Source organism: Paenibacillus sp. BR1-192 (assembly GCF_029542445.1).
In the GTDB taxonomy this organism is placed as follows: Bacteria; Bacillota; Bacilli; order Paenibacillales; family Paenibacillaceae; genus Paenibacillus_AQ; species Paenibacillus_AQ lautus_A.
In genome coordinates, this window is the sequence record NZ_CP120718.1 from 2,501 (window position 1) to 60,171 (window position 57,671).

Below are 57,671 nucleotides of genomic sequence, written 5' to 3' on the forward strand. Positions count from 1 at the left end.
GTGTGCTTACAAGAAGTCAGAGCCCGATCTATGGGTGATGGCGTGCCTTTTGTAGAATGAACCGGCGAGTTACGTTCCCATGCAAGGTTAAGGCGAGAAGCCGTAGCCGCAGCGAAAGCGAGTCTGAATAGGGCGACTTAGTATGTGGGCGTAGACCCGAAACCGTGTGATCTACCCCTGTCCAGGGTGAAGGTGCGGTAACACGCACTGGAGGCCCGAACCCACGTATGTTGAAAAATGCGGGGATGAGGTGGGGGTAGCGGAGAAATTCCAATCGAACTCGGAGATAGCTGGTTCTCCCCGAAATAGCTTTAGGGCTAGCCTCGGAATGAAGAGTCGTGGAGGTAGAGCACTGATTGGGTGCGGGGCCCGCAAGGGTTACCAAGCTCAGTCAAACTCCGAATGCCATAGACTTATATCCGGGAGTCAGACAGTGAGTGCTAAGATCCATTGTCAAAAGGGAAACAGCCCAGACCATCAGCTAAGGTCCCCAAGTGTGTGTTAAGTGGGAAAGGATGTGGAGTTGCACAGACAACCAGGATGTTGGCTTAGAAGCAGCCACCATTTAAAGAGTGCGTAATAGCTCACTGGTCGAGTGACTCTGCGCCGAAAATGTAACGGGGCTAAACACACCACCGAAGCTATGGCTTGAATCGACTTCACTGCTTCTTTGAGGTAGTGAGACTGAGAGAAACATTTTTGTCAGGCTTGAGATGAAATCAAGAATGACCAAATGTTCTCAGGGGATAAACACGCTTCGAAGGCGGAGTGAAGTCGATTCAGGGGTAGGGGAGCGTTGTATGTAGGTTGAAGGTGTACCGTAAGGAGCGCTGGACAGCATACAAGTGAGAATGCCGGTATGAGTAACGAAAAGATCAGTGAGAATCTGATCCGCCGAAAGCCCAAGGTTTCCTGAGGAAGGCTCGTCCGCTCAGGGTAAGTCGGGACCTAAGGTGAGGCCGAAAGGCGTAATCGAAGGACAACAGGTTGAAATTCCTGTACCACCGTAAACCGTTATGAACGATGGGGTGACGCAGGAGGGTAGTGACGCGGACTGATGGATGTCCGTCCAAGCAGTGAGGCTGATGTGTAGGCAAATCCGCACATCGTAAGGCTGGGCTGTGATGGGGAGTGAAAATTATAGTAGCGAAGGTCATGATCTCACACTGCCAAGAAAAGCCTCTAGTCAGGTGAAGGTGCCCGTACCGCAAACCGACACAGGTAGGCGAGAAGAGAATTCTAAGGCGCGCGGAAGAACTCTCGTTAAGGAACTCGGCAAAATGACCCCGTAACTTCGGGAGAAGGGGTGCCTCGGTAGGGTGAATAGCCCGAGGGGGCCGCAGTGAAAAGGCCCAAGCGACTGTTTAGCAAAAACACAGGTCTGTGCGAAGCCGTAAGGCGAAGTATACGGGCTGACGCCTGCCCGGTGCTGGAAGGTTAAGGGGAGCGGTTAGGAGCAATCCGAAGCTGTGAACCGAAGCCCCAGTAAACGGCGGCCGTAACTATAACGGTCCTAAGGTAGCGAAATTCCTTGTCAGGTAAATTCTGACCCGCACGAATGGCGTAACGACTTGGGCGCTGTCTCAACGAGAGATCCGGTGAAATTTTAATACCTGTGAAGATGCAGGTTACCCGCGACAAGACGGAAAGACCCCATGGAGCTTTACTGCAGCTTGATATTGGATTTGGGTACGATCTGTACAGGATAGGTGGGAGCCTTAGAAGCATGAGCGCCAGCTTGTGTGGAGGCGACGTTGGGATACCACCCTGATCGTATCTAGGTTCTAACCTAGTACCGTGATCCGGTACGGGGACAGTGTCAGGCGGGCAGTTTGACTGGGGCGGTCGCCTCCTAAAGAGTAACGGAGGCGCCCCAAGGTTCCCTCAGAATGGTTGGAAATCATTCGAAGAGTGCAAAGGCATAAGGGAGCTTGACTGCGAGACCTACAAGTCGAGCAGGGACGAAAGTCGGGCTTAGTGATCCGGTGGTACCGCATGGAAGGGCCATCGCTCAACGGATAAAAGCTACCCTGGGGATAACAGGCTTATCTCCCCCAAGAGTCCACATCGACGGGGAGGTTTGGCACCTCGATGTCGGCTCATCGCATCCTGGGGCTGAAGTAGGTCCCAAGGGTTGGGCTGTTCGCCCATTAAAGCGGTACGCGAGCTGGGTTCAGAACGTCGTGAGACAGTTCGGTCCCTATCTGTCGTGGGCGTAGGAAATTTGAGAGGAGCTGTCCTTAGTACGAGAGGACCGGGATGGACGTACCGCTGGTGCACCAGTTGTTCCGCCAGGAGCATGGCTGGGTAGCTACGTACGGACGGGATAAGCGCTGAAAGCATCTAAGCGTGAAGCCCCCCTCAAGATGAGATTTCCCAGTATGTAAGACCCCTTGAAGACGACGAGGTAGATAGGTTGGAGGTGGAAGTGCAGCAATGCATGGAGCTGACCAATACTAATCGGTCGAGGGCTTATCCAAAAAACACCCCAAAAAGTGAAGCAAAGCTTTGAAGCAGATGCCGAATACTTTTCGGGGACCCCGATACCACATCGGGTGAATGCTACGGATTCTAATGTGCTGCAAATCGTTTCGTATCTAGTTTTCAGGTGATCAAGCATCTGAACCGTTTGGTGGCGATGGCGGAAGGGTTCCACGCGTTCCCATACCGAACACGACCGTTAAGCCTTCCAGCGCCGATGGTACTTGGACCGAAGGGTCCCGGGAGAGTAGGACGTCGCCAAGCGAACAACCATAAAGACCGTTATCGAGTAATCGATAGCGGTCTTTTCCTATATGCCGTGACGTGGATTTCTGAATTCTGGACTATCTCGAGCCGGCTTGGGTGATACTAAACGACAGTCATGCATCGTCTCCGTGATAATGCCTAAAGGGATGCAATATGGCAGGTCAATCTTAAACGTGGATAAGTCTCCATTTAATAGAAGAAAGCTGTCCATTTGTCCACTCCAAAGAGACAGGACAACGCGCTGGATGGATACTTGCGAACTTCAGGAAATGGGTCAATTCAATCCTTGACAGCCTATGGGCCCTTTGCTAAGATGGCAATAATATATTTCTGAAAATACTTGAAAATGCCGTCCGGTCCAGCTCTGACAGTAGTTGTAGTCCGCAGGAAGACGACAAAAAGGAGGAATAACCCAGGTGTGGGAAGATAAGTTTAGCAAGGAAGGCTTCACTTTTGACGATGTATTGTTGGTTCCTAGAAAATCCGAGGTACTTCCAAAAGAAGTGGATGTTAGCACCAAATTGAGCGAGCACGTGAAATTGAACATCCCGCTCATCAGTGCAGGTATGGACACCGTTACGGAAGCTCCTTTGGCAATTGCCATTGCTAGAGAAGGCGGAATCGGCATTATTCATAAAAATATGACGGTTGAACAACAGGCGGAAGAAGTAGATCGGGTGAAGCGCTCGGAAAGCGGAGTCATCACCAATCCATTCTCGCTTCATGCCGATCATCTTGTATCCGACGCTGAGAAACTCATGGGCAAATTCCGGATTTCCGGGGTTCCGATCGTGGATGAGAACAATAAGCTGATCGGGATTTTGACGAATCGTGATCTTCGTTTTGTTCATGATTACAATACGGTTATCAGTGAAGTGATGACCAGCGAGAACCTGGTTACCGCTCCGGTTGGAACGACCCTTCAGGATGCCGAAATGATTCTGCAGAAGCATAAAATCGAGAAGCTGCCTTTGGTGGACGAGGATAATGTTCTTAAAGGACTTATCACGATTAAAGACATTGAGAAAGCGATTCAGTTCCCTAGAGCAGCGAAGGACGCTCAGGGCCGCCTGCTTGTAGGTGCAGCGATCGGAATCTCCAAAGATACCTTCGAAAGAGCAGAAGCGCTTGTGAAAGCCGGTGTAGACGTCATAACCGTTGACTCCGCTCACGGGCATCACATCAATATTATTGATTCCGTACGCAAACTGCGCGAATTGTATCCCGATCTGACCATTATCGCCGGTAATGTGGCTACAGGCGAAGGTACGCGAGAGCTTATCGAAGCCGGCGCATCCGTCGTTAAAGTGGGAATCGGTCCTGGATCCATCTGTACGACCCGCGTTATTGCCGGGATTGGCGTACCGCAAATCACAGCCATTTATGACTGCGCAACGGTTGCTAAAGAGTACGGCGTGCCGATTATCGCAGATGGCGGTATCAAATACTCCGGGGAAATTACAAAAGCCATCGCAGCCGGCGCTAGTGCCGTTATGCTGGGCAGCATGTTTGCAGGGACGGAAGAAAGCCCAGGCGAAGCCGAGATCTACCAAGGACGCCGTTTCAAGGCTTATCGGGGCATGGGTTCCCTTGCTGCCATGAAACAAGGCAGTAAAGACCGTTATTTCCAAGACGATGACAAGAAATTGGTACCGGAAGGCATCGAGGGCCGTGTAGCTTATAAAGGGCCATTGGCAGATACCATCCATCAGTTGATCGGTGGATTGCGTTCCGGCATGGGGTATTGCGGAACGCAAAACCTGGAGGAGCTGCGGAATGATACCCAATTTATCCGCATTTCCGGGGCTGGTCTCCGCGAGAGCCATCCGCATGATATTCAAATCACCAAAGAAGCGCCTAACTATTCCTTGTAATTCACGGAAAAGAATAAGGATACACAGTATATGTCATTTATTTCCTGGACAAGCTGGATGAAATTCATCTAGCTTGTCTTTTTTTGATACCCCCTATGATAGAATAGAACAAGTTAATGACTTATTGAGAATTAGAGGGGAGTAATTCCATTGATAGACAAGTCTATAAAGAAGAATAAGCGACAACGAATTCAAAGAACGCTGGCATCCTTGATGCTCTTTAATATATTATGTTTCTCTGCTGCGCCTGCGGTTTCGCTCGCTGCGCCTAATATGCTGGCTACAGCGGATACAACCAAAGCTACGGAAGACAAAGCGGCAACGGACAAGGCTGCGACGAATAATGCGAAGCCGGACAAAGTGCCATCGGTCGATCAGCTGGGCTTGGAAGTGAGCTCTGCCGTCTTGATCGAGCCATCTACGGGCCAGGTGCTGTTATCCATAAATGCGGATGAAGCATTGCCGCCGGCAAGCATGACGAAGATGATGACGGAATATATCGTGGCAGAGAAGGTAAAACAAGGCGAGTTAGCTTGGGATGACGTAGTCACGGTAGGGGAAAATGCTGAAAAAACCGTGGGCTCACGGATATTTTTAGCTGAAGGCGACCAACATACAGTGGAAGAGCTCTACATAGCAATGGCTGTCGGCTCGGCGAATGATGCAACGGTAGCATTGGCTGAACATATTGCTGGTTCCGAAGCAGAGTTTGTTACCATGATGAACGATACGGCGAAAAAGATGGGATTGAAGACCGCTTTCTTCATTAATTCGACAGGCCTTAGCCGTGCAGATATGCCTGAGAAATACCGTCCTGCAGAAGATAAAGAAACCGTAATGTCGGCAATGGATACTGCATTACTTGCCAAGTATATCGTTGAGGATCATCCTGACTTTGCGAGATTTACGGCCATTCAATCGCATAAATTCCGGCCGCGCGATACGAGTCCGATCATCAACTACAACTGGATGCTGGAGGCCAACAAAAGCATTACGAACTTCAAGGCCTATGCTTACGAAGGTTTGGACGGTTTGAAAACCGGTCATACCAATGCGGCGGGTTATTGCTTTGCCGGTACCGCTGAGCGTGACGGCATGCGTTTGATCAGCGTGGTTATGGGAACGAAATCCGAAGGGGCTCGCTTTAAGGAAACCAAAAAAGTCCTGGATTACGGCTTTGACAACTTCGAAGTGAAGGAAGTCCAAGCAGCCGGAGCAACCGTGCAAGGATTTGAAACCGTCGAAGTGAAGAAGGGCAAAGGTAAGGAAGCTGGGCTGGTGACCGATAAAGCCCTCACATTTGTTGTGCCTAAAGGTTCTAGCGGAAAGAACATTACCTTTGAAGCCAAACTGGATTCTTCCAGCGTGACGGCGCCTGTCGCCAAGGATACGAAGGTGGGTACGGCAACCTACTCATACAAAATCGAAGGCATGAAGGAAACCCAGACCGAAACGGTGAATCTTATCACGGCAGACGAAGTAGAGAAGGCCGGCTGGTTCAAGCTGTTCCTCCGTGCGATCGGTGACTTTTTCGCTGATTTGTTTGATTCCATCAAAAATCTTTTCTAAGGACCCGATAAATTCCGAGTAAATGGGTTGTGTATTTGATTTTGATGCGGTAAAATATCAAGTTAGATTCATTGCAAGTATGCACCATACGGGTACAGACCATATCGCCAGGGAATGCTCTAAATGGCGATGAGATACAACATATAATCGGGAGGCTAGGGGACATGGAAACAGGAACATCTACTGTAAAAAGAGGTATGGCGGAAATGCAAAAAGGCGGCGTCATTATGGACGTCATGAATGCGGAACAAGCGAAAATCGCTGAAGCTGCCGGTGCTACGGCAGTTATGGCGCTGGAGCGAGTTCCTTCCGATATTCGCGCTGCTGGGGGAGTAGCACGTATGGCTGACCCAACCATCGTTGAGGAAGTCATGAAGGTCGTATCCATTCCAGTTATGGCCAAAGCTCGTATCGGTCATTACGTTGAAGCGAAAGTGCTTGAATCTCTCGGCGTGGATTACCTCGATGAGAGTGAAGTGCTGACGCCTGCGGATGAAGTGTTCCACATCGACAAATGGGATTTCACCGTACCGTTCGTATGCGGCGCGAAAGATATCGGTGAGGCGTTGCGTCGCATCGGCGAGGGTGCATCCATGATCCGCACGAAGGGCGAGCCGGGAACCGGCAATATCGTGGAAGCAGTTCGCCATATGCGTTTGATCAACAGCCAAATTCGCAAGGTTCGCAACATGTCGAAGGACGAACTGTATGCCGAAGCCAAAAACCTCGGTGTTTCCTATGACCTCCTGAAAGGCGTTCACGAGACGGGCAAGCTGCCTGTCGTTAACTTTGCCGCCGGTGGCGTGGCCACCCCTGCGGATGCCGCATTGATGATGCATCTGGGCGCTGACGGCGTTTTTGTAGGATCCGGTATTTTCAAATCCGATAACCCTGAGAAATTTGCTCGTGCGATCGTGGAAGCGACAACGCATTATGATGATTATAAATTGATTGCTGAAGTATCCAAGAACCTGGGTGCTCCAATGAAAGGCATCGAGATATCCAAGCTTAGTCCGGCTGAGCGCATGCAGGATCGCGGCTGGTAAGAGAGAAGGGGTAACATGAAGGTCGGCGTACTGGCACTTCAGGGTGCCGTTGCAGAGCATATTCGAAGCATTACGCTTGCTGGCGCCAAAGGGGTGCCCATCAAGAAGGTCGAGCAGCTGGACGACATTGACGGCTTGATTATCCCTGGCGGTGAGAGCACGACGATTGGCAAGCTGATGCGCAAGTATGATTTTATGGATGCGATTCGTCAGTTTTCAGCCCAAGGCAAACCGATATTCGGAACCTGTGCCGGACTGATCGTGCTGGCCGAGCGAATTCAAGGCGACGAAGAAGCGCATTTGAAGCTGATGGACATCACGGTGGCGCGGAACGCGTTCGGACGACAGCGTGAAAGTTTCGAGACTGATTTGCCTGTGAAGGGCATCGATGAAACGGTGCGAGCCGTTCTTCATCCGCGCTCCGCTTATTCTGGAAGTGGGACCGGGCGTTGAGGTTCTGTCCACGTATAAGGATGAGATCGTTACAGCCAGACAAAGCCATCTGCTTGCGGCTTCCTATCATCCGGAGCTGACAGACGATTACCGGCTCCATCAATATTTTGTGGAGATGGTTCGTTCCCGAGCGACGGCGCCACAGGCGTAACGTAATAGTTTCAGTAGAAGACATCTTGACTCTTTGGCAGTATGTGGGAGTCAAGTTGTCTTTTTCGCTGAAATGCAATAAGATGTATCGTATGTAACAACGTATAATGCAGCCTTGTCCCAAGGCTTTTTATCAACAGGTAGGGCAGCTGCTTCGATATACTTGATGGATGTTTTACTTTAGGAGGGTTTCCCGTGTTAGACGTAAAAATATTGCGCAGCGAGTACAGTCGTGTTGAAGAAGCGCTGAAGAATCGAGGCAAATCGCTCGATTTGATTGCGGATTTTCCTAAGCTTGACGCCCGGCGCCGGGAATTGCTGCAGGAAAGCGAAAGTTTGAAGAATCGCCGCAACACCGTGTCGGCTGAAGTAGCCAAGCTGAAGAAAAATCGCGAAAATGCAGATGAGCTGATTCTGGAGATGCGCCAAGTGTCAGACCAGATTAAAGCAATGGATGAGGAAGTTCGTGAGCTGGAAGCCAGCATATCCGAGCTTACTTTGGCGATTCCGAATATTCCCCACGAAAGTGTGCCGATCGGCGCCTCGGAGGAGGAGAACGTGGAAATTCGCCGCTGGGCGGAGCCTAAAGCTTTTGATTTCGAACCTAAGGCTCACTGGGAGATTGCCCAGAACCTGAGTATTTTGGACTTTGAAGCAGGCGCGAAGGTTACGGGTTCCCGATTTACGTTCTACAAAGGTCTGGGTGCACGGCTTGAGCGTGCCTTAATCAGTTTCATGATGGATCTGCACAGCGACAAACACGGCTATGAGGAAATGCTGCCTCCATATATCGTCAACCGGGACAGCTTGTACGGAACGGGACAACTGCCTAAATTCGAAGAGGATTTATTCAAAATTAGCGATACGGACTATTACCTGATCCCAACGGCTGAGGTTCCTGTAACGAACTACCATCGTGAGGAAATCCTAAATAGCGAGGATCTGCCTAAATATTACGTCGCATACAGCTCCTGTTTCCGTTCGGAAGCCGGTGCCGCAGGACGCGACACTCGGGGACTTATTCGTCAGCATCAGTTCAATAAGGTCGAAATGGTGAAGATTGTGCATCCGGAAACATCGTTTGATGAGCTCGAGAAAATGACGGCGGATGCGGAGCGAGTGCTCCAGCTGTTGAATCTCCCTTATCGCGTCATGACGCTATGTACCGGGGATATGGGCTTCGGCTCCATGAAAACCTATGATCTGGAAGTATGGCTTCCGGAGAGCGGCGTATACCGTGAAATCTCTTCCTGCTCGAATATTGGAGATTTCCAGGCACGCCGTGCCAATATTCGTTTCCGTCCGGAGCCGAAGAGCAAGCCGGAGTTTGTTCACACCTTGAATGGTTCCGGGCTCGCGGTAGGGCGTACGGTTGCAGCCATTCTGGAGAATTATCAGCAGGCCGACGGTTCCGTTGTCATTCCGGAAGTGCTTCGCCCTTACATGGGGAATGTTAGCATCATCGAACCTAAGAAATAAGTTGATAACATAGGTTGACTTGTGGTATAATGATTTTTGCACGTGATTCATTTGCAGTGATCATTTCCACATGGAGAGGTACCGAAGCGGTCATAACGGGGCGGTCTTGAAAACCGTTAGGGGGCAACTCCACATGGGTTCGAATCCCATCCTCTCCGCCATACATATACATTCGTTGTCGCAGAAGGATTTGCGGCAATTATGACAGAAACGCACTTGACTGTTGAACAGCGGTCTAGTGCGTTTTTTTGTGTTCGTGACCGTTAGATGAAAATCTAACGGGAGGTACAGAAATATGAATGCAAGAACAAGTAAAATACCACAGAAACGAGGGCAAAGAAAGAACAATTTAGACATACCTCAGCGGCTTTTAGACCGCCTGACTCCTTCGGTCTTAGAAACGCCCCGCTCCGCACATCAAGAAGCCGAGAAGCCTCGTCCTGAGACGTTGACACTGGACAAGCTATTTAACCGTTACTATACCGCAAGGCAGGCGGCTGGGGCAGCAGAGCGCACCTTAGAGGACTACAGGAAGCACATGAACTGGTTTCGTCAATTCTTGGCATTAGAGTACAACGGTCTGGATAACTTTGTACCGAATCGTGATGTAATTCGTTCATGGATTTCCCATATGTTGACGGTACAGAAGTTGAAGCCCTCAACAATTAACATTAGATTAAGAACAGTTAAGGCAATGTTCAATTGGGCAATTAGCGAAAGAATCATTAAGGAATCTCCATTCGATAATGTAGAATTACTAAAAGTGCCAGAGGAAGATTTCCAAGTAATTTCAAAGACACAAGAACGGAAATTGTTTAACTGCTGTGACTTGACTACTTTTACTGGACTACGTGATGCCCTGTTAATGTCATTCCTTCTTGATACAGGGGTGCGTATTGGGGAGTGCATGAGAATTTTTGTAGAGGAAGTTGATCTGCAAAATCGCTCCGCATCTGTTAGGGCAGAATCAGCTAAAACCAGAAAATCGCGGATGGTATATTTTGGGGCGAGGACACAAGAGCTATTGTTTATTTACCTTGCGTGGCATGAAATTAACGCACAAGCTCCAAACTTGTTTCTTAACGAATTTGGGCAACCCTTAGATAAGAATTGGGCTACCAGATGTATCAGTTTCATTGGTAAGAAAGCTAAAATTACAGGCGTTCGCATTAGCCCCCACACTTTCCGACATACGTTCGCAACTCGTTATATAAAGGCAACAGGGGACCCGTTTTCATTACGTAGATTGCTAGGACATTCCTCAATGGAAATGGTCAACCGTTACGTTAATCAAGATGTCGCCGATGTTCGTGAGCAATATGAGAAGTTCATGAACGGAGGAAAATGAGTAATGGTAACCACACGAACTGTATGGTTGGCTATGGAGGATGACATTACTGCCCAAAGGCTCCTAGAACTCGCTAGGGCGCATTCTAAGCTTGCCTTGGAACATGTTGGAAGAGACACTTGTCCAGAACGCAAACAAGCTATACGAGCTGAAATTGAGCATTTGAGAGCAGAGAGAGTTATTGTTAGCTTCTTCCTTTCATCAGGAGGGTGTAATATGAGCGAGGACTTCGAGAAATACGAACAACTCGTATGCAGAGAGGATGAATTGTGTTTCAAGCTAAAAACATACCAAGAAATGATTTCAGAATTGTTGATGTTAGTTCATAAGAGAGGTGCTAGCGTTCTTAATTTGCCGACTATTGAGGAAGTTTTGACAACGCTACATTCAGCAGAAATCACTTGTCGCTCCGAACTGTTGGATTTACGGCTTGCGAAAACGATTTTATCAAACAGGATTGGTCAGAGTGAATAGTTAATGACCCAAACGATATAACAATAATGTTATTACAACATCACCCATTCGACTTCATTGCGAATGGGTGAGTTGTTATTTCAGCTTATCATATGTACCCAGCACATCCTTAGCAAGACGGAGTACAAGTTTTACTTCCTCAGTCTTTCTTCCCGACAATAACGAGTTAAGTGCTTCAATTAGTTCTTGTCTATTAGCCCGCTCCTCAATACCTTCAATTCCCTCGATTCTGAATACCTCGACTGGATTCACTTCCAAAGCGATAATCACTTTTTCCAGAGTTTCCATTGAGATATTTCGTTCGCCGCGTTCAATATCTGAAATATATGTAACGTGAATGCCACTTTTTTCCGATAAAGACTCTTGGGTGTAGCTTTTTTCTTTGCGTAACGTTCTGATACGTTCTCCAACGAGTTTTAAAAAATCAGAAGACATTCTAATCACTTCCCTTCCATTCAAGCGTATGGAAGGAGTACAGACTTTCACATAATCCTATATCAGAAGTTTCATTGAAAGTATCGTATATATGCGATAGTATATTTGGTATATGACTTTACAACTAGGAGGTGCATCCAGATGAGAATAAAGAACTACATAATCGGCTTTTCTTGTATTTGCTTGATTCTACTGGGAACAGGCTGTGAATCAGATAGCGATAAACGAAAGGCAAGAATTAAACAGCTTGATAAGGAGATAAATCAGCTAAAAAAGGAAACCGATTTGATGAATGATTATCTCGACGCTTGCGAAAAGGTGAGCAAGTGTTAAAACATACTTTGGATTTGGGGGTATACAAATGTATCTTGGATTTGGCGGCATATTTGCAATCCTTGCTTTTATCATGTTTTTCATTGCAATTGGTGGCGGTGGTGACTATCCGATTGTATCGTGGGTTCTATTAATTGGATTTGGAATTGGTTCGTGGTACTGCTATAAGAAGCATAAAGAACTTGAAGAAGAGAAAATGGTACAGAAGCGGCATGAAACGGATGATAGGTTAAAGCGTATTCCCAATTACAAATCGTCACAAAGATACACCTCAGCAAATGGAGATGTTACATTATCAATCGACGAGACGAACAAGCAAATCTCATTCGTTTCCCTTAATTCATACAAAGATAAAGTGTATAGCTATCGTGACATTTTAAAATCGGAGATTCTGACTGATGGGATTAGTGTTACGTCAACGAACAGGGGCAGTCAAATAGGAGGAGCATTGTTAGGCGGTTTACTTGCTGGTGGCGTAGGGGCATTGATTGGAGGACTTTCTGGTTCAACGACTAGCCAAGAAAAAGTGAAAAAGATTGAGTTAAATGTAATTGTCAATGATACTGCAAACCCAATACATAAGATTGAATTTTTGGATTCGGAATTTTCCGCATATGCAAAGGACAGTCAGGAATATAAAGATGGCTACAACACAGCATATCATTGCCATCAATTAATCGGCGTTTTAATTAGACAAGCCGACGAGGAGGACAAGCGAAAAGAGACTTCAACGGGTAGTAATAGTTCTCAAAGTAATGTGTCCGTTGCTGATGAACTTAGAAAACTTGTCCAGTTAAAGGATGAAGGGATAATCAGCGGTGATGAGTTTGAAGCACAGAAAAAAAAGTTGATAGGATGAATGGAAATAAACCAGAAGTGGATAACTGCCACCTCTGGTTTATTTTTCTTGAAGGAATAGCTTAAATATCATCAATCAGCTTACTTATCTTTAGGATTAGGTCTGTAACCTTGGAATCGTAAAATGTCTCACCGCATCCAGAACACTTACCGCCGCGCACTTTGATGCTCTTGATTCTGTCGTTTTTCGACTTTAGGTCAACGTCAATGTTAACGTTCGGTACATCATCAGAACCGCACATCGGGCATTCATATAGGTTAAGTTCGTCTTCACCGTAATCTGGCTTTAGTTTTCGCGCGTCATACTTTGCTTTCCGTTCCTCTAAGCCTTCCTTCCCTAACAGGAGTTCCCATAATTCCTCTATGCTTTTGCCTTCAATGGACTCAGGAATATTGATATGGCGATTATCATTATTTTTATTCATAGTCCCGCTCCTTTAAGTTTCAATAAAACTCAGATTCAATTGAGTGACCTCAATTGGACACAAACCATGACCGCTGTAGATTGATTGCCCTGGTGTTAATATTATAAAATCCGTTCTATGCCACTCTTATATAATAATACACTCTTATATATTAATAAAGAATTGTATTCTAAACTGTATATTAATACTATTAAATAAGAGTGTAGTTGGACGGATTTTAAAAAATGAATAGGTTTCGTTGGTATTGAAACGTAGCCGAAACACTAGAACAATCATTGGTTTAAACGCTATTAGAATAGTAAGGGCAAAAAGTTTGGAGGGGGAATATTTAATGCGAGTAGAGAAGGGTTATTTCTTTTGTTACAACGCTAAAATGATGGCGCATTTAAAGAGGAGCGGATTTAGTTACATTTGCTCCGCAACTCATGAGAAGAGTGGAAATAGATTCTGGTTGTTTGCAAGAAGTGGGGATTTACAAGCGAGTATTGATAGTTTTAAGGTCTAGTCATTTAGTGGATAATCATGCGTATGGGATTAATAGACAGGAGATGGTGAAATGGCGAGAATACGAAAAGCTTACTTTACTAAGTCAGAAATGGCAAAATTACTTGGTGTAAGTGAAAAACATCATGAGATATATATGCCCAATGAGATTTTTAAGGATTTTGTGGAAGCTTTTTCAACAGAGGAAATGGCAGGCAAAACTTCCACGCATATTGCATTTGCTTATGCTTATTATTATCTTGCAAACTACCAATGGAGATATGCCCAATATCGCTATTACAATGATAAAACAGGTGTGGAAACCAGTATAAATGAAGGAACAATTAAACAAATTCTTGGTTTTCCCTCGAAATCTGAACAATACACGTATCTAACTAAGAATAAAACGGGTCTATTGGTAAAACTGGGTTATATTCGCAAAGAAACAGATAAACCTTCTCGCTATTGGTATGACGATGAAGGGAAGTATAAAGAGGTTCAGTTCATATATGAAAGTGAATATCCAGAGTTATATGGTAACAACAAAAACTGGAAAGTGGCGATGCCAGTAAAGGCTCATTGGAGAGAAGAGTGGGCAGAGTTAGATTGCTATTATAATGGGACTTTCTATCAAATTGATAACACCCACTTGATTGACATTGATATTTTTATCTATTGTATGACCAATGCGGAATTGGGTGTAGAGGGTTTCTATTTGTATTGTTTCTTGAAGTGTATGACAGATAAATTTCAAAATGCTTATAATTGTTCTCAAAAAGAAATGGCTCAATTAACTGGGCTATCAATAGATGAAGTAAAGAAACAACTTGAAAATCTAGAGAGGCGTAATATGATTACAAGTGACCATAAACCATTCTGTTTAGATAAACCAGATGATAAGGAGACGAAAACAAATACCTATGGTGTTAAGGAACCTAATGAATTTGCTACGAGCATGATACAATTTAATGTCATTCCCAAACAACGGAAAATTTCAGCGAAGCAATACGAATCAGAAGTTGGCTGGGCAAATGAAAAAGAAGTTAATGGGTTGATTATTAATCAAAAGACAGGTGAGATTATAAAATCTGCTCCTGTTAATGAGTACAACATAAATGATGAAGCCGAATTACCAGACCTAGATGAGGTCTTTAGCAAATAAGTTAATTTGCATGCCATGGGACTATGTTCTATGGCTGTTTTGTGTTCCAAAAATTAAATCCAGAGGTGATGGATTTGTATATTAGAATCAAGAGAAGAGTAGCAAAGAATTTTGAGAAAGTATTCTATTTTTACCTATGTGAAAGCAAACGAATCGAAGGAAAGGTGACTAACAAGCAGAAATACCTTTTAAGTGCTAGAGAACAGGATTTGGAAAGCGGTGTCTACAAAGAGAAGTATAAAACTACATTGTCATATCTGGAAAATGAAGAAAAGCAAATGTTGGAGAAGAAAGTATCAGAAGTGTTTGATTGTAAACGTGGACTGCGATAATGATTTTCTATGAGAACTTGGTTTCTATTGTCATTTCAAGTGAAAATGTTACTGTCAAGGGTTTAAAAGGGCTTTTCGTATCGAGGAATTTATATGTAGGGTTCGTGAATTGAAGTGTTCGCCCCGCTCCAATGAGCATTGGCGCATTCCAGACTGTAAAGTACCCCCTGCTGGACAGATTTACCGTCATAATTAGGACGAGTTCACCGTCAAGCACTGGACAATATAATGTTGCAGTCAATGTGTTTACAAACGTATACCTTTACAAACATTTAATCATCACGACTATTTGCGTTTGTAAAGATATTAAAGTAAATTTATAAACGTTTATAAATGTTTATGTTAATTTATAAACATTTTTGATATAATTATAGCATCACATATAAAAGAGGGATGCTATAAATGACAGCTAAAACATTTGCCTACATAAGAGTTTCTGCAAAAGACCAGAATCCTGACAGACAGCTACATGAGATGAAACAGCATGGAGTACATGAACGAGATATATTTTTTGATAAAGAAAGTGGTAAGGATTTCAACCGTCCTCAATATCAGGCATTGAAGCAATGTCTGCGTCAAGGGGATTTGTTATACATTAAGTCAATCGACCGCTTTGGACGTAACGGCAAGGAAATCAAGAAGGAATGGGAACATATTACCCAAGAGATTAAAGCGGATATAAAAGTGCTTGATATGCCTTTGCTTGATACTACACAGCATAAGGACACGCTAGGAACGTTCGTAAGCGATTTGGTTTTACAGGTGCTTTCATTCGTCGCAGAACGTGAGCGTGAGAATATTAGTCAGCGGCAAGCAGAAGGGATAGCAGTAGCTAAGGCAAAGGGTAAGCATTTAGGCAGACCGCAAATGAATATTGATACATTGAGCAAAGAACAAAAGGCGATACTTGAATCTAATTATCCCAAGTGGCAAAGCAAAGAGATAACAGCAGTGCAGTTTATTAAATTGTTGGGGCTTAAAAAGAATACGTTCTATAAAATTATTAAAGAATATGAAAAGAGAATCGACAAGATTACTTGAAAACTAAATATCCAATCGTGATATGTCCTATGTGGTAGGATGTGGTAAGATACTACTAATATACTATAGACAAAGGTGAGGTAAATGAATGAAGAAGGTATCTCCCAAAATAGTTACCAAATCATATAACTCATTTAACGTTCATAATATTGCGGATAACTATAGTTTCTTTCACATTGATATTACGGATGATAAGAAGTTCTTAGAAGGGTTATGTGATTTTTTACTAAGCGAAGACAACCTTATAAGATATGCGACTAATAAGAGTGCAGTTAATTTCGAGCCAACTCTAAGAAATTTTATTACATTATATCGGGAATTGAATAACTTTATAGATGAAGAAAACATGGATAGCTTTGAGTTTGATGAAGAAATAGAAGCAGTCGTAAGTGAAGAGTTTGATGAGATAGGAGAAGAAAATGGAAAGAGAGTAATTCGTACTAGCAAAATCGGCAGGATAGGTGAGTATATATTCCACATATTTTTGTCTGATTATTTTGATTTTAACTGCATTATTCCAAAAGTGAAGCTCACAACGGATAAAAACATGAGTATACATGGGATTGATGTACTGTTCTTGAATAAAAAAGAAGAGACTATATTATTCGGTGAGTCTAAAGTTACAAATAAAATCGCAAATGGCATTGCAATGGTTAACAAGTCATTACTAAATTACGAGAAAGAAATAAGAGAAGAGTACATGCTGGTTTTAACTAACAACCATCTTAAATTAAATGGACTTGAAGATGTCTTCCCAGGGCAGACAGAAGTTTGTTTGACCTTTGATGATTTTATTAATAGCACCAAAATAAAAAATATAGGGGTTCCTATATTTATTGCACATGGTACGGAACTAAACCACGAAGAGATATTAGATTCTTTGGAGAGAAAAATAAAGCGAAAAAAATATTTTAATCTTGATACTAAGTATTATGTGATTTCGCTACCTATGATTAATAAGAAAGTGTTTATGAATTACATCACAAGCGTTATTCGTAAAAAGATGGAGGTTTATAATGCTTCAGTCAATAAGAGATAACGTAATATTGGAAATCGAAAAATCTGAAAATAAAACTGAAAAAATAATTCAAATCTCAGATAAGTTATTTACACTGGGGCTCACTATGTATTCAAGAAACTATTCTTTTGATTCTATTATCTACAATTCTTTTGCGTTATCTCATTTAGATGAAAGGATTTCTTTGCATCCAGAGCAAGTTAATATCCTTGATAACTTAAAAAAAAATGAAGGGGTTATTTTTAGTGCTCCAACAAGCTTTGGTAAAACCTTCGTAGTATTTGAATATATAGCTAGATTCAAGCCACAAAATGTAGTATTAATTGTTCCTACTTTGGCATTAGTTGATGAGTATAACAAAAAAATAATACGTAAATACCAAAATGTATTTAGTGACTATAATGTTTATTTATCTATTAACGAAGATTCTGAGTACAATTTTGATGAAGAAAATAACCTATTCGTACTTACACATGACAGGGCTATCGAAAATGCAAGTTACTCATTGATAAAAGAGATTGATTTTCTGGTTATTGATGAGGTTTATAAGTTAAAGCGAAATGAACAGGATGACAGAGTGTTGGTATTAAATATGGCATATTTCCATTTAGTGAAAAAGGCTCAAAAGCACCTGTTGCTTGCACCGTTTATTGGGGGTATTACTAACGTCAATGCTTTGGAGAAAAAACCAGTCTTTATAAATAGTAGTTTTTCACCAGTTGTAAATGAAGTAAAAACATATGAGGTTATAAACGAAAAGGAACGACTTCCAAAAGTAATAGAAATACTCAACAAATTATCAATTGAAGATAAAATAATGATATATTTCCCGACTGTATCTCAGATTTATTCCTTCGTAAAGAAGTCTTTATCTAACTTCCAAGATATCATACCAACAAATAATTATATTAATGAGTTTATTGATTGGTTGAAAGATGAAATACATGAAGAATGGTATCTCGTCAAAGCAATGGAGAAAGGATTTTTAATACATAATGGTCAATTACCACTGGGTATAAGAATATTTCAATTGGATTTATATGATAATAATCAAGAAAATTCTCAGTTTAATAGATTACTTTGTACATCAACGCTACTTGAAGGTGTTAATACGTCAGCTAAACATATAATTATATCAAAACCTTCAAGGAGTGGTAATAAGGAACAAGGTATAAACTTTGATGCGTTTGATTTTTATAATCTAGTTGGTAGGTCAGGGAGATTATTTGAACATTTCTTAGGAATTGCACATTATATAAAAACACCAGAAGACCCGGTGTTTAAAAAGGACGACGCTATTAAAGATATTGAGTTTGAATTAACTGAAAATAGTGAAGACATTAATATTCAAACTGATAATATCGAAGATGAGAACGAATATAAACAATTTTTAATGAAATTAGGCATCACGCACGAAGAATACAAGGAGAATATTGGTGTTAAATTTAGATTTAGAAGCATTCTTGCACTATATAATAACTACAAGATGAAAATGAGAGAACTCTTTCATGAGTTAACCACATTATTTGAGAATAATCAAAGAGGACGTATTTACCTAATAAGAATACTCTACTATATTTTTGAGGGTAAAACTAATAAGCTAGTTTGCAATATAATTAATCAATTGTTAAACAAGAATAGGCTGAAAATAAAGAAAATAATAAATGATACACATAAGCATTCGAAATCCGATAATATAGACCACATTATTACTACAACTCTTCGAATAAAATCAAGTTATATCGAGTATGACTTTTATTCTAAATTGCTAATAATTATGTATTTCATGAAATGTGAAAAAGAAGATGAAAAGATAATTGCTATGCTTGATTTGAAAGTAAAGCAAAACATAGACTATCTATATTTTACAGAATCCAAATCCAAAAGAATGCTTAAAGATTTAGGCATTTATGAAAGGGATATTGAAAAGATAATAAGAGTTATCGGTGAGGGTTTTAATGATACTTTTGAATTGAAGTCATTATTATTAAAAAATAGAGACAAGTTGAAAAACGTGGGTTATCTCTCGCAGTATATAATTGAATCGTTAACATAATGATATTAAGGGATTTGATATTGATATGATTCACTAAATTGATTCATTTTTTTGTAAGGACAATTTTGTCCATAAATTCTACTTTGGAAAGCCAATAAACATTTGGATTTTGGTTTAGTCACGAAGATATTTTTATCACCTAAAACGAGCCGTAAACATGGCAAAACCCGTGATAAATAAAGCGTTTGACACGTTCCTACGTTAATGACTCAATGAATCAACATCGGCAAGTCGAAGCCAACCAACTCGAAATTTATCGAGATGGTGACGGATAAAAATTATTTTTTGCTTCTATGGATTGACTCATACGTGTGAAAATAATAGGATGTATCTAACGGTCACGTACCAAATTCAACGTTTTAACTCAGACCGCTATAGCGGTTCAACAATAAAGTGCCATAAAGTCAGACAGCATAAAGGATGGCGGGTTTTTATAACGAGGGGCGGTCTTGAAAACCGTTAGGGGGCAACTCCACATGGGTTCGAATCCCATCCTCTCCGCCATACATATACAAATGCAAGCCGTTTCCTTAGGGGAACGGTTTTTTTATGGTCTTTATGCCTTTTTTACCAGAGGAGAAATGCATAGAAGGTTCAGATCTAAGCACTTTATGCTTGGGGGACCTGCTGTATAAAACAGCGCCTGTTATCGCAATTTATAGAGAAGGGGAGGTGTGAACATGAACTCAGAACTGAATGTCGATCAATCGACGCTGGTCAATGCTTGGCAGGAAAGGCTGCCGACCATACTCAAACCGGGGGATCGTGCAGAAGTGGCAGCAGACGAAGGAGATCCGAACGCCATCCGCATTCACATTGGCGCAGCAGGTCGTCAGGAGTATTCGTTTGATTTTCAATGCACCTATGTGGATTCCCGGGAAGTGAAGGTCGCTCTGATCGATGTAGAGCGTGATGGCGCGACGACGGATGAGCGCAATGAGAACATACAAGGCATGGTGGGCGATTATACGCGTCATATTCATGAGTGTGCTCAAACGCTGCAGCAAATCACGCATCACTAAGTTCCATGAATGAATGTGAAAGCTGTGATGCTCCTTTCAGACCGAAGCATCAAGGCCGTTTGCGTAGAACAAACGCTGTGATCCATGAAATGGAGGGCTATCAGATGAGTAAACCAAAGTCGATTCCAGTGCCTGAAGCACAGGAACAACCGAGGCAGCGGAAGGACCATGACCGGGGCGGCCAGGAGCCGCTGTCAGGCTCGCACAGAGCGAAGATCCGCAAGCAGGATGGCCATTATAATTCGGAGGGCTAACAGCCTTTAGGAGCAAAATAAGAAGGCGCCAAAAATCAAGAATCGAGAGAACTTCCTGACATTCGACAGGAAGTTCTTTTTTTCGATTTGAAACCTTTTGCTTCCAACTTCCGTATTAGTGTTCAAGTGTAATATTTTGGGGCCCCACCTTATTCGCATGTTAAGAAGTTTGAAATTAAGATGGATGGAAAAAGAAAGGAAATAAAATTTCAGCAAATATTCCAGAAAGTGTTTCTCATTTTGGTTAAATGGTTTATGATTAGAAGGTCTGTTATTTTTTTGACTGTTAGAGGGGAGAGAAATTTTAATGAACAAGAAGTTTGCAGCTATCATGCTGACACTGCTGCTCACGGTGACAGTTGTGCTTTCCGGCTGCGCGAAAAAAGAAGAGCCTAAGGCGGCAATGACCAATGCTGCTACGAACGCGATGAAGATGACATCCTACGAAATGAAGAGCAAATTTGTCATTGAAGACCTTCAAGTTAACATACCTGCAGTTGAAGGCGATCCAAGCGTAACACAGGCGATGACGATGCTGAAGAATGCGGAGGTTACACTGGACGGGATCTACCAGGCTGAGCCAATGCAAACCGAAATGAACATGGGCATCAATTTGAAGGGTGACATGGCGATGTCCTTCAACATTGATATGGTGATGACGAAAGAGAAAATCTACGTTAAAGTGCCAAGCATTCCTATGCTGCCGTTCCCGGAAGACGTTGTTGGCAAGTTCCTCGTGATGGACATGAAAGAGCTTGCTGAGCAATCCGGCGAAACATTTAACCCAGAAACCCTGGATACCGAGAAGTCCCAAAAATTCGTTAACGAAATCCTTGAAGCTGTGCTGAGCGAATATGACCAAGCGAAATACTTCAAAGAGATCAATGTTAAAGATGCCGGCCTTCCAGAAGGTGTTGACGCTAAACAAGTGGTACAATTCTTTGTAACCAATGATAACCTGAATGAAGCATTGGATATTATGGTAAACAAGGTTGCACCTAAGGTTGTTGATATTGCAGCTAAAGACGAGTACCGCGAATTGCTGGGTCTGACCCAAGAAGACATCGATGCTGCCAAAGCTGAAGTGTCCAACGTCAACCAAGACGAATTCAAAGCGGGCTTGGAAGAAATGCAGAAATACCTGAAAATCAATACATTTAACATCAACACGGCTATCGATAAAAAAGATTTCCCTGCGTACCAAGATGTTGTGTTGAACGTTGATTTCAATGATCCAGAAACGAATGAGAACGTGAAGTTGGCTGTGAAGGGTAGCACCCAATACAACAACATCAACGCGAAACAAGAGTTCAAAATCGGTATTCCAAAAGACGCTGACGTCATCACGATGGAGCAATTTGAGGAATCCATGAGCCAAATGAGCACTTACTAATTTTATTCATCGCAGACAAGAAAACCCGGCCATGACGGCCGGGTTTTCTGTGTTCATTCCTCTTTCGGTACATCAAATCATATTTTCCCGCGTAAACGCCGAAAGAACTGAGTCAGCAACGATGCGCATTCTTCCTGCAGCACGCCGTCCACCACGTGCGTCCGATGATTAAAGCGCGGCTCTTGAAGCAGATTCATCAGTGTGCCCGCACAGCCTGCCTTGGGATCGCTTGTGCCGTAGATGAGCTGCGGAACCCGGGACTGAACGATGGCACCTGCACACATGGGACAAGGCTCCAGCGTCACGTATAATCGACAGTCGAGCAGCCGCCAGGCTCCAAGATGCCGGCTGGCCTCCCGGATCGCTACCATCTCGGCATGAGCCGTCCCATCGTAAGTCGTTTCACGCAGATTATATCCACGGCCAATAATGTCATCGCCCCGTACGATGACAGCACCAATAGGAACTTCACCGAGCTCTTCGGCCTTCCGGGCTTCCGCGATGGCTTCTCGCATCCAGCGTTCATGATTTTCGTTATCCACAGCCAGTGGGTCTATTGAATGTGATATCAATCTAAAGTCTCCTTTCGCTGCCTGCTAAAACCCTGTATTTATACCCAATGTTCAACGAACATTTATTCGTTTGTTAACATGATGTGGACAGAATTGTGGATAAGTAAAAAATTATACACAAAGTTATACACATTATCCCCAGATAAGTTGTGTATTTGTGCGCAATCTGTGGATACGTCGTTTTATTTATCGGGATTAGCCTCTTATATTTTAAGGATTCCCTAATTCAATAGCAATGCGATTGCGGAAAAAACCCGTCAGCCGCAATACGGCTTGTCTTTTCAAACGTTCGTGATCAAGGTATCATGAGGGTATATATTCACAAGTCGTCGATGTGACAGCAGAAAGGTGAAGATGCCACTTGTCGATTAAGACGAAATTATCGATGATCATGTCCATATCGGTATTATTTATCCTTCTGCTTAACATTACGCTGAATTATTACACGACCCAGGAAAACCTGCAGCAGGATAGTGAAACCAAAATGGTAATGGCCGCCACGCAAATCGCCATTACGGTTCAGCAAACCGGCTTTAGCTCTGCGTATGTGGATAACATTTTCGGGGATATGCTGAAGGTAGCAGCAGTTAATGCGGCAAAGGCCTTAGATCCCGATATTAACAATATAACCAATCAGCAATTGGCCGAATTAAGTAAAGAGATCGGTGTGACCCACATTTCGCTGCTGGTTCGAACCAACGATGATATCGTTGTTGCCCGTTCCTCCTCCCAAGACGAAATCGGCCTTTCCACAAAAAACTGGGGGTATTAGCATACCGCATTTCTGGAATTGTTCCAGCATGGCAAAGTCGTGTCCGTTACGGAGGGGCAGCGGTCCGAGCATTTCTGGTCCGGACCGTTCGAGTTCTCCACATCCAATCCGGAGTTCATTGATAAATGGGGATACTATTATGATGGCAAGCGGAATTATATTATCGATCCCTACATCCGGAATTCGAATATCAAGGATTTTGTGAAGATCACAAGCCCGAACACCGTGGTGGAGGAGACTTTGAAATCGAATCCGCGGATATTGGAAGTGACGGGCATCAACCCCGAAACGTTTGGCAATGAATATATGAGAGAGGATGGAACGGACGATGTTCACCACAAGCTCCGCAATCGACCGATCACGTTCGGCACCTACAATTATGGGAGCCTGGATCAAGATACGGAAGCTGTGCAGAGGGCCGTATCTACCAGCGACAATGTGGTGTTTGTCAGCACCATCAATAATAAGAAGGTGTTAAAAAGCTTCATTCCCATCCTGTCCGAAAATAAACCGACCAGCGTGATCAGCGTCGTCATGGATTATGAAGCCATCTCTTCCGTGATGAGGGAGCAGATGATCAGTCTGGTGGCTATTTCACTGGTTTTGCTCGAAATCGTGATTTTTGGCAGTTACATTGTAGCGGGTTATTTTACGAAGCCGATTCAGGCCATCCTGGGCACCGTAAACGATGTATCGGATGGTCACTTCGATCGTAGACTTGAGGTTAGCAGCCGGGACGAGCTGGGGCAGCTTGCAGGCCGCATCAATGCCATGACCCGCAATCTGGGTACCTACACGAGCCAGTTGAAGCAGATGGTGGATGAGAACCAGTCCGTTAAAGAATATTTAGAGTCCGTTATCAATCAGACGGCCGATGCCATTCATACAACAGACACTTATGAACGCGTGATCAGCGTGAATAAAGCGTTTGAGCAATTATACGGCTGGAAGGCGCACGAAGTGGTCGGGCGGAAGCTTGCGCTTGTGCCTCCGGCCAAAGAGGAAGAGGAGAAGGAACGCATCCGTCGTTTGCGGGCTGGTGAGCGGCTTCCGCCGGTGGAGACGGTCCGTCTGCGCAAGGATGGAAGCACGATTGAAGTGAGCATCAGCACCTCGCTTGTGCGGGACGAGAACGGCGAGGTTACCTCCATGATTAGCGTATCCCGCGATGTGACGGAACGCAATCGGATCGAGGAGCTCCTGCGGCGTTCGGAGAAGCTCAATACCGTGGGGCAGCTGGCTGCCGGGGTTGCGCATGAAATCCGGAATCCGCTTACGACCCTCCGAGGATTTTTGCAGCTTCAACAGCAGACTCACAAAGCGAATCCCGATCATATCGACCTGATGCTGTCCGAGCTGGATCGAATCAATCTGATCGTCAGTGAATTTCTGATATTAGCCAAGCCTCAGGCGATTAATTTCCAGGAGAGGGACGTGGGCGTCATTATGGGGGATGTCATCTCCTTCCTTGACAGCCAGGCGCATCTGTACGGCATCGAGTTCAAATTGGATTTTATTGAAGAACCGACCTTTGTGCATTGCGAAGAGAACCAGCTCAAACAGGTGTTCATAAATCTGCTCAAGAATGCCATTGAAGCCATGCCGGAAGGCGGCAATATATGGATTAGGCTTACACGCCCGCAGGCCGAACAGATACAGATCGATATTCGGGATGAAGGTCAAGGCATTCCGGAAGACATGATGCCGCATCTTGGCGAACCGTTTATTACGAATAAGGAAACGGGCACAGGACTCGGGTTGATGGTAAGCCAGCGCATTATTCAGGGCCACCGGGGGACGATGGAAATCGAGAGTGAAGTTGGCGTAGGCACGAGGGTAAGTATTGTCCTGCCTGCGGTACCGCAGAAAACAATCGAATGCTGAACATGAAGTAGTTACAGATAAGGGGATGGCATCTTTGAGAATCAATAAATTTATCAGCGAAACGGGATATTGCTCGCGTCGTGAAGCGGACAAGCTGGTGGAGAGCGGGAAGGTCACCATTAACGGGGTGGTTGCGGTCTTGGGCAGCCAGGCCGAGGAAGGCGACGATGTGCGGATCCAGGGAAAGCCGCTTCAGGACAAGAAGAAGCATGTATATATTGCTCTTAATAAGCCGGTCGGGATTACGAGCACCACCGAGTCGCATATTAAGGGCAATATTGTAGACTTCGTAGGCCATAACGAACGGGTTTTTCCCATTGGACGATTGGATAAGGACTCCGAAGGCCTGATCCTGTTAACGAATGACGGAGATATCGTCAATAAGATCCTTCGCTCCGAAGGAAAACATGAGAAAGAATATATTGTGACGGTGGACCGTCCGGTAACGGAATCCTTCCTTCGCGGAATGGCCGGCGGCGTCAAAATTTTGGGGGAGATGACGCTCCCCTGTGAGGTCACGCGAATGTCCGAACGCGTATTTCGAATCATTCTGACGGAGGGGAAAAATCGGCAAATCCGCAGAATGTGCAGCGCTTTTGGTTATGAGGTTCGAAAGCTGCAGCGAATCCGGATTATGAATATTCGACTTGGCAGCCAACGTATCGGCTCATGGCGCGATCTCAATGACAAAGAGAAGGAAGAGCTTGGCCGGCTGCTGAACTATAAGCTCGAGTAGCAATTATGGTGTACCGGGTTTGTGAAACCCTTGTGTAAAAAAGAAAACAACCGATGAGATCTGGAGGCCAGATGCATCGGTTGTTTAGGGTGTGTTATAGTCGGTTAGACCGTTCATTATACCGGTTATTCATTAACGCTGGTAAACGTTGCGCTATCCTGGTATTTACGTATAATGGATACCTCAACCCGACGGTTCTTCGCTCGTCCAACAGCGGTGTTGTTATCGGCGATCGGATGGTATTCTCCATAACCGATCGGCATGAACCGTTTAGGGTCCAGTTCCGAGTTGGTGAGCAGAATCTTCATGAACTGCAATGCCCGATCCGAGCTTAAATCCCAGTTGGACGGATATTTGCTGTTGGAAATCGGCACATTATCCGTATGACCGGAAACAATGATCTCATAATCCGGGAATTTGTGAAGCATTTGCGATATGGCCTTGGCCAGTTTACGGGCCTCCGGCTTCACCACGGCTTCGCCGGACGGGAACAGGGCATTATCCCGGATCGTAATGACCAGCTGGGAGTGGTTTAACTTGGTGCTGAGCTCTGAGGTTAAACCGTTATTTTTAATATAATTATCGAGCTGTTTCTTCAGCTTCTCCAGATCCTCTTGTTCCTGACGCATCAACTCGGCACGCCGTTGGTCGGGCGTTGTTGCAGGAACGGAAGGGGTTGTCGCTTTATGATCGTTAATATTCGGCGGGGTGTCGCTGGGCTCGGTCTTGCTGTAATCCAGCACGCCGGTTCCGCCGGTAAGAGCAACGCTGAAGGCTTCGCTCATTTCTTGAAATTTGCGTGCATCCGTCGCGCTCATGGCATACAGCACCAGGAACAGGGCCAGAAGCAGTGTCAGCAGGTCAGCGTACGGAAGAAGCCAGGATTCGTCGGCATGCTCCTCGTGCGGCTCGTGTCTAGTCTTTTTGCTCACTAGCACCAGCCTCCCTCTCGCTGAGCTCAGCCCGTTCGGACGGTGTCAGGAACACGGAGAGCTTCTGATTGATTGCAATGGTGGATACACCGGATTGAATGGACAGCAAGCCTTCCACCATCATCAGCCGGATTTCAACCTCGCGCTTGGATAGGCGCTTGAGTTTGTTCGCAATCGGGTGACAGATGACATAACCGGTGAAGATACCGAGCAGGGTAGCGATAAACGCAGCCCCGATGGCATGGGCAAGCTCGCCCATGTCTTCCATATGGGATAGTGCAGCGATCAAACCGATAACGGCTCCGAGTACCCCGAGGGAAGGTGCATACATACCTGCCTGGGAGAAGATCAGCGAGCCGGAACGATGGCGCTCTTCCGTGGCGTTGATATCTTCCATCAATACATCGCGTACGAATTCCTGGTCGTTGCCGTCGATAATCATGCGCATTCCGTTACGCAGGAAGCTGTCATCGATCTCATCGACTTTGGTTTCCAGAGCCAGCAGACCTTCACGGCGTGTAATCGAAGCCCATTCCATGAACAGCTTGATCATGTCCGTCTTGTCCATCAGATTCTGTTTCACGAAGGTCATTTTGACCAGCTTCGGAATCTTTTTCAGCTCGGATAACGGAAATCCGATGAATAAAGTTGCTGCCGTACCGCCAAGAATGATTAGATAGGCTGCCGGGTTATACAAAGCGAGAAGGGAGGCACCTTTAAGAATCATGCCCACCAGTACCGCGACGATACCGATGATTAAGCCTATAATTGTTGAAATTTCCATACCACACCTCATCCGTGAGAAATAAAATAACGAATCCATTCGTCAGAACGGCTCTCATGGAGAACCAGGCCCCTTTTGTGGGGCGTTATCCTATTTATCGTCAGGTCGGGCTTTTTTTTTTAGTTGTAATTTCCGGTATAATGGAAGGAAGGGAAACGAAGCTTAGTACGGTAAGGAAAGGAGTGATTGAGATGGGTGTGAAGCACGGAAGGGATTACGGCGAAATCCTCGCGGAATTGACCGAAGCCGTCGGGCGAATTTCCGACAGCTACGTTTTCTTCGAAATGGAAGCGGAGGATTGGGGCAATCTGGGCGAAGCCGAGCGGAATGAGGTTCATGAGGCGCTGGCAGAGGATTTGTTCTATGCGCTGGGCACGGAGCCAGTGATTAGCGTCGGCAGCGGCGTGGTCATGCATGACCAGAATAACCATCGAATACATATTTTGATCGGTGAAGAAGAGTTGGCCTTTGTGGCTCTTGTGTAATCACTCCAGTTATCAACGGAAACAGGGCAGAATAGAATAGATGACAGAAGCCCATACACGTGTCAGTCGGCTTTACGATAGGTTTTTTTCGGGGAGGAAGATAAAAGATGCTTTATACGCAGCAAGAAGTAGAGGCTCATCTGGAAAAGCTTGAGGGTTGGGAATTTGAACAAGGGAGATGGATCGTCAGGAAGTATACCTTCTCCTCCTTCATGAAGGGAATCGCTTTTGTTGATGAAGTGGCAGCTATTTCGGAAGCTTTCGGACATCACCCCTATATCACCATAGATTATAAAGTCGTTACGCTGCGTCTCACTTCCTGGGACGACGGCGGCATTACGGCTGTGGATATTAAGGAAGCGCAGCAGTTTAACGAGGCCTACGAGAAAAGCCGTTCCAAGGACGGCAAATCGGGACAATAGACGGGAGACGGATCCATCCGGTCATAGCTCCCCAATATGTAAAAACACGCTTGCGCCGGGAGGTTCTCCAGGTTCAAGCGTGTTTTGCGTATAAGCTGATTTACTTTTTCTCAGCAAGGTACAGCGCGATGTTTGCGATTTCGTCAGGCTTAAGTTGATCCTTAAAGGAAGGCATACCCTTACGGCCTTTGGTTACAACGTTGAAGATCGCGTCCGCATCCATGTGTCCGCCTACTTGATTCAAAGCCGGTCCAGCGCCGCCTTGAAGTTGGTCACCATGACAGCTGATGCAGCTTGCTTTCAGTGTGGCTTCGGCTGCGGCAGCATCCAGAGTCACTTCCGGCATAGTCGGCTTCTCTTCCTGAGCTACCTGTTCCTTGCCTGGGAGCGTAAACATCAGCGCAATAGCCAACGCACATGCGACGAAGAACAATCCGCTCATGATCCATTTTTGCATCGTCATATCGTCCCTTCTATGTATACTGCACTTTTGCACTTGTCTCCATTATAAACCAACATCCATAGACAGCATAGCCAGTTGTGACAAAAAAAGCAACTATACCGCGCGCCTTCATAAAAAGTACACAAAATTGTGCTTTTTCATATAGACAAAGATTACTATTCCTCATTTGCCGGAGGCTCATACACCATGCAGTGGAAAAGGGCGTTTCCCGTCGGTGTAAGGCGCTCGTACGTATCGGTGATATGAAAGCCCGCCTTTTCGTATGCACGGATCGCGCGCTCATTCCAGGTCATTACCTCCAGGTCGATCTCATCGGCAGGCCGCCTCCGCCTCGCTTCCCGGACAATCGTCTGCATAAACCGTTTACCCATTCCCCGCCCGCACCAATCAGGCCGCATGCCCAGCCCGATCCGCGTAACCTCATGCATCGGAAACAGCTGGGCAAATCCCCATAGCGTCTTCCGTTCATCCAAAATCGAAATGTACTGTTCCCGGCGGATGTCCGGATCCCCAAACTCGATCTCAAGCCCCTTCATCTGCTCCCAGGGAAGAAAACCGTAAATGTTATAGGGAGGAGGATAGGTCCAGGCGCATATTTCTTTCGCGTGCTCTTCACGCATGACCACCGTATGAAATGAAATCGGTGCTGCATCCATTGGCAAAGTCCCCCTGTCATAATTACAAATTAAATTATACCCCATTTCTCAAACATTCTAGCCGCATTCAAAAAGCCCGTCCAAGAGAAGTAGGTCTCCTTTGACGGGCAAACGGATATGTATGGGCAGGACGAGGATAAGACATCGAAGCTTAGGAGGATTCTCCGGTCGACTTTTCATACTAATCATTGCTTATGTTGCGCTCGGCACCTACGTATCGCTGCTCGTAGTAGTCCTCAGAAAATAAAATCAATATTTTTCCATTAGGGTGTTTAATGAAGGGAGAGGAGGGTATATAAAGTGTAGAAGATGCAATGACTTGGGGAAGCGAAGAGAATTTGCATAATAATTTTCTTTTTTTCTCGAAAAGTGGGAACTTTTTCGTTGTCCCAAACGTTATAAAGGTATACACAGAGCAGACAAAAGAAAAAGCCGCTGGATGAGATCGGCACAATCTCATACGCCCAGGGCTTCTTGTAAAGGATAAATCAATGAAGTTCCAATAATTAATTGTAGTTCACAGCTACAGACTTGTACGTAGACTGACTCATGACTCGCTTAGCACCTACGTATCGATTGGCGTAATAGCTCTGGCTCAGCGGACTGATGATGACACCGCGCGAGGATGAGGAATGAGCGAATTTTCCGCCCCCAACATAAATACCCACATGAGATACACCTCTGCCGGATGTGTTGAAGAACACGAGATCGCCAGCTTTCAGCTTGCTCTTGGCTACGGCCGTACCGACTTTGTATTGAGCTCCAGACGTGCGCGGCAGGCTTAGACCAAGTTTCTTGTAGATATAGCTGGTGAATCCGGAGCAGTCAAAACCATTCGTTGTGGTTCCACCTGTTTTATAAGAGACACCAATGGCTGGTTTGATTGCAGTATTTAATTTGGAATCGGCGAAAGCGCTTCCGGTCCCTAATGTGAGTGCGAGGGCCAGGCCTAGAGAAATGGCCGTTAACTTCTTTTTCAAAACAAAAAGCTCCTTCCATTGCCTGCGAGGTTAGCTTAAGGGTTCGGTTGAAGGTCCCCTATGATCCCTCTCTTGCGAGATCAATTCACCCAAAACGGATCCCCCGCTTCCCAATCATGGGAATTCGGCTCCTTAAAATGTTGATGAACCCATTCATAGACGTCTGACGTTCCAACATGCTTAACGAAATTACATAGTTCCAGCAAAAAGTTACAGTAAAGATGACAAAGTTGTTACTAACATATTCGTTATTTTAGCAGAGTATTAACAATTTGGCAAATGAGGAAAGCTCATTTTTATACAAAAAAACCTGTCCCCATCATGCGGGATCAGGTTTTTTTGTAATTTGGCCATCGGAAAATGTAATATTGAGGAAAAATGAGCTTCTATTCTTTGTAAAATCAAGTCCGAGAGAGAAATGTGTCGCTTCCGATTACAGCATATTTACGAGCTTGTTTATCATAAGATGGTAACGAAATGTAACGATTAGGCATGCTGCGAGGAAGAATCCCGCCACAAATGGTATTGAGCGGAAATTACCCAAATTTGGAAGAGTCCATTCAGAAAATAAGAGGCTTGCTGAATAATCAAGCCGATCAATCCCGCCCAGAAGAGCGATGCCGAGCTCAGGAGCAAAAGAATGACGCAGGCCGATCCGCCAATGGTAAGGGATAACAGCACAGCCGTGCCCAGTCGGCGGAAGAGCGCAAGAATGGAGCTGATCATGCCGGAATTGTCCGTACGGCCGAATTGCATATAGAGCAATAACAGGCGAATCAGATAGGCGTACAGAAACCAGCCGGCTGCATGAGGCAGCGCATGAAGCAGCAGAACCGGCTCATGGATCCCGTTCAGAAAGATCGGAAGGATTTTGGGCAGAATCCAGTATCCGGGCACAAAGGTAAGAACAAGTTCGATCAGATAAAACACCGTAACGGGCTTCCATAGCTTCTGCATGCCGGTGAAGAAGAATAATCCGCGCTCGCCCTTGGCCTCCTGGTGGAGGTTATAGAAGATGCCTGCCCGAATGAGCGGGGTACATACCATCCGGATCAGGAGCAGAGCGGCCAGAAGCCAACCATAGGTATGGACCGTGCCGCTTAACGATAGACTCATCTCGCCCTCGTAGAAGAATAACAGGCGACTAAGCTCGTTAGGGGCAGAATCCGGATACCGCATCAGCAGGGGGACGACTGCCGATTTTACAAGCCGGTACAGGCAATATCCCCACAGCATGCGGTACAAGAACAGCAGAATGGAGACGTATAATTGGTCTTTAACACTGATCCACCCTTGGCCTGCATAACTTTTCATGTGCTCCCCCCTCACCATGACAGGCTGCCGAACAACGTCTCCACAAGCTTGGTAATACTGAGATTCCAGCGTGTGACCACCTTCGGATCCATTCCTGCCTTCATATAGTTATTGATGTGTCTATTCTCCAGAACGATGGAGTATTTCGGATCAACCATGGCCCAGGCGAGCGGGGTGCTGTATTCCAGGGTGTACGTAACTTTTCCGTCCTTGCCGCTCCAGGTTCGCTCCACCGTTTTGCCGTCTTCAAAGGCGAACACGATAGGCACATCGGTTATATCTCCGTCCTTGCTCGTAATCTTGACCGTGGATTCATACCGCGGATGGTCTGACGTGCCTTTATTTTTGGTTTTGATCACTTCGATGGCGACGTCGGCCATTTGGCTTCCATATACATATTGGTCAAAATACGATTGCCAGGAGGTTTTGCTTACTTGCTCGACGACTTTCTGAAAATCAGACGTGGTTGGGTGTTTGAAACGGTATTTCTGGGCATAGGTATGCATGATTTTCCCCATCATCTGTGGACCGACCTGCCGTTCAATGCCTTGCAGCACCAGCTTGCCTCTCGTGTAAACATTCAGCGCGTAGTTCTCGTGTGAGCTGTATTTCCAGGACTCCATCTTCAGCGGGGCAGGGGAGGTAATCGATGCTCCTTGAGCAGCGGTGTTGGAGGTAATGCCGTATTCCTTCTCCATCACTCTTTCTTCTGCATAGGTTGCAAAGGCCTCGTCCAGCCATGCTTCCTCAAATTCGTTGCTTGCGATCATTCCGTAAAAATATTGGTGGGCGATCTCGTGAATGACGGTCCGTTCGAGCTCATAACCCGGCGAATCGTTCTTGGCCCCGAAGGCCGTGACCAGCGTCGGGTATTCCATGCCGCCTGCACCGTTGCCCGACTCCGGCGGGACGACGATGGACAACGTGGAATAAGGATAGGTTCCGTACCATTTACCAAACGAAGCCAGTGCCGACTTGGCGGCATCAAAGTAACGGTCCTTCAGGTCTTTATGGGCCGGATCGAGATACAGCTTGATGCGGACGCCCGGCACGCCCGGTGCCGAGAAGGCCTCCTCGGCCGTGACAAAGTTGGGCGAGGCCGACCAGGCAAAATCATGCACATCATCGGCATAGAATTGATAGATTTTTTCCCCGTTCGACTTTTGGGCAGGCTTGGTCGGGAATCCGGTCGCGGCGACAATGTAATTCTCGGGCACCCGGATGCGAACGCTGTAAATGCCGAAGTTGGAGTAGAACTCGGAGTTGCCGTGGTATTGATGAAGATTCCATCCTTCCTCGGCTCTTCCGCGAAGTCCGGCCGGTTCATAGACCGATACTTTAGGAAACCATTGGCCAGCCATAATAAAATTCTCGGTGGTACCCATGCGCGCGAATATTTTGGGAAGCTCGACTTCAAATTCCATGTGAATGGTGATGCTCTCCCCGCCCTTGATGGGTTTGGGCAATCTTAGTTTGACAAGGCTGTGATCCTTGATGTTCCCGTCATCGGGTTGGACGAATTGAAGGGGATGGGTAAGGGCCAGTCCTTCCGTCGTTTTCACATTGGTAATGGTCATGGAGCCGTACCCGTCGTCCGGCATGGGGTCGGAACGAAGCCTGCCGCCCGATTCCTTCATAAAGGTCGTTTCATCGGAAGCAAAGGCATTGGGATACAGATGAAAGTACAGCTCGTTTACGCTTTTTTTGCCTGGGTGAGTCCAAGTGAGTGTCTGCTTGCCCTTAAGCTTGTTCTCCTCAGGCTCGTACCGAACATCCATGTGATATTCCACCAGCCGGTCGCTTAGGGCCGGAGCGGGAGTATCAGGCTGCACCTTAGGCGGTGAGAGCGGGGCCTTCTCCACGGCAGAGGCAGAGGGCTTGCCCGCATTTGGGGCAAGGACAGACGCTGAGGACCCTGGATTCAGAAATATCGGCATCGATCCTGCAAGCAAACCAAGGGCAAGCAGGGATGATAGAAAGACTTTGGCACGTGGTGGGACCATATCGAACAACCTCCCGTTGACAAGCATCTAGTGCATGTATATGTTTGCTTTTGGGGGATTATTAGTTAAAATAAAATTATTGGGACATGGTTATCAATTAAGCGGCTGATACGTGAGAATCGGCTCTGATATAGGAGGTCGGCAGCAGTGGAGAACGAAGATCAGAAGCAGGGTGCGAAGAAACCCATTGCGTTGAATATTATCAATAGCAAGAGTAAGCATAAGGGGTTTGGATCCGGCTCCATCGATCTGAACAGTTTGTCGCCTGTCATCATCGACAATGGCGAGGCGCGAGTGGATATTGGAGCCATGCATGCAAAGAGCAAGGTGGAGAAGGGCATCCGTTTCAGCATGAACCGGGATGAAGTGCCCAACGGACGCCAGGTGTGGATCGTGTGGGTAGCTGTAGACCGTACCGCGGAAGGACAGCATTATGCAGGCATGACCGCGTGCGAAATGTGGATCGACCATGAAGCCCGGCGCGGCTGGAAAATCCTCGCCGACCATGTGAATAAAATGGATGCGGCGATGAAGCGCAAGATTATTCTGGATGGGCTTGGCGACGTGGAGAAGAAAGCGCTGCGCGAACTGCTGATCTCCCGTAACGAGGAATGGTGGAATGCCTCGCCGGAGGAGTTTAGAGAAGCTCTTCAAACAGCGGAATGATACCATAAATAAGCATTTTTCTAGATGCGGACATAGGAAAGACCGGTAGGATTCGTGAATGAATCCGCCGGTCTTTTTTGTGATTGTTACGGTTAGAATGGAAGGGCGTAGGTCAGCTTTTTCTTTATATCAAGAAACGGATTTTCGTATTGAAGCTTCAGCTTGCCGCCGGCATATCCGTCATACGCAAGGCCGTCTCCGATGAAACCCACTTCGTTTGGCGGCATCTCCTCAATAGCCTTGATGCTCTCCTCGTCCAAAAGATCGGGATAGATAAGTTCTGCGGACTTGCCTGTCGGTTCAACAATATACAGGGTTGCCTTCGTATAAGGACGGACGAGCAGGAAGTCCTGTTCGATTGCTTCCACAATAAAATGATCGTCAACACCGGTGAGGGCGGCCAGATCGTAGGTTTTTACCGTTTTGCCCATCGGATGAACCAGCTCTAGCGTACTGCCATTCATCATGGCAACTTTGCCTTTGTAGCTGAGTTGGTCCGGACGGTAGTTGATCCCGGCAAAATTGGTGTGATTCGTTTTGGAAAGCTTCAGAATTTTCATGTCCTGAATGAGCACCCGATATCTTCCTTCATGGATATGGGGTTCCCCGTAATAATTGGACAAGTCGACGACATAGGTATTGCTGTTGATGCGATGTGCGTTCAAGCCCACTTGATCGATATCCTCGATCGGGAGAATGCCGACTTTCGTTGGCGTCGTTCCGGCTTTCCCCATGGACAGCATACCGGTCTCGCGATTTACCCAGAACAGCATATTGGCCTTGGAGGCATAAGCGTATTGGGACCAGGAATCAAAGGTGGTTCGAAGTCCGGATTTGCTGTCGTACTTCAACTGAATGCCGAAACCTTTGGTAATCAGGCTGGCGGGAACATAAGTCACGCCTTTCTTCACAACCGGAGCCGCCTCAAGCTTCAGAGCGGTACCCTTGGCATTGACGGCGCGCGAATTTCCAATAATCACGCGAACAGACTGGGTCGGGCTGTTAATGTACAGCTCGTTCTTTCCAGGGATCGTCAGCTGCAGCTGCAGCTGTTCGGAAACTTCCTTCAGCGGAATGAACACGACGCCTTTATTCGTATAAGGTTTATGCTTCACATCGAGCGTGCTCCAGGCTGCCTTGCTCTGCGATGTGGAGGCCGCTGCCGCATGGGCAGGAATGGTTACGAGCGATGAGGATGTAAGCATTAAAGACAATGCTATGGATGCGGTACCTGCTAGTTTGATAATCTGTACGGATTTCATGTCTTTCCTCCTTCTGGTTTTCACTCCCGCCTATATAAACGACTAAATAATGGGAAATGTTTCATCAAATCAAAAAAATCATGTAAAAAATGATATATGCGATGAAGCAAAGCTGAGGGGAGAGGGAGCGTCCGAACCTAAAAAACCGGAGCTGCCCAGAAGGGACGCAGCTCCGGTTTATGTCAATGTCCTGATTGCAGTTCCTGATCCTTGCCAAGCAGAATGGTGAGACCCAACAGGGTAACGATAATGGTGGCCCCCATGTCCGATATGATCGCGATCCATAGGGTCAGCCAGCCCGGAATCGTTAGCAGCAGAGCGATGGCCTTCAGCGACAAGGAAAGTCCGATGTTCCATTTAATAATCCGGTTGACTCGTCTTGCCGTCTTGATGGCCCCGGGCAGCTTACCAAGGTGATCCTGCATCAATACGATGTCGGCGGTTTCGATGGCGCTGTCCGTTCCTTTTCCCATTGCGATGCCCAGATCGGCAGCGGCCAATGCAGGGGCGTCGTTAATGCCATCGCCGACCATGCCGGTCTTTTTGCGGGAGCTAAGCTCCTTGATTTTGGCGACCTTCTGTTCCGGCAGCAGGCTTGCGAACACCCGCGATACGCCGGATTGTTTCGCTATCGCCTGCGCCGACTGCTCATGGTCGCCCGTCAGCATCACCGTATCCGCGATTCCAGCCTCGTGAAGCTTGCGGACAACGGCTGCGGTCTCCGGCCTGATCTCATCGGCAAGACCGAATTGACCTAATACGCGCTCCTCGCTTACGGCGGCAACGATCGTGTACCCCTGGGCCTTCATTCTCCGAATGTCATCCTCAACGGCACGGATATGATCTTGAGGGCCGTTCACATGCTTCAGCACTTCCTCGCTGCCCACCCAGAACAGCTTCCCTCCGATTTCAGCCCGAATGCCTTCACCCGGCAGCACCGTTATCTGTCGAGGTTCATTAAACATGCATTGCGGCTGCTTGATCTCCAGATGTTTCATGACGGCTTTGGCCAACGGATGGAGAGAGGACTGCTCCAGCGCGCCTACCACGGCATAAAATTTATCTTCATCATATACGGTTTCCGCGTAGACGGCCGGCTCGCCCTTGGTCAGGGTTCCCGTCTTGTCGAAAGCGACGGCTTCCAGGCGTCCGAGCTGCTCCAGATGGACTCCGCCTTTAATTAGAATGCCGTTGCGTGCCGCGCGGGTCATCCCGCTAACCAGCGCTATCGGGGAAGAGAGCACGAGCGAGCAAGGACACCCGACAATGAGAATGGACAGCCCCTGGTAGACCCAGGTCATCCAGGGCTGATTCAGCAGCAACGGAGGAATCAGCGCAACAGCCAATGCGATGATCATAATGGCTGGCGTATAGTATTTAGCAAATTTATCGATGAATAGCTCCGTCGGCGTCTTGCTGTCCTGCGCCTCCTGCACAAGATGCATGATCTTGGCCAGGGAGGAATCCTGATAAGCCTTCGATATGGCGATATAGAGCACGCCGTCGGTACTTACGCTGCCGCCAAATACGGCGTCGCCCTCCCGTTTCGTAACAGGCACCGATTCTCCGGTTATGGCAGCTTCGTTCACCGCGCCGGTTCCCTGGGTTATGGCTCCGTCCGAAGGAATTTTCTCGCCAGGTCTTACCCGGACAACGTCTCCGGGAGAGAGGCTTTCGATCGGCACGCGTTTGGTTTGGCCGTCTACCCAAAGCTCGGCTTCCTTCGGCGCTGCGGCCAGCAGCGCTTCCATGGATTGGCGGGCACGGTTCATGCCGTAGCCTTCCAGCAGCTCATTGAGGCCGAACAGAATGGCAACGAGCGTGGCTTCCCGCCACTCCCCGATGATGACGGCACCTACGAGCGCAACGGTCATCAGGGTATCCATATTGAATTTGAAGCGGGTCAGGTTACGCAGTCCGCGCAAAAACGTCGTATACCCGCTCAATATCATGGCACCAGCATATAATGCGATCACAACCGACTCGGCGGCTTTCCCTTCTAATAGAAAAGTCAGCAGATAAAACGCAGCCGAGATGGATAGCAGCCACTTCATTTTTCGTTCGCTGCCATGGCTGTGTTCATGTCCATGGCTTTGTCCGTGGTCGTGTTCATCTGACGGACCATGAGCGTGCGGCGAAGAGGCGGGCCGAACATCAGCGCCGGCAGCCGAATGGGCTGTTTGGGGAGCGTAAACGATTCGGGCTCCATCACTTTTCAAAATGGTTTCTACCCGGTTTAGGTTCACCTGGGGGGAAAGGGTCAGCTTTCCGCTGTTATAACTCAGCCGGGCGTCGCCTCCATGGTCGAGCTTCTGGATCTCCTCCTGCATTTCACGGGTGCAGTTCGGGCACGAGAGGCCCTGGACCTTGTATTCAACAAGTTTGCTGCCACCTGCTTCAGGAGATGTTTTGGATTGCTGATGGTTGTCCGTGCTCATCTACACCCTCTCCTTCTGGTGCTCCAGCGTCATATGAAGCAAAGTCCGGATATGGTCGTCTTTTAGCGAATAGTATACATTCTTGCCCGCCTTGCGCGATTTGGCGATATTCTTGTTCTTCAGCGTACGCAAATGATGGGAGGCTGTTGCGGTGGAGCTTCCGAGAACTTCAGCCACGTCGCAAACGCATAACTCGCCGCCGCGGTCCAGCATATAGGCTACCTTGACCCGCGTCGGGTCGGCCAGCGCCTTGAAGATCTCGGCCATGCCGAGCATATCATCGTCCGAAACCGTTTCTTTTAACAAAGCAACCCTCTCGGTTGAAGGACATTCCGTTTCACACAGCTCCAGAGCCACGTCCTCTCTCATTGTTCGGACATTCATAAGATCAACCTCCTTGAAATAGGAGCAATTAGTGCTCTTTATTCTATATATTCAAACGTTGATTTGATTGTTAGTCATAATATACCCGATTTACACATGATATTCAAACGAATATTTGATTGTTCACAAGCTTTTCACAGCGCAGGTTATGATCCGGCAAGTCCTATCATATGAACCAATTCCAGCGTTAGGCGCAGCGGCCGCCCAGAAAATCCTTCCATTTCATTTCACGCCAACTTATACTATTAGCAAAAAGATGTGAAATTCGCACAGGAAGAGTATCTGCGGCCCAGGCGCCTCAAGCGCTGCATCATATCCTGTACGGGCCATCGTTTCGACTCGAATGTGTACATTATCTAATACCTATCCTTCGATTTGCGGATGTGTATAAACAGGGGAGGCCGGAGTATGACTTGTCCGATATGTCGATATGAAACGGGAGATGGGAAATATTGCAAGAAATGCGGGGCCAGGCTGATTATCGAGGATTCCCCCGTCTTTGCGGCCATGAAGGAGCAAGCTGCTGCGTCGGAAATTTACGGCGTCGCCAGGCGAGGCGGAAGCATAAATAGGGAGATTTCTCATGTGCGCCAAGGAGAAGCTGCTCTGCCGGTGTATACTCCGCCGGATATTTCATTTCCTACAGCAGGCCGCCAGCATGCCGAAGAGGAAGAGGGGCCGAACCCTTATTGGACCAGCTTAAAATTGTATGGGCAGCTCTATGGGGACCATTTCCTGAAGGGGCTAAGGCATCCCTTCAGCGCAGCTGCCGTAACGGACAACAGCCAGTTCCTAAACGCGATCGTATCCATGCTGCTCTATATTGTGCTCCTTCCGCTCGCGCTGTACGCAGCGCTTCATCATGAACTGCAAGGACTCCCGGAGGGGGCGTTTGTAGATCTAGTCCTGAAGCCTATTGTCTGGATCGCGATTTTCTTGTTTTTGCTGAACGTCTTTACCTTCGCTGCTGTCAAGCTGTCATTTAATCCGGCTGCGAAGCTGAAAGAAGTCATGGCCAGATTCGGCACATTGCTGCCGCTATACCTTGTGTTGTATGCAATCAGTTTGTTGTTCCTGTTTCTTAATGGCGATATATCCAAGGTGATCATCCTTCTAGCGTTCATCAGCACCGTGATGACCGTGCCGTTATGCGTCATGACCGGCTACAAGAGAAGAGTGGCCGGCGGCCTGGATCCGCTGTATGCGATCCTGCTGGTCTACATTGCAGTCATGCTCGTCATCGTGCTTCTGGGCAGCTCCATGATCGAATATATGAGCATTTTATAAGAAGCCATCTACATAAAGAATCGTGAAAAAGAGAAAAACAGCAGGCTCTTAATCGGGAACGCCCGGAAAAGAGCCTGCTGTTTTTTGACGTGACGGGCTATCCGTTTATTCGACCCACCATCGTTTGAAATCCTTCCACCAGGAACGTTCCTCCTGTTTCTCGGCAGCATCTGCAAGGGTTAGCCTTCTTGGCGGGCTCCCCGCCCTCATGTTCGTCGCAATACTCCGTGGGCTCCGTCCCTTTGACGAAAACCTCCAGCGTTTTGTCCGGACAGCCGACGCCTGCAAGCTTGCCCGTCTTCGGATCCACATATGCGCTGACGACTTCATCCGGGATCGGAAAAATCTTGGGCGGCACGTTCTCCAGTGCCTTCTCCGTATACTGCGCAAAAATCGGCGCTGCGCGCCGTCCGTCGACTTTGCTGATCTCCCGTCCTTTGTCATACCCGACCCATACCGCCGTCGACAGCTCCGGGGTATATCCGACGAGCCAGGCGTCGGTGTCGGTCGTGCCCGTCTTCCCGGCCACCGGCCGTTTCATCAGGGTGGAGACGCGGTTACCCGTTCCGCCGGTCTCGAATACCCCCTCCATCATGCGCGTCATCACGTAAGCTGCGGAAGGCTCGACCACTTGTTCGCCTTCCTCTTCCGGAGCCGTATACAAACTGCGTCCGGCCGCGTCGGTGATGCTCAGCACCGCGACAGGGGAGACCCGCTTGCCGCTGTTAGCCATGACGGCGTAAGCGGAGGCCATCTCCAGCGGGCTGACGGGCGAGGTGCCCAGGGCCAGCGAAGGGACAGGCTCCAGCGGACTCGTGATGCCCATCTTTTTCGCCATGTCGGCGACTTTATCCGGGCCGATTTTCATGATGGTATTCACGGCATAGATGTTATCCGAGGCGGCAATGGCTTCCCGCATGGGGATTTCGCCTAAATATTTATCGCCGAAGTTGCTGGGCTGGTACGTTTTTCGATTGTTATCGTAATGAAACAGGGTAGGCTGGCTGTTGAACACGCTGGTGCTTGTCATTTCCTTGGATGCAATGGCCGTTAAATACATAATCGGCTTAAATGAGGAGCCGGGCTGCCTGGTTCTGGCCAACGCGTGGTTGTATTGATTCTCGCGGTAATTCTTACCGCCGACCATAGCTTTGATGTGGCCGTTTCGCGGATCGATGGATACGAGCGCCGTCTCCAGCTCGCTCTTGCTGTCCATGCCCTCGGATACGGCCTCTTCGGCTGCTTTCTGGGCCCGAGGATCCAGGGTTGTATAGATGTTCAAGCCGCCCTGTTCGAGCTGCTGGTCCGTGATGTTCAACTGCTTGGTGACGAGACCCCGGACATAGTCCCGGAAGTAGGAGGCAATTACTTTATTCTCCTGCCGGTCCTGCGGGAGCAGGGCAAGCTTGGCCGAAGCGGCTTTATCCGCCTCGGCCTCCGTGATGAATCCGGTCTCCGCCATGGCATTCAGGACGATCTGCTGTCTTTTGACCGCGTTGTCCATATGATTGTAGGGCGAGTAATACGTGGGCCCCTTCGGAATGCCGGCCAGCATTGCGCTTTCGGCCAAGGTCAGGTTTTTTGCCGATTTGCCGAAATACAGCAGCGACGCCGACTCGATGCCGTAAGCGCCGTGACCGTAATAAATTTCGTTCAGGTACATTTCGAGAATTTGATCTTTCGTATATTTCATCTCAAGCTGGGCGGTGAATTTGGCCTCCTTGAGTTTTCGTGTCCACGTCTTTTCATGAGATAGGTATAAGTTTCGTGCAAGCTGCTGGGTTAACGTGCTCGCTCCCTGTTTGCGATCCATATGCTGCAGGTTGACCAATACGGCCCTGGCCATGCCCTTCATATCGAACCCGGGATGATCATAGAATTTTCGGTCCTCCACCGCCAAGGTGGCCTGAACCAGGAGGGGGGATATGTTGGCCAGGTTCACCTGCTCGGATGTATGTCCCGTGCTTGAGAATGTGGCGATCAAATCTCCCTGGCTGTCGAGCAGACGGGAGTAGCGGGATGTTTCCGCGACCGGCAGCGGCGTTATAAATAAATAGGCGAGCAGAATGCCGCCGGCGATGATGGAAATGCCAAGGAGTACGAACAGAAATGTAGCAAGCCGGACGAAACGACGTTTGCGCTTGGGTGATTTTTTTGCCCCGGCATCAGATGTTCTCCTTCCAGTCCTTTTGTAGAGTCAAGGCCCTTGTGCCGCCAAAAATGGAGATGTGCTCAAATTCTCCTTGGCTGCCTTCTTTTTCTATACAGTATGGGGCTGCAGCGGTCAGGATATTCATCGGAAAGGACGATGTTTTTGCTTCCTTTCGCATGTACCGGAACTTTTGGTTGCAATTTGGGCTTGATTTAATATAATCTAATTTGTTTGGTACAATAGGAAAAGTGTGAAACTGTAAGCTAAAGGCATCTGCCCCGAATAAAGTTTTACGGCTTGGATCTGGACGGCTGAACATTATTCTAGCGGAAAGAAGGTAGTGACGATGGAATTATGGTACACAGAGAAGCAAACCCCGACTTTTGGCATTACGGCTAAAATCCGGGAGACCTTTGTACATGAGAAGACGGAGTTTCAACAATTGGATATGATCGATACCGAGGAATTCGGGCGCATGCTCGTGCTGGACGGTATGGTTATGACTACGATTAAGGATGAATTCGTCTATCATGAGATGGTCGCTCACCCCGCGCTGAACACGCATCCAAATCCGAAGAAGGTTCTTGTCGTCGGCGGAGGAGACGGAGGCGTCATTCGCGAAGTGATCAAGCATCCGGGCGTAGAGAAGGCCGTACTCGTTGAAATTGATGGAAAAGTTATCGAATATTCGAAGCAGTACTTGCCTGAGATCGCCGGCAAGCTGGACGATCCGAAGGTTGAAGTGCTGGTTAACGATGGATATATGCACATTATCGAGCATAAGAACGAATACGATGTCATCATGGTGGACTCCACCGAGCCTGTAGGCCCGGCTGCTCCGTTGTTTGAGCGCGGATTCTATCAAGGGATCTATGAGGCGCTGAAGGAAGACGGTATTTTCGTGGCGCAAACGGACAATCCGTGGTTCAAAGCGGATCTGATTCAGCAGGTCAACAAAGACGTGAAGGAAATCTTCCCGATCGTGCGTGTCTATGGAGCGAACATTCCAACCTACCCAAGCGGTCTGTGGACCTTTACGATGGGCAGCAAAACATACGATCCGCTTGAAGTGGACGAGTCCACGATTGATGAGATGGATACGAAGTATTATTCGCCTCGTCTGCATAAAGCCGCCTTCGTGCTGCCGAAATTCGTAGAAGACTTGGTGAAATAAGGAGGCGCGCATAAACTGATGAAACTGGACCAAGGTTATTCCGGCAACGTGTTTATTCTGAGCTCCGAGGATTATGAAGGATCCAAGGCCGTCATCTACGGTATACCGATGGACTTCACGGTTAGCTACCGTCCCGGCTCCCGTTTCGGCCCGGCCCGTATCCGCCAAGCATCCGTTGGCTTGGAGGAGTACAGCCCGTACTTGGATAAGAGCATTGAAGATATCACTTATTTCGATGCAGGCGATCTGATGCTGCCTTTCGGCAATGCCGGCCGCAGTCTTGAAGTGATCGGCGATTATGTGGGCAAGCTGCTGGACGACGGGAAGTTCCCGATTGGACTCGGCGGAGAACACCTCGTATCGTGGCCGATTATTCAGAAGGTGTATGAGAAGTATCCTGATCTCATTCTGATCCATATCGATGCCCATGCCGACCTGCGCGAGCATTACGAGGGAGAGCCGTTGTCCCACTCCACGCCGGTCCGCAAGGCGGCGGGCATTATGGGCGGCAAGAACATTTATCAGTTCGGCATCCGTTCCGGCTCCCGCGAGGAGTTCCAGTACGGACGCGAGAACATCAATTTCTACCCGTTTGAGGTAGCCGCTCCGCTGAAGGAGGCATTGCCTTCCATGGGCAACCGTCCGGTCTACGTGACCATCGACATCGACGTGCTGGATCCGTCTGCCGCACCGGGCACCGGTACGGCGGAAGCCGGCGGCATCACGTCGAAAGAGCTGCTGGAAGCCGTACATCTGATTGCAAACTCCGATGTGAACGTTGTTGGCTGCGATCTCGTGGAAGTGGCGCCGATCTACGATCCGACCGAGCAGACCCAGATCGTGGCTGCGAAGCTGATTCGCGAGATGCTGCTGGGATTCGTAAAATAGTCCACCCACCCAAACCCTCCCTGCCAGGGAGGGCCCCAAGGGCGCTGCCCTCTGGACACCCGGAACCATTGGTGTTCGGGGTAGGTATGAGGATATGAGCGGGGCTGGTGCTTGTGCCCGGCCACTGCTCGGACTCCCCTGCGGGGACGACCTCATGGCCTTTTGTGCGCGTGAGCGCGGCCCTCTCGAGAGCTTCCCTGCGGGTTCGCTCATGGGCTAGCCCAGTGGGCTTATAGCCGAGGCTTCGCTCCTCGGCTGTTGAAGAAAAAAGCAAGCCTCCCCCACCTAAGCCTAACGGCTATCGGTGTCGGCTTGCTTTTTCGCGTGAACGCGGCCCTCTCGGGCAAATCCCTGACGGGTCGCTCGCGGGCCAGCACCTATACATGATCAGCCGAGGCTTTGCCCCTCGGCGATGAAAGAAAAAAGCAAGCCCTCCCTGCCTAAGCCTACGGCTATCGGGGAAGGCTTGCTTTTTCAACTTTGAGCAATTGAGAAGAAATGATTGGTAGTCATATGTTATAAGCTTAAGGAAGCTTGATTCGGATTTGAAATAAGGAGGCTAATAACATGGAAGATTCGTCCAGGAAGAAGAGAATTGACTCTGCCGCGAGGATGATTAAGGCTTCGCCCCAAACCATTTATCAGGCATTCACTGACCCCAAGGCTTGGGTGTCGTGGCTTCCGCCAGAGGGGATGTCAGGTCAGATTGATACCTTTGATGCCCGTGAAGGCGGGACTTATCGAATGGTGCTCACCTATATTGGAACGGACCACGCGAACCTCGGCAAATCATCGGCAGGCACGGATATCGTCCAAGGTAAATTCCTGGCGTTGGTGCCAAACAAGAAAATCGTGCAGTGTTTTGAATTCGAGTCGGAAGACCCCGCTTACGGGGGCCAGATGAGAATGACATGGACGTTGACAGCACTTGCGGAAGGCACTGAGGTGGCGGTTGTTTGCGAGGACGTTCCTGAGGGCATACGGCAGGAAGATCACGAAGCAGGCCTCCGTTCTACACTTGATAATCTCGCGGTTTTTACGGAGTGATAGCGGACAGGCAGCGTACCTCACAAGGTCCCTTTAACAGTGAAAAAGCAAGCAACCCAACTTAAGCCGAGCGGCTAATCGGGTTGCTTGCTTTTGTGTTATTTCAGGGTGATGCCGAATGCGGAGCCAGGGGCACCGGCGAATACCACAGCTCCGTTAGCCGGGAGCTTAACTTCGTTGGAGCCGCTGACCACGGTGTAGTTAACGACCGTGCCCTTCTCGTCATATACGGCGAATGCGCCTTCTGCCGGCAGGGTTACCGTCATGGTTTTGCCTGCAGCTGCTTCAGGTACGGTATACCACTTGGCATAGCCGTCGGCTTGCAGGGTAACGGTGGATTTTTTCCCTTTATACAATGGCTTCACATGCTTGCCGCTGATAAACAGGGATCCAGCGCCCTCGAGATACTCTATGCCTTTTTCCTTATAGAAGCGGAATTCGGACGTATCCCGGCCGCCCATAGTCGGAATCTGATGCTGGCTTACTGCGGTATCCGGATCGATAATTTTCTTCTCGATCAGATATCCTTCTAGACCGCTCTTGCTGTTAATCTCTACCGTCGGTCTCATAATGAAGTACATGAGCGATGTGTATTTCTCGTTCAATGGATAGAACGTTTCGCCTTCCCGCTTCGCCCATGCGGCAGCGGTCTCTTTGGACAGCGGGTTCGCTTCCATTTTTTCGGCCGAATATTGCGACAAGGCCGTCTGTCCCAATCCAGGAATCGAAATATATTGTCTTACCCATAGGTAGATACGGTCATTCTTTTCCTTAACGAAGCTGACCTTGATGCTGCCATCCGCGCTGACAAACGTTCCGTCCGCGGTGTATACATATTTCTCGGCAGGATAGTCCGGCACCATCGGTACGGTAATGGACAGTTCGCCGTTCTTGATGTCGACTTTCATCTGCTGATTCGTCACGCCATAGTAACCGGCGAATTCAGCCAAGCTGTCAGGCATATCCGCTTGGACCGGTTTGCCGAACGATTTTTCCGGCTTGAATTCCTTGATGGTGCCTTTTTCCTTGAGTGCATTCAGCAAAATTTCGTTTGCCAGCATTTGGTTGGTCATGCCCGAACCGCCGGAAGATAGTACGGCAGCTGCCATGTTCTGCTCCGGAAGCACAACGAGCGAAGCGTGGTATAGAATGGTGTCGCCGCCTTTAGTCACGGCTTTCATGTCATATTGGGTAAACGGGAACAGTCTCACGCTGTCCCAGCCAAGTCCATAATCTACCGAGTTATCGGCATCTTCTGGCCACAGGCCTTTTTTATACTCTTCCTGCTCCATGGCTTTTACAGACGCAGCTGAGAGGATTCCCTCGGCTTCCCCGGTGAAGATCTGCGCAAACTGCACCAGGTCTTCGGCCGTGGAGTAGATGCCGCCGGTTCCGATGACATTGATGGTCTCGTTAGGCAGCTGTCCTTGATAAGCCGGATAATAGAGGCCTGCCATTTGGTTTAAATCCAATGTGTCTTGGGATGTCTTGGTGTGGTCCATGTTTAACGGCTCGGTAAAATGTTCATGAATGAATGCGGTAAAATCCTTGCCGCTCACTTTTTCCACGAGAATCTCGGCCAGCGTGAATCCGTCATTGCAATACACGGAAAATGCTCCCGGATCTGCTTTGAGGTTTTGAGTGGACAACTGCTTCAGCAGCGTGTCATGTGCATGCGGGTCATTATCTTCGAACAAGAACGCGTTGTTCAGGCTTGAGCCCTGCAGGCCGGAGGAATGGTTAAGCAGCATGCGCGGCGTGATTTTTTTGTAGCGTTCGTCTTTCATCGTGAATTCGGGTATGTACTGAACGAGAGGCGCATCCAGGTTGATCTTCCCGTCATCCACCAATTTCATGACCGCGGCGGCAGTGAACACTTTGCTCGTGGAGCCGATCCCATACATCGTATCTTCGGTCAACGGGATCTTTCCTTCGATATCATTGACGCCCGCTTGCCCGGACACGGTAATCTTGCCGTTGTCGATCAGGGCATATTGGACGCTTGTCGTTCCATACGTCTCGGTAAGCAGCTTGGCTTTCTCTGCGGCGATCTTCTCAAGACCCCCTCCTGCAACGGCAGTCTGGCTGTTATCTGCTGCCATGGCTCCGGCTGGAAGGATCATCGTAACCGCGAGCAGGGCTACCAGCATTCGTGATAATCTTTTCTTCAATGAACAAATACCTCCTTATTATGAATGTATAAGTTAGTACGATTTACCAGCGGGAATGGTTCGAATTTTTTTTCATGTTTTTTGTGGGTTTATGATAGGAGCATATACAGGAAGGGCGTTTAATTGTTGTTAGGTGAGATATCTACAGATGATGAAGGGCAAAAAAACCAGGCCCCCATCATCAGTTGCGAGAACTGCGCGAGGATGCCTGGTTATTTAACTAAGCACGATCAGTAGTGCCGAAGCGGTGCCGACGAAACAGCCGGCCAGACAATCCGAAGGATAATGAAAGCCGAGATAAATGCGTGACAGACTGACCGTAAGCGCTAGCAGGATCAAGAGCACCGACAGCCAGGGCGTAACGAACAGAAATGGCGTGACGATGGAAAATATGGCCGTCGAGTGTCCGGAAGGAAACGAATGGTCCTTCATCGGCTTCTTTTCAAACCTCACTTTTTCCAATGCCTGGTATGGCCGGATGCGCCGCAGTTTCTTTTTGATGAGAGCCGTAATCAGGAAGCTGAGGGACAGTGCGATAAAGCTCTGCCATCCCATCGTATCCCACGGCTCCGGTGCAAAAAACGCTATCGAAAGTGTCAGCACAATGGTAAAGATAGCACCCCCCATATGGGTGACCAGCGAGAGCATCGAATCCACCATTTTGTTGCTGATCTTGCGGTTTAACCAGCGGAAGATAAGGTGGTCATGTTGCTGAAGCCAATCCATCGAACGAGTTATCATTGTGAACAGAACACCTCACATTATAGTTTGGCAAGCTGAAAGCCCTAAAGTCAAAACGGGCTCGTGTGTATGCTTGTAAGGGCCGGGATTGATCGTATAGACAAGAGGCTTACATACGACAGTATACAGGAGAATTGTTAAGCGTGGGTATGAATGGCGAGTATTTTTTCATAATTCGAGCATTCTTTGGCATAGGTACCGTCGATGATAACCGTATACCTTAAGGGACGCGTTTAAAGATTATGGTTTCCCATTGACGGCGACTTGATGTTCCCATGTTCTCTAAGCCCGGAATCCGATATAATGAAAGCATCTAACCATGCATAAGGAGGAGAAGCATGAAATTTCGCGTTTCTGCCGTGCAATATCATCTGCACACGATTCAATCCTTTGACGATTTTGCCCGTCAATCGGAGCATTATATCCGAACGGCGGAGGAATTCGAAGCCGATTTTGTGCTGTTTCCGGAATTCTTCACGACGCAGCTGATGTCCATCGGGGACGATCAGGGCCAGGCGTTAACGATCAATGACCTTCCGGATTTCACAGACCGTTACCGCGAGCTGTTCCAGGGCTTTGCGAAGCAATATAACATGCATATCATTGGCGGGACCCACGTCATTCGCCGGGAAGGGAAGCTGTACAATGTGGCGCATCTGTTCTATCCGGACGGCCGCATTGCGGAACAGGCGAAGATTCATATTACGCCTTCGGAGATAACCGGCTGGAACATGGGGGCCGGCGAAGGGCTCGAAGTATTCGAGACCGAAAAAGGCACCATCGCGATGCTCACCTGCTATGACATCGAATTTCCCGAGATCGTGCGCATGGCCAAGGCCAAAGGGGCCGACGTCATTTTCTGTCCGTCCTGCACCGATGATCGTCACGGATTCCACCGCGTGCGTTATACCAGCCATGCCCGCGCCATCGAGAATCAAATCTATGTGGTGCTGACCGGCACGGTTGGATCGCTGCCTACCGTGGATCTGATGGGTGCCAACTTCGGGCAGGCTGCCATCATTACGCCGAACGATATTCCGTTCCCGCCGAAGGGCCTGCTGGCCGAGGGAGAGCTGAACAACGACATGATCATTACCGCCGATCTCGATCTGGATTTATTATATCAAGTGCGCGAGAAGGGCTCCGTCACGACATGGCGTGACCGGCGTACGGATTTGTATCCGGATTGGGAGTAAGTCTTTTTATCATGGTTTGATAAAATGGGAAAAGGCGGTGTAGAGGAAATGGCCCGGTTTTATCAACAGTTTTATGTATTCGACGACGTCCGGCCGGTGCCGGTTGTTATTCGAGGCTACACGGAAGCGGACTTCGACGAGCTGATCGCCATTCAATCCGAGACGTTCCCGCCTCCGTATCCTCCGGAGCAATGGTGGAACAAGGAACAGCTGATGCAGCATGTCACCTTGTTTCCCGAGGGCGCCCTATGCGTTGAAGTGGACGGCATGCTCGCGGGGTCCATCACCTCGCTCATTGTGGAGTACGATCCGATGGAGCCTGCCCACTCCTGGGCGGAGGCCACGGATAACGGATACATCCGCACGCATCAGCCGGACGGAAATACCCTATACATCGCCGACATTTGCGTCAGGCCGCGCTTTCGCAAGCTTGGGCTCGGCAAATGGCTGATTCAGTCGCTGTATCACGTGACCGTCGAAAGGGGACTGGACCGGCTGCTTGGCGGCGGACGGATGCCCGGCTATCATCGGCATGCGCACGAAATGTCGGCCGTAGAATATTTGGATGCCGTTGTCAGGGGGATCTCAAGGACCCCGTAATTACCTTCCTGCTCCGGTGCGGCCGGACGCCCGTCGGGGTAGCGGCAGAGTATTTGGAGGATGAGGAGTCCTGCAATTACGGGGCCTTGATGGAATGGAAGAATCCATTCCGAGGGTGAAGTGGTTTAGAATGAACGATGATTTCACGGCTTCGAATATCTTCATAATATAAAGATATTTTCATTACATATATAAGGAGGCTTTTAATTTAATGGAATATATTCGCATTACGAGCATCGACGATCCTTTGTTTCGCAAAATGCACGATCTCATGAAGGAAGTGTTCCCTCCGGAAGAGGTGCTGGAATTCAGCTTATGGAAAGAGCCGCTCGAAGACCCGGGCATTCGGGTATTTGTTGCCCTGCATGAGGACGAAGTGGTGGGTACGACGGAATACCGCTATTACGAGGACTGGAACGTGGCGATGACCGATTTTACCATTATCGGGCGTGAAGGGCTCGGCATCGGCCGATTCCTGGCACAACATCGCTTGAAGGATCTGAATCAATTGGCGGCAGCAAACGGCAAAGAGCTGTTCGGCATGTTTGCCGAGATTTACGATCCATATCGGGTGCAGGACCATGCATTCGGCGGCGTGAAGCCGATGGATCCGTTCGTTCGCCGCGAAGTCCTGTCGCATCTGGGTTACAAACGCACGGATATCGACTATGTGCATCCGTCCTGGAACAATGATGGCGAAGCGGTGAGCGGGCTTGATTTTTGCTTCATGCCGGGCGACGATGCCGTTGATGAATTGCCCGCGGAGCTGATTGCCAACTTCTTGAGACGATACTATTCGGTGCTGCCCGAGAAACCGCAAGCCTGGAACGACATGGTGGCCAAGCTGGACGCGCGGGAGAAGGTATCCTTGCTTCCGCTGTAACCTATAGTATGGATCATGCCTGATTCTTCTTGAATCAGGCCTATTCTTTTTCTTGACCGCCCATTGATTTCAATTTTTTGGTATTCTAATCCTATGAAAGGCCAGGTCGACGTAATGGGGAGGCTGCTTATGAAGAGAAATCGTATTTGGTTATGGGCAGGTATTGGTTTAAGCATCGTAATCCTATATTCATTCATGCAACTAAGCGTTCATTTCGGCAAACCCATGTCCGAAGAACAGAAGATAGCGGCCTCTTACGTGAAATCGCTGGGCTATAAGATTGTAAGCCACTCCAGTAAACCGATTACTTATACGCTTGAGAAATCTCTTCTCGCACCTGGTAACGGCGCAATCCCCTATATTCAGACATGGAGTGTACAGAGCCAAGATCCGGCAAACTATTACGGAAAAGAAATTGTCACCTATCGCTTCAAGGTTTCCGGGCATCCGCTTGACCGCATGTATAATACGAATACGGCCTTGTTCGTGATGATGTCGGAGGGGAAGGTCATCGGGGGAACCTCGTTCCCTGATCGGAACGATTTAGCCGGAGCTCCTTATTCCATTGATGGAAAGACCTTGGAGGAAATCACGGGTAACAGTTTCGGGGAATGGCGTGAGCAATGGGCCGAAAAATATGGGAATTAAGGATGCGCTCCAACCTCTCCGAAAATACGACGAAAGACATGTTTCTTTACTTTTGCTAAAATCCTCATTTGAATTGCAAGGCTATACTGGATATAGTAATACAATAGGTAAGGAAAAGAGGAACGTACATGAACGACCGAAAACAAGTGAACATCCGTCTTCAGAGCCTTCACGAAGGAGAGAATACGATACAGGAGCTTCCCGCAGAGGCGTTTATCAAGGGGAAGGTGCTGTATGTGCGCTATACGGAGCCGGCGCTTGGACCGCATCAAGGGGAAACCCGGGCCATGCTCAAACTGACGGAGGACGAGCTGAAGCTGATCCGTCATGGCGAGGTGGAGTCCGAGCAGGCGTTTAAGCTGGGACTGCAATTGCCTGGATATTATCGCTCCCCGTTCACTTCATTTAATCTGTCTACGCACACCCAGCGTCTGGAGCTAGCGCTAGAGGGCGTGACCGGACGAGCGGCTTGGGCGTATGATTTATATGTGTTTGACGAGTTTTCGGGACACTTTTCGATCAGTTTGACTATTCAGGAGGCACATGAATCATGACTATGAATCCATTAGATCACATTAACGGGCTGGTTGCAGAGGCGGTAGGAGACGCTGCCGTAGCTGCCGGACTGGTGTCCCGCGAGGAGCTGCCCGCCATTACGCTGGAAGTTCCGAAGGATAAGTCGCACGGCGACTTGGCCACGAACGTAGCGATGCAGCTGACGCGGATTGCCAAGAAGAACCCGCGGCAAATCGCCGAAGCTATCCTGGAACATTTGGATACGGCGAAGGCTTCCATTGAGAAAGCGGAGATCGCCGGGCCCGGGTTTATTAACTTTACCTTGGACAAGGGGTATCTCTATCCGATCGTGGCATTGGTACAAGAGCAGGGCGATAACTACGGGCGGATCGCTACGGGCGAAGGGCAAAAGGTCCAGATGGAGTTTGTCAGCGCCAATCCCACCGGAAGCCTGCATCTTGGACATGCCCGCGGAGCGGCGGTAGGCGATGCCCTGTGCAATGTGCTTGATTTTGCTGGATACGAAGTTACGCGCGAATACTACATCAATGATGCAGGCAACCAAGTCGTGAACCTGGTTAAATCCCTCGAAGCCCGCTATTTGCAGGAGCTCGGCCAGGATGCCGAAATGCCTGAAGACGGATACCATGGCGAGGATATCAAAGGGTTTGCCAAAGAGCTCGTAGCCGAGAAAGGCGATTCCTTGCTATCGATGGATCCTGGCGAGAGAACGGCATTCCTGCGTCAATTCGGGCTTGAGAAGGAACTTGGTAAAATCAAACGCGATTTGAATCGATTCCGCGTCCATTTTGACGAGTGGTTTAGCGAAACGTCCCTGTATGAGGATGGACTGGTGGAGAAATCCCTGGAAGAACTGAAAGCCAAGGGCGAAGCTTACGAGAAGGATGGGGCAACCTGGCTCCGCACCACCGATTATGGGGATGACAAAGACCGCGTCCTCGTCAAGAATGACGGAACGTATACCTACCTGACGCCGGATATTGCGTACCACCGCAATAAATACGAGCGCGGCTATGACAAGATCCTGAATATTTGGGGAGCCGACCACCATGGTTACGTTCCGCGCATGAAGGCTGCCATGGAGGCGCTCGGCAATGACCCGGACAAACTCATCGTATTGATCGCCCAGATGGTCAGCCTGTTCCAGGACGGCGAGAAGGTGAAGATGTCCAAGCGTACCGGTAAAGCGGTCACGATGGAAGATTTGATGGATGAGGTCGGCGTGGACGCGATCCGCTATTTCTTCACCATGCGCAGCATGGATTCGCATTTGGATTTCGACATGGATCTGGCGGTGTCCACATCCAACGAGAACCCGGTCTTCTACGTACAGTATGCGCACGCACGCATTTGCAGCGTATTCCGCCAAGCGGAGGAGCAAGGCGTTAGCCTCCTGCCGCTTGCCGACGTGAACCTTAGCGTTCTTACCGCCGAGCATGAATACGACATTTTGCGCAAATTGGGAGAACTCCCGCAGGAAGTGTCGCTTGCTGCGGAGAACTATGCACCGCACCGGCTTATCCGGTATGTATATGAACTGGCCTCCTTGTTCCACAGCTACTACAGAGCCGAACGCGTCATTACGGAAGACGCGAATCAAACGCAGGCCCGCCTTGCTTTGCTGGGAGCCGTCCGCACGGTCATTGCCAACGTGCTTCGCCTGATGGGCGTATCGGCGCCGGAACGCATGTAAGAAGGGGCGTCCCTTTCATACTGCCATAACAGCCGTCTTTCTTTGGAAAGACGGCTGTTTTTTAATGCGTGAACGAAATGGCGTTTGCCATTGCTGATGAACCGAATTTATAATTTCATGCCCTCGCGCAAAAATTTCAAGGCATTTACCTCTCCATCGGAGGCGCTGTATCCTTTTTTGAGCTTAAGGGGGGAGGAGGTGCGCCGCAGCAGGGCCTTGATCGTAGCTGTTTTTTTCAAGTCAGGCTTCTGGGCAAGCAGCAGGGCGATTGCTCCGCTGACGTGTGAAGTAGCCATGGAAGTGCCGCTCATTTCGTGGTATTTTCCCTGCAGCCAGGCTGACACGATTTTATCTCCGGGCGCATAAATATCGACAAATTGCCCGCGGTTGCTGAAGCCGGGGATTCTCCGGCTGCGGTCGGTAGCTCCGACGGATATCGTTTGGGGATAACGGGCAGGATAGTCCGCGGTACGGCGTTTGCCGTCATTGCCGGAAGAGGCCACAATGAGGACGCCTTCTTGGCTGGCCTTGCTTACGATATCCAGCAGCGTTCGGCTTCGGGTCTGCATGCCGAAACTCATATTGATGATATCGATCTCGGCCCGCACGCACCAGTCGATGGCCAGAATGATATCCGACACGAAGGCGGAGCCGTTGTGATCAAAGGCTTTGACCGGATACACGACAGATTTGGGAGCAACGCCGATCATACCTTGGGTGCTGTTCGCGGCAGCGATGGTGCCCGAGATATGCGTTCCATGCCCATTGTCGTCATAAGGCGGGATGTTGCGATGGACGAGGTTGACCCCTCGGGTCAGCGAATACTTCAGATCCGGGTGACCGAAATCCACCCCTGTGTCGATAACGGCAATCTTCACGCGGTGTCCTGTCGAGGTAGACCAGGCTTGAGGGGCTTTGATTTGCTTGATACCCCATGGGATCCCGGTTAGCGTTCCTATTGTCCCCTGTATGGCGTGGATATGAACCTGTTCATCCTCTTCAACCATCAGTTCGTTCCGAAACTCCGCTTCTAACTTCGCGGTTTGGGGAGCTGGAGCGATGATGGTGCGAGTAAGCGGCGAGCGGCTGACCGAACTCGGGAAACGCCTTTTCCCTGCGAGCCGGTTCCATTCGCGGATGCATTTCTGGTACAGCTGAGGGTCATGAAACGTGAGGATCCGCCGGTTCATTTCCCGGACGTTCCGCATAGGGTTCGTCTCTGCAAGTAGTGATTGCATGATCCGGGTGTAATCCATGTGTGGCAATCTCCCTTCTCGATGAACCGTTGCTTCAGTATTGTATGAGCCGGGGAGAGTGCCCGAATGGGATGTTGCCCTTTTTCCGGGAAATAGGCCCTGTTTACCGTGTCAAAGCAGCAGGGCTAACATAAGATACATGGAGAGAATATCAAGGTTCTCTTATCTATCCCGTAAGGAGTCGATCCTAGGGGCGGGTACAGTCAGAAGGCGGAGAGAATCGTCTCCGTCTTTTTCCATTTGGTATCTGATGGGTAATGGAGCATAAAAACTTGATTTTTATTTCCAAATAGGTTTTACTTAGTTTTGATAATGGATATGTTGAGGGTATAACGTGAAGATTGTGTGAGAGGAAGTGTGCGTTAGTGAGTAATCCGCTCAATTTAAAGATCGATCCGGAGAAGATTCAGGAAATCCCGATGGTTGACCTGGCTTTTATGGTTCTGAAGGCGGCGAATACGCCGTATTATTACCGTGACCTGATGAATGAGGTGGCCAAGCTTCGCGGCTTTACGGAACAGGAAATTAACGAAACGATTGCCCAGTTATATACCGAGATCAATATAGACGGACGTTTCGCATGTGTAGGTACGAATCTGTGGGGACTAAAGCGCTGGTATCCGCTGGAGAAGTCCGAAGATCCGATTGCGAACGCCAAACGTCCGCGGATCATCAATGATGAAGACGACGATGACGATGACTTCACGGATGAAGAGGATACCTATAGCGGTGACGATGCCGAAGAGGATTTCGACAGCATCGACGATGAAGACGATGATCACGACGATCTCTTCCCGGATGATGACGATGCTGACGATGATGTAGATGAGGACGTTGTTCTGGATGATGACGAATTGGATGACGAAGATGCGGATTCCGAGGAAGAAGATCAGGAAGAGGAAGAATTCGAGGAAGACGACAGAGATTAATCTGTCATTCCGCTCGGAATTTAAGCCAGTCCGCATGGTTTATGACTCTGTTTTACGATGTCGGCCGATTGGGGAATTTTGAGGTTGGTTCTTCTCTTGACAAGCAGACAAGGCACAGAGTAAACTATTGCTTGGGCTTATGATTGTGGATTAAATATGTTTAATATAAAAGTGCCCCGTTATTTATTCGGGGTCACTTTTTTTGTTTTTAAGGCTCGGAAAGTGTAAACGACGCTAGCTTCCGGGCCAATATAGCAAGACCAAGATTCAGATATGCAGAGTAAGAAGATGTATTGGAATCGCTCGCCCTGAAGCCTCATAACGTTATGCCGTACCGGCAGCCCGATGGGGATCATTTTAGCGTCAATATATGCGGTTTGTAATAGGTCGGAGGTCAGCTCGCTCACCATTATTGGAAGCGAGCGATGTTTTTGTTGGTCCCTCTGATGAATCAGGGGAAAACGGGTTAGGATAAACATCATATGTCGCCTGAAGTTATGGAGATTATATAGGAGGGTTTTTAACAGTGACAAAGTATATTTTTGTAACAGGCGGAGTCGTGTCATCTCTAGGTAAGGGAATTACCGCCGCTTCGCTCGGCAGATTGCTTAAGAACAGAGGGCTCAAGGTAACGATTCAGAAATTCGATCCGTACATTAATATAGATCCGGGCACCATGAGTCCTTACCAGCATGGCGAAGTGTTCGTTACTGACGACGGTGCGGAAACCGACCTGGACCTGGGACACTATGAGCGCTTCATCGATATTAACCTGTCGAAGAACAGCAATGTGACAACAGGAAAAGTATACTCTTCTGTTATTAGCAAGGAACGCCGGGGGGAATATTTGGGCGGCACCGTGCAGGTTATTCCTCATATTACGAACGAGATCAAGGAGCGCGTATTCCGTGCGGGCCGTGAAGCGGGTTCGGATGTGGTCATTACCGAAATCGGCGGAACGGTCGGCGATATCGAAAGCCTTCCTTTCCTGGAGGCCATCCGCCAAATCAAGAGCGATGTTGGCCGTGAGAACGTGATGTATATTCATGTAACCCTCATTCCATATATTAAGGCAGCCGGTGAAGTGAAAACGAAGCCGACGCAGCACAGCGTAAAAGAACTCCGCAGCATCGGCATTCAGCCGAATGTCATCGTGTGCCGTACGGAGCATGAGCTTTCAACCGAGATGAAAGCCAAAATCGCGCTCTTCTGCGATATCGACCCTAACGCGGTCGTAGAATGCCGCGACGCGTCCTCCCTGTATGAGGTGCCGCTGAATCTGCGCGATGAAGGCCTGGACGAAATTGTTGTCAATCATCTGAAGCTGACGACTCCTGCGCCGGATATGAGCGAGTGGGAAGATCTGGTGGAGCGCGTCTCCAAGCTGGAGAAGACCGTTGAGATTGCGATTGTCGGCAAGTATGTCGCGCTTCATGACGCCTACCTCAGCGTAGTGGAATCCCTGTCCCATGCCGGCTTCGATGCCAATGCCGACGTGAAGATCCGCTGGGTGAACGCCGAGGAAATTACGGCGGACAATGTGGAAGAGACGTTGAACGGCATCGGCGGTATTCTGGTACCTGGTGGATTTGGAGACCGGGGTATCGAAGGCAAGATCAGCGCGATCCGTTATGCCCGCGAGCGCAACATTCCATTCTTCGGTATTTGCCTTGGCATGCAAGTGTCCGTCATCGAATATGCCCGTTCGATCTTAGGTCTGAGCGGCGCGAACAGCTCCGAAATTGATCCGGCTACCGAATATC

Annotated in this window: 46 protein-coding genes, 1 tRNA gene, 2 rRNA genes, 4 pseudogenes and 1 riboswitch (2 of these 54 running past the window's edge); of the genes and pseudogenes, 36 read left to right on the forward strand and 17 right to left on the reverse strand. The window is 48.2% G+C overall.

The features are described 5' to 3' along the window. The 10 genes and pseudogenes from P0X86_RS00010 to P0X86_RS00055 all read left to right on the forward strand — a co-directional run. Positions 1-2,480 (forward strand): 23S ribosomal RNA (locus P0X86_RS00010) (it extends 564 nt beyond the left edge of the window). Between the two features lie 148 nt (positions 2,481-2,628). Continuing rightward, a 5S ribosomal RNA gene (gene rrf, locus P0X86_RS00015) occupies positions 2,629-2,745 on the forward strand. Between the two features lie 419 nt (positions 2,746-3,164). After that, positions 3,165-4,622 carry an IMP dehydrogenase gene (gene guaB, locus P0X86_RS00020; protein WP_090914430.1) on the forward strand — a complete coding sequence of 486 codons (1,458 nt, stop codon included), beginning with the start codon at positions 3,165-3,167 and terminating at the stop codon, positions 4,620-4,622. A 150-nt stretch (positions 4,623-4,772) separates the two neighbouring features. Continuing rightward, a complete protein-coding gene (locus P0X86_RS00025) occupies positions 4,773-6,191 on the forward strand; it encodes a D-alanyl-D-alanine carboxypeptidase family protein (RefSeq protein WP_192570132.1) in 1,419 nt (472 codons plus the stop codon). A 164-nt stretch (positions 6,192-6,355) separates the two neighbouring features. Further along, a complete protein-coding gene (pdxS, locus tag P0X86_RS00030) occupies positions 6,356-7,237 on the forward strand; it encodes a pyridoxal 5'-phosphate synthase lyase subunit PdxS (protein WP_009595550.1) in 882 nt (293 codons plus the stop codon). A gap of 15 nt (positions 7,238-7,252) precedes the next feature. Beyond that, a pseudogene (gene pdxT / locus P0X86_RS00035) lies at positions 7,253-7,841 on the forward strand (pyridoxal 5'-phosphate synthase glutaminase subunit PdxT). Between the two features lie 194 nt (positions 7,842-8,035). After that, positions 8,036-9,319: a serine--tRNA ligase gene (gene serS / locus P0X86_RS00040; RefSeq protein ID WP_009595514.1), complete on the forward strand. Its 1,284-nt coding sequence runs from the start codon at positions 8,036-8,038 to the stop codon at positions 9,317-9,319. Between the two features lie 72 nt (positions 9,320-9,391). Then, positions 9,392-9,480: transfer RNA gene (locus tag P0X86_RS00045), tRNA-Ser, on the forward strand. 134 nt (positions 9,481-9,614) lie between these two features. Next, the gene (locus tag P0X86_RS00050) at positions 9,615-10,667 is read left to right on the forward strand and encodes a tyrosine-type recombinase/integrase (protein ID WP_277747448.1); all 1,053 of its coding nucleotides are present in this window, start codon (positions 9,615-9,617) and stop codon (positions 10,665-10,667) included. A 3-nt stretch (positions 10,668-10,670) separates the two neighbouring features. Beyond that, positions 10,671-11,141 (forward strand): hypothetical protein, encoded by a 471-nt coding sequence (locus P0X86_RS00055; RefSeq protein ID WP_277747449.1) that lies wholly within the window; start codon positions 10,671-10,673, stop codon positions 11,139-11,141. A 75-nt stretch (positions 11,142-11,216) separates the two neighbouring features. Here P0X86_RS00055 and P0X86_RS00060 read toward each other — a convergent pair whose 3' ends face one another. Beyond that, positions 11,217-11,576 (reverse strand): helix-turn-helix domain-containing protein, encoded by a 360-nt coding sequence (locus P0X86_RS00060; RefSeq protein ID WP_277747450.1) that lies wholly within the window; start codon positions 11,574-11,576, stop codon positions 11,217-11,219. 141 nt (positions 11,577-11,717) lie between these two features. Between P0X86_RS00060 and P0X86_RS00065 the strand changes: the two genes are divergently transcribed. Further along, a complete protein-coding gene (locus P0X86_RS00065; RefSeq protein ID WP_277747451.1) occupies positions 11,718-11,909 on the forward strand; it encodes a hypothetical protein in 192 nt (63 codons plus the stop codon). A 28-nt stretch (positions 11,910-11,937) separates the two neighbouring features. After that, positions 11,938-12,768 carry an SHOCT domain-containing protein gene (locus tag P0X86_RS00070; protein WP_277747452.1) on the forward strand — a complete coding sequence of 277 codons (831 nt, stop codon included), beginning with the start codon at positions 11,938-11,940 and terminating at the stop codon, positions 12,766-12,768. Between the two features lie 61 nt (positions 12,769-12,829). Here the strand turns inward: P0X86_RS00070 and P0X86_RS00075 are convergent, their stop codons facing one another. Continuing rightward, entirely contained in the window at positions 12,830-13,192 is a 363-nt protein-coding gene (locus P0X86_RS00075) for a YgiT-type zinc finger protein (protein WP_277747453.1), read from the reverse strand. A gap of 556 nt (positions 13,193-13,748) precedes the next feature. On the opposite strand from P0X86_RS00075, the gene P0X86_RS00080 reads away from it, so the two are divergent. The 7 genes from P0X86_RS00080 to P0X86_RS00110 all read left to right on the forward strand — a co-directional run bounded on the left by P0X86_RS00080 (position 13,749) and on the right by P0X86_RS00110 (position 21,953). Then, complete coding sequence (locus P0X86_RS00080; protein WP_277747454.1) at positions 13,749-14,837, forward strand: hypothetical protein; 1,089 nt, start codon at positions 13,749-13,751, stop codon at positions 14,835-14,837. A 734-nt stretch (positions 14,838-15,571) separates the two neighbouring features. Beyond that, the gene (locus P0X86_RS00085; RefSeq protein WP_277747455.1) at positions 15,572-16,210 is read left to right on the forward strand and encodes a recombinase family protein; all 639 of its coding nucleotides are present in this window, start codon (positions 15,572-15,574) and stop codon (positions 16,208-16,210) included. 88 nt (positions 16,211-16,298) lie between these two features. After that, on the forward strand, positions 16,299-17,249 hold the full coding sequence (locus P0X86_RS00090; protein WP_277747456.1) for a Hachiman antiphage defense system protein HamA: 951 nt from the start codon (positions 16,299-16,301) through the stop codon (positions 17,247-17,249). Continuing rightward, complete coding sequence (locus tag P0X86_RS00095) at positions 17,227-19,284, forward strand: DEAD/DEAH box helicase family protein (RefSeq protein WP_277747457.1); 2,058 nt, start codon at positions 17,227-17,229, stop codon at positions 19,282-19,284. Before P0X86_RS00090 ends, P0X86_RS00095 begins: the two co-directional genes overlap by 23 nt. Positions 19,285-19,964: 680 nt before the next feature. Then, positions 19,965-20,306: a hypothetical protein gene (locus P0X86_RS00100; RefSeq protein WP_009595528.1), complete on the forward strand. Its 342-nt coding sequence runs from the start codon at positions 19,965-19,967 to the stop codon at positions 20,304-20,306. Between the two features lie 104 nt (positions 20,307-20,410). Then, positions 20,411-20,560 carry a small acid-soluble spore protein P gene (locus P0X86_RS00105; RefSeq protein ID WP_277747458.1) on the forward strand — a complete coding sequence of 50 codons (150 nt, stop codon included), beginning with the start codon at positions 20,411-20,413 and terminating at the stop codon, positions 20,558-20,560. A 307-nt stretch (positions 20,561-20,867) separates the two neighbouring features. After that, positions 20,868-21,953: a hypothetical protein gene (locus P0X86_RS00110; RefSeq protein WP_096777283.1), complete on the forward strand. Its 1,086-nt coding sequence runs from the start codon at positions 20,868-20,870 to the stop codon at positions 21,951-21,953. 77 nt (positions 21,954-22,030) lie between these two features. On the opposite strand, the gene tadA is transcribed toward P0X86_RS00110, so the two are convergent. Then, entirely contained in the window at positions 22,031-22,525 is a 495-nt protein-coding gene (gene tadA, locus P0X86_RS00115) for a tRNA adenosine(34) deaminase TadA (RefSeq protein ID WP_096777284.1), read from the reverse strand. A 361-nt stretch (positions 22,526-22,886) separates the two neighbouring features. Between tadA and P0X86_RS00120 the strand changes: the two are divergent. Continuing rightward, positions 22,887-25,181, forward strand: a pseudogene (locus P0X86_RS00120) (ATP-binding protein). Positions 25,182-25,215: 34 nt separating this feature from the next. Beyond that, entirely contained in the window at positions 25,216-25,917 is a 702-nt protein-coding gene (gene rluF / locus P0X86_RS00125; RefSeq protein WP_036662880.1) for a 23S rRNA pseudouridine(2604) synthase RluF, read from the forward strand. Positions 25,918-26,042: 125 nt separating this feature from the next. On the opposite strand, the gene motB is transcribed toward rluF, so the two are convergent. Both motB and motA read right to left on the reverse strand, forming a co-directional pair. After that, positions 26,043-26,849 (reverse strand): flagellar motor protein MotB, encoded by an 807-nt coding sequence (gene motB, locus P0X86_RS00130; protein WP_009595545.1) that lies wholly within the window; start codon positions 26,847-26,849, stop codon positions 26,043-26,045. Beyond that, positions 26,833-27,633, reverse strand: a complete 801-nt coding sequence (gene motA, locus P0X86_RS00135) for a flagellar motor stator protein MotA (RefSeq protein WP_009595558.1) — start codon at positions 27,631-27,633, stop codon at positions 26,833-26,835. Before motA ends, motB begins: the two co-directional genes overlap by 17 nt. 191 nt (positions 27,634-27,824) lie before the next feature. On the opposite strand from motA, the gene P0X86_RS00140 reads away from it, so the two are divergent. Both P0X86_RS00140 and P0X86_RS00145 read left to right on the forward strand, forming a co-directional pair. Continuing rightward, positions 27,825-28,118 carry a hypothetical protein gene (locus tag P0X86_RS00140; RefSeq protein ID WP_009595521.1) on the forward strand — a complete coding sequence of 98 codons (294 nt, stop codon included), beginning with the start codon at positions 27,825-27,827 and terminating at the stop codon, positions 28,116-28,118. A gap of 107 nt (positions 28,119-28,225) precedes the next feature. Continuing rightward, the gene (locus P0X86_RS00145) at positions 28,226-28,540 is read left to right on the forward strand and encodes a 4a-hydroxytetrahydrobiopterin dehydratase (protein WP_009595556.1); all 315 of its coding nucleotides are present in this window, start codon (positions 28,226-28,228) and stop codon (positions 28,538-28,540) included. Positions 28,541-28,640: 100 nt separating this feature from the next. On the opposite strand, the gene P0X86_RS00150 is transcribed toward P0X86_RS00145, so the two are convergent. The 5 genes from P0X86_RS00150 to P0X86_RS00170 all read right to left on the reverse strand — a co-directional run bounded on the left by P0X86_RS00150 (position 28,641) and on the right by P0X86_RS00170 (position 33,956). Continuing rightward, positions 28,641-28,997, reverse strand: a complete 357-nt coding sequence (locus P0X86_RS00150) for a c-type cytochrome (RefSeq protein WP_096777305.1) — start codon at positions 28,995-28,997, stop codon at positions 28,641-28,643. Positions 28,998-29,158: 161 nt separating this feature from the next. Further along, a complete protein-coding gene (locus P0X86_RS00155; RefSeq protein WP_012818350.1) occupies positions 29,159-29,659 on the reverse strand; it encodes a GNAT family N-acetyltransferase in 501 nt (166 codons plus the stop codon). Between the two features lie 506 nt (positions 29,660-30,165). Continuing rightward, positions 30,166-30,639, reverse strand: coding sequence for a C40 family peptidase (locus tag P0X86_RS00160; RefSeq protein ID WP_012818351.1), 474 nt, complete (start codon positions 30,637-30,639; stop codon positions 30,166-30,168). A gap of 4 nt (positions 30,640-30,643) precedes the next feature. After that, positions 30,644-30,779: riboswitch (cyclic di-AMP (ydaO/yuaA leader) on the reverse strand. Between the two features lie 346 nt (positions 30,780-31,125). Continuing rightward, complete coding sequence (locus P0X86_RS00165; protein ID WP_277747459.1) at positions 31,126-31,953, reverse strand: hypothetical protein; 828 nt, start codon at positions 31,951-31,953, stop codon at positions 31,126-31,128. An 11-nt stretch (positions 31,954-31,964) separates the two neighbouring features. Then, positions 31,965-33,956 (reverse strand): M1 family metallopeptidase, encoded by a 1,992-nt coding sequence (locus P0X86_RS00170; protein ID WP_277747460.1) that lies wholly within the window; start codon positions 33,954-33,956, stop codon positions 31,965-31,967. Between the two features lie 147 nt (positions 33,957-34,103). Between P0X86_RS00170 and P0X86_RS00175 the strand changes: the two genes are divergently transcribed. Next, entirely contained in the window at positions 34,104-34,622 is a 519-nt protein-coding gene (locus P0X86_RS00175; protein ID WP_009595531.1) for a YwhD family protein, read from the forward strand. Between the two features lie 92 nt (positions 34,623-34,714). Here P0X86_RS00175 and P0X86_RS00180 read toward each other — a convergent pair whose 3' ends face one another. The 3 genes from P0X86_RS00180 to P0X86_RS00190 form a co-directional block, all read right to left on the reverse strand. Beyond that, positions 34,715-35,884, reverse strand: a complete 1,170-nt coding sequence (locus tag P0X86_RS00180) for a copper amine oxidase N-terminal domain-containing protein (RefSeq protein WP_277747461.1) — start codon at positions 35,882-35,884, stop codon at positions 34,715-34,717. A 182-nt stretch (positions 35,885-36,066) separates the two neighbouring features. Beyond that, on the reverse strand, positions 36,067-38,322 hold the full coding sequence (locus P0X86_RS00185) for a heavy metal translocating P-type ATPase (protein WP_277747462.1): 2,256 nt from the start codon (positions 38,320-38,322) through the stop codon (positions 36,067-36,069). Further along, positions 38,323-38,706, reverse strand: coding sequence for an ArsR/SmtB family transcription factor (locus tag P0X86_RS00190; protein WP_096777290.1), 384 nt, complete (start codon positions 38,704-38,706; stop codon positions 38,323-38,325). A gap of 408 nt (positions 38,707-39,114) precedes the next feature. Here P0X86_RS00190 and P0X86_RS00195 point away from each other — a divergent pair, with 408 nt between their 5' ends. Then, positions 39,115-39,993, forward strand: a complete 879-nt coding sequence (locus P0X86_RS00195) for a hypothetical protein (protein ID WP_096777291.1) — start codon at positions 39,115-39,117, stop codon at positions 39,991-39,993. 105 nt (positions 39,994-40,098) lie between these two features. On the opposite strand, the pseudogene P0X86_RS00200 reads toward P0X86_RS00195, so the two are convergent. Continuing rightward, a pseudogene (locus P0X86_RS00200) lies at positions 40,099-42,100 on the reverse strand (transglycosylase domain-containing protein). A gap of 391 nt (positions 42,101-42,491) precedes the next feature. Between P0X86_RS00200 and speE the strand changes: the two are divergent. The 3 genes from speE to P0X86_RS00215 all read left to right on the forward strand — a co-directional run bounded on the left by speE (position 42,492) and on the right by P0X86_RS00215 (position 45,254). Beyond that, complete coding sequence (speE, locus tag P0X86_RS00205) at positions 42,492-43,319, forward strand: polyamine aminopropyltransferase (RefSeq protein WP_012818360.1); 828 nt, start codon at positions 42,492-42,494, stop codon at positions 43,317-43,319. A gap of 18 nt (positions 43,320-43,337) precedes the next feature. After that, a complete protein-coding gene (gene speB, locus P0X86_RS00210; RefSeq protein WP_277747464.1) occupies positions 43,338-44,207 on the forward strand; it encodes an agmatinase in 870 nt (289 codons plus the stop codon). A gap of 567 nt (positions 44,208-44,774) precedes the next feature. After that, positions 44,775-45,254 (forward strand): SRPBCC domain-containing protein, encoded by a 480-nt coding sequence (locus P0X86_RS00215; protein WP_277747465.1) that lies wholly within the window; start codon positions 44,775-44,777, stop codon positions 45,252-45,254. 98 nt (positions 45,255-45,352) lie between these two features. Here the strand turns inward: P0X86_RS00215 and P0X86_RS00220 are convergent, their stop codons facing one another. After that, positions 45,353-47,425 carry a serine hydrolase domain-containing protein gene (locus P0X86_RS00220; RefSeq protein WP_277747466.1) on the reverse strand — a complete coding sequence of 691 codons (2,073 nt, stop codon included), beginning with the start codon at positions 47,423-47,425 and terminating at the stop codon, positions 45,353-45,355. A gap of 216 nt (positions 47,426-47,641) precedes the next feature. Then, on the reverse strand, positions 47,642-48,166 hold the full coding sequence (locus tag P0X86_RS00225; RefSeq protein WP_277747467.1) for a phosphatase PAP2 family protein: 525 nt from the start codon (positions 48,164-48,166) through the stop codon (positions 47,642-47,644). A gap of 338 nt (positions 48,167-48,504) precedes the next feature. On the opposite strand from P0X86_RS00225, the gene P0X86_RS00230 reads away from it, so the two are divergent. The 6 genes and pseudogenes from P0X86_RS00230 (at position 48,505) to argS (ending at position 53,723) form a co-directional block, all read left to right on the forward strand. After that, complete coding sequence (locus tag P0X86_RS00230; protein ID WP_277747468.1) at positions 48,505-49,362, forward strand: carbon-nitrogen hydrolase family protein; 858 nt, start codon at positions 48,505-48,507, stop codon at positions 49,360-49,362. 48 nt (positions 49,363-49,410) lie between these two features. Next, a pseudogene (locus P0X86_RS00235) lies at positions 49,411-50,081 on the forward strand (GNAT family N-acetyltransferase). Between the two features lie 92 nt (positions 50,082-50,173). Continuing rightward, entirely contained in the window at positions 50,174-50,845 is a 672-nt protein-coding gene (locus tag P0X86_RS00240) for a GNAT family protein (protein ID WP_012818376.1), read from the forward strand. Positions 50,846-50,974: 129 nt separating this feature from the next. Then, positions 50,975-51,493, forward strand: coding sequence for a hypothetical protein (locus tag P0X86_RS00245; RefSeq protein ID WP_096777298.1), 519 nt, complete (start codon positions 50,975-50,977; stop codon positions 51,491-51,493). A gap of 128 nt (positions 51,494-51,621) precedes the next feature. Continuing rightward, positions 51,622-52,047, forward strand: coding sequence for a YwiB family protein (locus P0X86_RS00250; protein ID WP_096777299.1), 426 nt, complete (start codon positions 51,622-51,624; stop codon positions 52,045-52,047). Continuing rightward, positions 52,044-53,723, forward strand: a complete 1,680-nt coding sequence (argS, locus tag P0X86_RS00255; RefSeq protein ID WP_277747469.1) for an arginine--tRNA ligase — start codon at positions 52,044-52,046, stop codon at positions 53,721-53,723. Before P0X86_RS00250 ends, argS begins: the two co-directional genes overlap by 4 nt. A gap of 107 nt (positions 53,724-53,830) precedes the next feature. Here the strand turns inward: argS and P0X86_RS00260 are convergent, their stop codons facing one another. Beyond that, the gene (locus P0X86_RS00260; RefSeq protein WP_277747470.1) at positions 53,831-54,979 is read right to left on the reverse strand and encodes a S8 family peptidase; all 1,149 of its coding nucleotides are present in this window, start codon (positions 54,977-54,979) and stop codon (positions 53,831-53,833) included. Positions 54,980-55,344: 365 nt separating this feature from the next. Between P0X86_RS00260 and rpoE the strand changes: the two genes are divergently transcribed. Together rpoE and P0X86_RS00270 are read left to right on the forward strand one after the other, a co-directional pair. After that, positions 55,345-55,908: a DNA-directed RNA polymerase subunit delta gene (rpoE, locus tag P0X86_RS00265; RefSeq protein ID WP_277747471.1), complete on the forward strand. Its 564-nt coding sequence runs from the start codon at positions 55,345-55,347 to the stop codon at positions 55,906-55,908. A 526-nt stretch (positions 55,909-56,434) separates the two neighbouring features. Continuing rightward, positions 56,435-57,671, forward strand: the 5' portion of a protein-coding gene (locus tag P0X86_RS00270; RefSeq protein WP_213581034.1) for a CTP synthase. The gene runs 365 nt beyond the window's last position; 1,237 of the gene's 1,602 nt are visible here — the first part of the coding sequence; it begins with the start codon at positions 56,435-56,437; its stop codon lies beyond the right edge, outside the window.

What these genes read in the sequence shown, in the direction of transcription:
- P0X86_RS00105 (WP_277747458.1), top strand. Translation starts at nt 20,411, where the DNA reads ATGAGTAAACCAAAGTCGATTCCAGTGCCTGAAGCACAGGAACAACCG.
- P0X86_RS00185 (WP_277747462.1), bottom strand. Translation starts at nt 38,322, where the DNA reads ATGAGCACGGACAACCATCAGCAATCCAAAACATCTCCTGAAGCAGGT.
- P0X86_RS00150 (WP_096777305.1), bottom strand. Translation starts at nt 28,997, where the DNA reads ATGCAAAAATGGATCATGAGCGGATTGTTCTTCGTCGCATGTGCGTTG.
- P0X86_RS00060 (WP_277747450.1), bottom strand. Translation starts at nt 11,576, where the DNA reads ATGTCTTCTGATTTTTTAAAACTCGTTGGAGAACGTATCAGAACGTTA.
- P0X86_RS00085 (WP_277747455.1), top strand. Translation starts at nt 15,572, where the DNA reads ATGACAGCTAAAACATTTGCCTACATAAGAGTTTCTGCAAAAGACCAG.
- P0X86_RS00140 (WP_009595521.1), top strand. Translation starts at nt 27,825, where the DNA reads ATGGGTGTGAAGCACGGAAGGGATTACGGCGAAATCCTCGCGGAATTG.
- P0X86_RS00195 (WP_096777291.1), top strand. Translation starts at nt 39,115, where the DNA reads ATGACTTGTCCGATATGTCGATATGAAACGGGAGATGGGAAATATTGC.
- P0X86_RS00245 (WP_096777298.1), top strand. Translation starts at nt 50,975, where the DNA reads ATGAAGAGAAATCGTATTTGGTTATGGGCAGGTATTGGTTTAAGCATC.
- pdxS (WP_009595550.1), top strand. Translation starts at nt 6,356, where the DNA reads ATGGAAACAGGAACATCTACTGTAAAAAGAGGTATGGCGGAAATGCAA.
- motA (WP_009595558.1), bottom strand. Translation starts at nt 27,633, where the DNA reads ATGGAAATTTCAACAATTATAGGCTTAATCATCGGTATCGTCGCGGTA.
- P0X86_RS00070 (WP_277747452.1), top strand. Translation starts at nt 11,938, where the DNA reads ATGTATCTTGGATTTGGCGGCATATTTGCAATCCTTGCTTTTATCATG.
- P0X86_RS00110 (WP_096777283.1), top strand. Translation starts at nt 20,868, where the DNA reads ATGAACAAGAAGTTTGCAGCTATCATGCTGACACTGCTGCTCACGGTG.
- P0X86_RS00090 (WP_277747456.1), top strand. Translation starts at nt 16,299, where the DNA reads ATGAAGAAGGTATCTCCCAAAATAGTTACCAAATCATATAACTCATTT.
- P0X86_RS00225 (WP_277747467.1), bottom strand. Translation starts at nt 48,166, where the DNA reads ATGATAACTCGTTCGATGGATTGGCTTCAGCAACATGACCACCTTATC.
- P0X86_RS00095 (WP_277747457.1), top strand. Translation starts at nt 17,227, where the DNA reads ATGCTTCAGTCAATAAGAGATAACGTAATATTGGAAATCGAAAAATCT.
- argS (WP_277747469.1), top strand. Translation starts at nt 52,044, where the DNA reads ATGACTATGAATCCATTAGATCACATTAACGGGCTGGTTGCAGAGGCG.
- P0X86_RS00260 (WP_277747470.1), bottom strand. Translation starts at nt 54,979, where the DNA reads ATGGATTACACCCGGATCATGCAATCACTACTTGCAGAGACGAACCCT.
- P0X86_RS00170 (WP_277747460.1), bottom strand. Translation starts at nt 33,956, where the DNA reads ATGGTCCCACCACGTGCCAAAGTCTTTCTATCATCCCTGCTTGCCCTT.
- P0X86_RS00240 (WP_012818376.1), top strand. Translation starts at nt 50,174, where the DNA reads ATGGAATATATTCGCATTACGAGCATCGACGATCCTTTGTTTCGCAAA.
- P0X86_RS00230 (WP_277747468.1), top strand. Translation starts at nt 48,505, where the DNA reads ATGAAATTTCGCGTTTCTGCCGTGCAATATCATCTGCACACGATTCAA.
- P0X86_RS00065 (WP_277747451.1), top strand. Translation starts at nt 11,718, where the DNA reads ATGAGAATAAAGAACTACATAATCGGCTTTTCTTGTATTTGCTTGATT.
- P0X86_RS00155 (WP_012818350.1), bottom strand. Translation starts at nt 29,659, where the DNA reads ATGGATGCAGCACCGATTTCATTTCATACGGTGGTCATGCGTGAAGAG.
- P0X86_RS00165 (WP_277747459.1), bottom strand. Translation starts at nt 31,953, where the DNA reads ATGAAAAGTTATGCAGGCCAAGGGTGGATCAGTGTTAAAGACCAATTA.
- P0X86_RS00050 (WP_277747448.1), top strand. Translation starts at nt 9,615, where the DNA reads ATGAATGCAAGAACAAGTAAAATACCACAGAAACGAGGGCAAAGAAAG.
- speB (WP_277747464.1), top strand. Translation starts at nt 43,338, where the DNA reads ATGAAACTGGACCAAGGTTATTCCGGCAACGTGTTTATTCTGAGCTCC.
- P0X86_RS00145 (WP_009595556.1), top strand. Translation starts at nt 28,226, where the DNA reads ATGCTTTATACGCAGCAAGAAGTAGAGGCTCATCTGGAAAAGCTTGAG.
- P0X86_RS00215 (WP_277747465.1), top strand. Translation starts at nt 44,775, where the DNA reads ATGGAAGATTCGTCCAGGAAGAAGAGAATTGACTCTGCCGCGAGGATG.
- speE (WP_012818360.1), top strand. Translation starts at nt 42,492, where the DNA reads ATGGAATTATGGTACACAGAGAAGCAAACCCCGACTTTTGGCATTACG.
- P0X86_RS00055 (WP_277747449.1), top strand. Translation starts at nt 10,671, where the DNA reads ATGGTAACCACACGAACTGTATGGTTGGCTATGGAGGATGACATTACT.
- P0X86_RS00080 (WP_277747454.1), top strand. Translation starts at nt 13,749, where the DNA reads ATGGCGAGAATACGAAAAGCTTACTTTACTAAGTCAGAAATGGCAAAA.
- P0X86_RS00075 (WP_277747453.1), bottom strand. Translation starts at nt 13,192, where the DNA reads ATGAATAAAAATAATGATAATCGCCATATCAATATTCCTGAGTCCATT.
- P0X86_RS00180 (WP_277747461.1), bottom strand. Translation starts at nt 35,884, where the DNA reads ATGAAATCCGTACAGATTATCAAACTAGCAGGTACCGCATCCATAGCA.
- P0X86_RS00250 (WP_096777299.1), top strand. Translation starts at nt 51,622, where the DNA reads ATGAACGACCGAAAACAAGTGAACATCCGTCTTCAGAGCCTTCACGAA.
- P0X86_RS00100 (WP_009595528.1), top strand. Translation starts at nt 19,965, where the DNA reads ATGAACTCAGAACTGAATGTCGATCAATCGACGCTGGTCAATGCTTGG.
- P0X86_RS00190 (WP_096777290.1), bottom strand. Translation starts at nt 38,706, where the DNA reads ATGAATGTCCGAACAATGAGAGAGGACGTGGCTCTGGAGCTGTGTGAA.